The organism is Chloroflexota bacterium, assembly GCA_020161265.1.
Taxonomy (GTDB): Bacteria; Chloroflexota; Chloroflexia; order Chloroflexales; family Herpetosiphonaceae; genus Herpetosiphon.
In genome coordinates, this window is sequence record JAIUOC010000009.1 from 346,028 (window position 1) to 389,409 (window position 43,382).

At 50.5% G+C, this 43,382-nt stretch carries 27 protein-coding genes and 1 other RNA gene (1 of these 28 cut by a window edge); 7 read left to right on the forward strand and 21 right to left on the reverse strand.

Annotated features, from left to right (window positions below; genetic code table 11):
• The 13 genes from LCH85_20945 to LCH85_21005 form a co-directional block, all read right to left on the reverse strand.
• Window positions 1–56, reverse strand: partial view of a response regulator gene (locus tag LCH85_20945; protein ID MCA0354468.1) — the beginning only. 325 nt of this gene lie to the left of the window's left edge; only the first 56 of its 381 coding nucleotides appear in the window; it begins with the start codon at window positions 54–56; the stop codon falls past the left edge of the window.
• Window positions 57–80: 24 nt separating this feature from the next.
• On the reverse strand, window positions 81–10,529 hold the full coding sequence (locus LCH85_20950) for a GAF domain-containing protein (protein ID MCA0354469.1): 10,449 nt from the start codon (window positions 10,527–10,529) through the stop codon (window positions 81–83).
• Between the two features lie 40 nt (window positions 10,530–10,569).
• Window positions 10,570–11,505, reverse strand: a complete 936-nt coding sequence (locus tag LCH85_20955) for a response regulator (protein ID MCA0354470.1) — start codon at window positions 11,503–11,505, stop codon at window positions 10,570–10,572.
• Window positions 11,506–11,543: 38 nt separating this feature from the next.
• Entirely contained in the window at window positions 11,544–12,842 is a 1,299-nt protein-coding gene (locus LCH85_20960) for a multidrug transporter (protein ID MCA0354471.1), read from the reverse strand.
• A 164-nt stretch (window positions 12,843–13,006) separates the two neighbouring features.
• Window positions 13,007–13,657, reverse strand: coding sequence for a 4-vinyl reductase (locus LCH85_20965; protein ID MCA0354472.1), 651 nt, complete (start codon window positions 13,655–13,657; stop codon window positions 13,007–13,009).
• Window positions 13,658–13,827: 170 nt separating this feature from the next.
• On the reverse strand, window positions 13,828–16,686 hold the full coding sequence (gene uvrA, locus LCH85_20970; protein ID MCA0354473.1) for an excinuclease ABC subunit UvrA: 2,859 nt from the start codon (window positions 16,684–16,686) through the stop codon (window positions 13,828–13,830).
• A gap of 11 nt (window positions 16,687–16,697) precedes the next feature.
• The gene (locus LCH85_20975; GenBank protein MCA0354474.1) at window positions 16,698–17,987 is read right to left on the reverse strand and encodes a cytochrome P450; all 1,290 of its coding nucleotides are present in this window, start codon (window positions 17,985–17,987) and stop codon (window positions 16,698–16,700) included.
• A 3-nt stretch (window positions 17,988–17,990) separates the two neighbouring features.
• Window positions 17,991–18,452 (reverse strand): hypothetical protein, encoded by a 462-nt coding sequence (locus tag LCH85_20980; GenBank protein MCA0354475.1) that lies wholly within the window; start codon window positions 18,450–18,452, stop codon window positions 17,991–17,993.
• A 143-nt stretch (window positions 18,453–18,595) separates the two neighbouring features.
• Window positions 18,596–19,018 carry a hypothetical protein gene (locus LCH85_20985; protein ID MCA0354476.1) on the reverse strand — a complete coding sequence of 141 codons (423 nt, stop codon included), beginning with the start codon at window positions 19,016–19,018 and terminating at the stop codon, window positions 18,596–18,598.
• Between the two features lie 344 nt (window positions 19,019–19,362).
• Window positions 19,363–20,946 (reverse strand): long-chain fatty acid--CoA ligase, encoded by a 1,584-nt coding sequence (locus LCH85_20990; protein ID MCA0354477.1) that lies wholly within the window; start codon window positions 20,944–20,946, stop codon window positions 19,363–19,365.
• 59 nt (window positions 20,947–21,005) lie between these two features.
• Window positions 21,006–21,386 carry a response regulator gene (locus tag LCH85_20995; protein ID MCA0354478.1) on the reverse strand — a complete coding sequence of 127 codons (381 nt, stop codon included), beginning with the start codon at window positions 21,384–21,386 and terminating at the stop codon, window positions 21,006–21,008.
• On the reverse strand, window positions 21,383–24,577 hold the full coding sequence (locus LCH85_21000; protein ID MCA0354479.1) for a response regulator: 3,195 nt from the start codon (window positions 24,575–24,577) through the stop codon (window positions 21,383–21,385). The genes LCH85_20995 and LCH85_21000 overlap by 4 nt, the downstream gene beginning before the upstream one ends.
• 3 nt (window positions 24,578–24,580) lie before the next feature.
• On the reverse strand, window positions 24,581–25,366 hold the full coding sequence (locus LCH85_21005) for an enoyl-CoA hydratase/isomerase family protein (protein MCA0354480.1): 786 nt from the start codon (window positions 25,364–25,366) through the stop codon (window positions 24,581–24,583).
• A gap of 193 nt (window positions 25,367–25,559) precedes the next feature.
• Between LCH85_21005 and carA the strand changes: the two genes are divergently transcribed.
• The 3 genes from carA to LCH85_21020 all read left to right on the forward strand — a co-directional run bounded on the left by carA (window position 25,560) and on the right by LCH85_21020 (window position 28,896).
• Window positions 25,560–26,690, forward strand: coding sequence for a glutamine-hydrolyzing carbamoyl-phosphate synthase small subunit (carA, locus tag LCH85_21010; protein MCA0354481.1), 1,131 nt, complete (start codon window positions 25,560–25,562; stop codon window positions 26,688–26,690).
• Between the two features lie 152 nt (window positions 26,691–26,842).
• Window positions 26,843–27,355 (forward strand): sigma-70 family RNA polymerase sigma factor, encoded by a 513-nt coding sequence (locus tag LCH85_21015; protein ID MCA0354482.1) that lies wholly within the window; start codon window positions 26,843–26,845, stop codon window positions 27,353–27,355.
• Complete coding sequence (locus LCH85_21020) at window positions 27,352–28,896, forward strand: hypothetical protein (protein MCA0354483.1); 1,545 nt, start codon at window positions 27,352–27,354, stop codon at window positions 28,894–28,896. Before LCH85_21015 ends, LCH85_21020 begins: the two co-directional genes overlap by 4 nt.
• A gap of 42 nt (window positions 28,897–28,938) precedes the next feature.
• Here LCH85_21020 and LCH85_21025 read toward each other — a convergent pair whose 3' ends face one another.
• The 5 genes from LCH85_21025 to LCH85_21045 all read right to left on the reverse strand — a co-directional run bounded on the left by LCH85_21025 (window position 28,939) and on the right by LCH85_21045 (window position 37,275).
• A complete protein-coding gene (locus LCH85_21025; protein ID MCA0354484.1) occupies window positions 28,939–32,157 on the reverse strand; it encodes an N-acetylmuramoyl-L-alanine amidase in 3,219 nt (1,072 codons plus the stop codon).
• Window positions 32,158–32,497: 340 nt separating this feature from the next.
• Complete coding sequence (locus LCH85_21030) at window positions 32,498–34,912, reverse strand: response regulator (protein ID MCA0354485.1); 2,415 nt, start codon at window positions 34,910–34,912, stop codon at window positions 32,498–32,500.
• Between the two features lie 118 nt (window positions 34,913–35,030).
• Window positions 35,031–36,002, reverse strand: coding sequence for a DNA polymerase III subunit delta (gene holA / locus LCH85_21035; protein ID MCA0354486.1), 972 nt, complete (start codon window positions 36,000–36,002; stop codon window positions 35,031–35,033).
• A 6-nt stretch (window positions 36,003–36,008) separates the two neighbouring features.
• Window positions 36,009–36,176, reverse strand: a non-coding RNA gene (gene ssrS / locus LCH85_21040) — 6S RNA.
• A 70-nt stretch (window positions 36,177–36,246) separates the two neighbouring features.
• Complete coding sequence (locus LCH85_21045; protein ID MCA0354487.1) at window positions 36,247–37,275, reverse strand: WYL domain-containing protein; 1,029 nt, start codon at window positions 37,273–37,275, stop codon at window positions 36,247–36,249.
• Between the two features lie 222 nt (window positions 37,276–37,497).
• On the opposite strand from LCH85_21045, the gene LCH85_21050 reads away from it, so the two are divergent.
• Window positions 37,498–38,073, forward strand: coding sequence for a DUF1499 domain-containing protein (locus LCH85_21050; GenBank protein ID MCA0354488.1), 576 nt, complete (start codon window positions 37,498–37,500; stop codon window positions 38,071–38,073).
• 57 nt (window positions 38,074–38,130) lie between these two features.
• On the opposite strand, the gene cysS is transcribed toward LCH85_21050, so the two are convergent.
• Both cysS and LCH85_21060 read right to left on the reverse strand, forming a co-directional pair.
• Window positions 38,131–39,321 carry a cysteine--tRNA ligase gene (cysS, locus tag LCH85_21055; GenBank protein ID MCA0354489.1) on the reverse strand — a complete coding sequence of 397 codons (1,191 nt, stop codon included), beginning with the start codon at window positions 39,319–39,321 and terminating at the stop codon, window positions 38,131–38,133.
• A 2-nt stretch (window positions 39,322–39,323) separates the two neighbouring features.
• On the reverse strand, window positions 39,324–39,533 hold the full coding sequence (locus tag LCH85_21060; protein ID MCA0354490.1) for a hypothetical protein: 210 nt from the start codon (window positions 39,531–39,533) through the stop codon (window positions 39,324–39,326).
• 115 nt (window positions 39,534–39,648) lie between these two features.
• Here LCH85_21060 and miaA point away from each other — a divergent pair, with 115 nt between their 5' ends.
• Window positions 39,649–40,599, forward strand: coding sequence for a tRNA (adenosine(37)-N6)-dimethylallyltransferase MiaA (gene miaA / locus LCH85_21065; GenBank protein MCA0354491.1), 951 nt, complete (start codon window positions 39,649–39,651; stop codon window positions 40,597–40,599).
• On the opposite strand, the gene LCH85_21070 is transcribed toward miaA, so the two are convergent.
• Window positions 40,505–41,332: an RDD family protein gene (locus tag LCH85_21070; protein MCA0354492.1), complete on the reverse strand. Its 828-nt coding sequence runs from the start codon at window positions 41,330–41,332 to the stop codon at window positions 40,505–40,507. The genes miaA and LCH85_21070 overlap by 95 nt on opposite strands.
• Window positions 41,333–41,371: 39 nt before the next feature.
• Here LCH85_21070 and LCH85_21075 point away from each other — a divergent pair, with 39 nt between their 5' ends.
• Together LCH85_21075 and LCH85_21080 are read left to right on the forward strand one after the other, a co-directional pair.
• Window positions 41,372–42,379: a stage II sporulation protein M gene (locus LCH85_21075; GenBank protein ID MCA0354493.1), complete on the forward strand. Its 1,008-nt coding sequence runs from the start codon at window positions 41,372–41,374 to the stop codon at window positions 42,377–42,379.
• 9 nt (window positions 42,380–42,388) lie between these two features.
• Complete coding sequence (locus LCH85_21080; GenBank protein ID MCA0354494.1) at window positions 42,389–42,787, forward strand: LysM peptidoglycan-binding domain-containing protein; 399 nt, start codon at window positions 42,389–42,391, stop codon at window positions 42,785–42,787.
• The last annotated feature ends 595 nt before the right edge of the window (window positions 42,788–43,382 follow it).

The following is a 43,382-nucleotide window of genomic DNA, read 5'->3' on the forward strand; positions in this document are numbered from 1 at the left end:
GTCATAAACAGCACATCTGGCTCATCGTCTGCAACGAGAATTTTGATCATGCCCATCGAAGCTCCTGTGTTCTGCCGATGCTAGACCTCATCACGTTCGCCTAAGTCGGGGCGTGGTTGCACTTCTGGTAGCGAGAAGCTGAATGTACTGCCCTCACCATAGATACTTTGCACCCACATATCGCCATTATGCAATTCGATAAACGACTTAGCGATGGAAAGCCCTAAGCCTGTGCCGCCAACTTCATCACGTAGGGGACTATCGGCTCGATAGAATCGTTTGAACATGCTCTTTTGTTGCTCGGCTGTCAAACCGACCCCGGTATCTTTGACATCAAGCTGGATCATTTTGTCTTCGTTGATGAAGGTGCGGATTATCACATCGCCACCAGCGTAGGTATACTTGATCGCATTCGAAACCATGTTCGTCAAGACCTGTCCAATCCGCTTACTATCATACTCGATTAATGGCAATGTGTCGTCAAGCTCGAGTTTCAGCGTCATATTCTTCTTCTCGATCTCAAGGCCCCATGTCGCCACGATATCGCGTACCAATTGGTTGATTTGGTTCGGCGCAGTGTTCAAGACGATCTTGCCTGCTTCCAAGCGCCCAATTTCTAACAGGTCTTCGACCAAGCCCACCATGCGCATTGCATTGGTCTTGACGGTGTTCAACATTTCGCGTTGTGGGTCGGAGAGTTGACCAACTGCACCGAGCAAGAGCAAATCGACAAAGCCGCGAATTGGGGTAAGTGGTGTGCGCAACTCGTGCGAAACCGTAGCCACAAAGTCGCGTTTAGCTCGATCGGCTTCAACTTCACGGGTGATATCGCGCAAGACCACCACAACCCCGAAGCGTGAGCTTTCTTCGCCAACCACTGGGGCAAAGTTGGCCGCAATCGATTGGCCTGGCAATTCGATCATGCTGCGATGCACGCCTTCGGAGCGTTGCACCACCTGAATACCTTCGTGCAAACCAGCATACAGCAGCAACGAACGGCCTTCTTCGTGGAGTTCTTCTTCGTTGCGCGGAGCCGCCACCACTTGCAAGCTGTTGTGCATCACTTCCGAGCGTGGAATCCGCAGCACATCTTCGGCGGCTGGATTATACAGAATGATCTTCTCGGTTTGGTGGTCGAGCACCATAACCCCTTCCGAAACACTCTGGAGAATAGCGGCGGTCTTGCTAGCTTCTTCGCGTTGTTGCCACATCGCATCAGAGAGTCGGTCAGCCGAATCATAAACCAAGGTGTAAAGGTCGGCGTTGTGCAAGGCCGAAGAAACTTCGCCGCCAATCGTCGAAAGGAAGCGCAGGTGATCTTGGGTGAAGAAGCCAATTTCGTTGCTATAGAGCATCAACACGCCTTGCGGTGCGTCGCTCGAAAGCAAGGGCACGGCAATCACCGAGCGTACATCGTCGCCGCGACCACTTTGAGCATTCGTCCAGCGCTCATCCAACCAAACATCGGAGATCACCACGCCTTCGTTGTGCTCGATGATCCAGTTGGCCAAGCCTGGGTGTTGGAAGCGTACTCGCGTTTCGATTGATTTCAAGCCCAATTCTTCGTTGAGCACTGCATGACACACCAAATCTTTGGATTCGCGGTCGAGCAAGAAGACCGCCCCACGTCGGACCATCAAGGCCGAAGCCGCGAGATCAAGTGTGCGCAACAAGAGTTCATCGCGGTCGAGGGTCGTCCCAAGTTCGGTTGCAATATTGTAGAGCGCTTCGACCCGTTCCTTTTCGCCCTTAAGTTCCAAAGTCCGTTGATCAACAATTTCTTCGAGTTCAAGGTTGAAACGGCGAATTTGATCGAACAATTGAGCATTATTGATCGCTTGGCCAATTTGGGTTGCCAAAATCATCAAGCTCGAAATTGTGCGTTCGTTGAAGGTAAATGGTTCGTCCATCCCCACGAACACCACGCCGCGCAAACCTTCGCGCAACATTGGCAAGAAGATCGAGCCACGCATGCCGATGCTATTGACGAATGGCGCTAAGCCTTCGTCGGTGCTGGCATCGAACAAGGCCAATGGATGGCCTGAGCGCAATGGCCGCAAAATTTCCATGCTGCCAACATCAAGCTCGTTGGTATCAGGCAGTTCCAATTCCATGTGGTCGCGATTGAGCGCCAACGAGTTGGTAATTGTGTAGCCATCGCCTGCAACCACGATAATTCCGCCGAAATCGGCCCGCGACATTTCGATTGCGCTCGAAGCACTGATCGCCATCAATTCGTCGATTTCCAAGGTACTGGCCAAGGAAACGCTGGTTTCTGAAAGCGTCGAAAGTTCGCGCACGCTTTGGCGTGATTCCGAGAAGAGCCGCGCATTTTCTAGGGCTTGGGCGGCTTGCGAGGCAATCGTGAGCAACAATTGCACCAATTCATCGCTATAGGCATTATCCTGCTCATAGCTTTGAACCGTCATAACCCCGACAACCTTATCAGCGGCGATCAGCGGAATCCCTAGCCATGAACGAGCCATATCGCCAACTTGATCGACCTTCATTTCGGTCATGCGTTCGGCGATATGTGGGCCTTGCAGCAACAATGGTTGGCGCTTACGAATGACATATTCAGTCAAGCCATTTACGCCGCGCTGTGGCATGACGTTGATTGCATGGCCATATTCGTAATACAGCGGGAAGGTCACTTCTTTATTGCGCTCATCATACAGCGCCAGATAGAAGTTTTCGGTTTTGACCAACTTGCCAGTTTGCTCGTAAATCACCCGCAGCAAGTCGTCGAAACGCACCGTTGAACTCAAGGCTTGACCGATATTGTTCAAGGTGTTCAAGCGCTGAATCGATTGTTCGCGTTCGGAGAATAGGCGAGCATTGGCAATCGCCGCGCCTGCCTGCGCCGCCACCGTGGTGACGAAGCTCATATCATATTCAGAGAACGAATATTCTTCATAGCTCTGAATATTGATAATCCCAATTACATCAACGCCAACCACAATTGGCACAACCAGATACGATTGTTCAATCTCACCTTGGCCACCAACCCGCATGGCGCTGGTTTCCGAGGTGATTTGGGTTTGGGCATCACGATATTCGTTGGCCTCTTCCGAGGTATTCAGCAACAACGGCTGGCGATGCTCGATAACCCACGCTGGCACGCCAACCGACAATCGACGTGAACCAATCGTGACTGGTGCACCCCGATCATGAGCTTCGCGGAATTCCATCGAGTGGGTTTGCGGATCGTACAAGCCAATGAAGGCAGTGCTAACATCGACAATTTCGCCCAAACCAGCATACAAGCGTTCTAAGATTTCATCCAAACTAATGGTTGAGGTAATCCCTTGGCTGATGCGGTTAAGCGTATCCAATTCGCGAATCCGGCGCTCACGTTCGGTAAACAGCATGGCTTTTTGCACTGCTGCCGACGATTGGTTAGCCAATGATTCAAGGAACTGAAGTTGTGCCCGACTAAATGTGTTGGGTTGCGGGCTTTGAATGACAATCACGCCCAACGGCTGATTGATATTCATCCCATAGGTTTGGCTACCCATGGTGATCGAAGCCGCAATCACCGATTCTGGCTCAATTGCATCGGGAATGCCCTCTAGCCGTGGCGAGAAGCGCTCATTCAATAAATCGCTGCTGCTGTTGAACATCAATGGACGTTGCTCAAACAACATCGTTTTGAGGAAGTTATTGCTCAACACATGCGAAATCAACGAATAGGGCTGACCATTGCTAAAGCCAACCGTAGTCGAGATCATATTGGTTGGCGCATCGTAGAACACGATATAGGCATTGTCAGTATTGTAGATTTCAGTCAAGCCTTTCAAAATTGAGCTAGCCAATTCCTCAGGCGAGAGCGTTGCAGTCATCGATTGGCTGATCGACGACAAAATTGCCGCTTCGGTTACTTGACGTTCGCGATCAGCAAACAAGCGGGCATTTTCAAGCGCGATTGCGGTTTGGCTGGCGACTGCTTGCAAGAATTGAATGGTTTCAGTGCTAAATGCCCGTTGATTTGGGCTTTGGATGGTGATAACCCCCAAAACCATATCGCCCAGCATAATCGGAATCCCGACCCACGAAGCCATCGGGGTGTCGTGGCCCAGCAAGAAACGCGAGGCATTGGCAGTTTCTTCGCTTGTGTTCAACACAATCGTGCGCCGACCGCGAATCACTCGGCTTAACACGCCTTCAGCCAACGCTTGCGGCTCTAGCCGCTCCTCACGGCCAGCATTCATCACCACTGGGAAGGTCAGCACATTATGATCGCTGTCGTAGAGCACGATGAACGAGTAGCGCGTATCGACCACACTACTCAAACGCAGGTGCAATTGGCGCAGCAAAGTTTGTGGATCAAGCGTCGAAGTGATCGCTTGGGTCACATCATTTAATGCTTGCAGCACCGTGATTTGGCGTTCGCGCTCCACGAACAGGCGGGTATTTTCAATTGCGATTGCCGCTTGGTCGGCCAAAGCACTCAACAGCGCCGTATCATCTTCGCTGAATAATGCTCCTGTGCCCGACATCACGCTCAGCACACCTAACAATTCATTGCGATAAACAATCGGCACACCCATAAAGACCGAGAGGCCATGGTCGCGATTGAATTCAGTATATTGTGAGATGATTGATGAATTGCCATCGGTGGCGCTGGTGGTCAGTGGTTTGCGTTGCTCAGCGACTGTACCAACCAAGCCCTCGCCGCGCTTGACCCGTAAGCCTTGCACAAAATCGCTTGGCAGACCCAACGAAGCTACTGGCTGGAGTTCTTCATCGCCAGTAAACAGAATCACAGTTTCGATATTGAGTTGGCGACCCACCAAGCGCACCAAGGTATCTAAGACTTGGGTTGGTTCGTGGATTGAGCTAAGTGCTTGACCTGCTTCCAAGAGCACCGACAATTCACCAACTTTGCGGCTCAGCACATGGGCTTGACGCTCAGTTTCAGCAAACAAACGGGCATTTTCCAAGCCTTGCGAAATCTGGTTGGCGATGGTTTGACAGGTTTCAGCATCGCGTTGGCTAAAATGACGGCTCTCGCCAATATGATCAAGCCCAATCGAGCCAACCACTTCGCCCTTGACGATCAGCGGAACCAACATCAACGCCTGAATGCCCAATTGGTTGATCGTTTCGCGGAACGATTCAGTTAATTCGTGCTCAAGCGGCTTGTTGATCACCAATGGGCGACGATGGCGCTGCATCCATGGAATTGTGCCGTTGTTGGCAACCGGAACTTCGATGCTCAGATCGCCTTTGGGGAATTCGGCGCGGGTATAGCCAACTTGGGCTTCGTAATCAAAAATCACCAAGCGAGCTTGCGAAGCATCGGTCACTTGGGCCATTTCTTCAACCGCCAAATCGTAGAGCACTTGGGTATCAAGCGTCGAGGCGGTCAGATCAGAAACGTGATTGATCAGCGCCAAACGTTCAGCTTCAGTTGCTAGTTGCTCCAAACCATCCTGAGTTTGGCTATACAACAACACATTTTGCATCCCCAACGTTACCTGATAGGCCACGTTGATCAGCAATTGCAAATCACGTTCATCGAACATTGCTTGCTTATAGTGTTGAAGCAGTAAAATTCCCAGTGGTTCATCACTGCTGGTGAGCAATGGCACACCCATCAACGATTGTGAAAGCACGGTATCGGCAGATTGCACCCGTGGGTGAATATCAGGATAGGCCTTCATTTCCTCGTCAACATGCTTGAACAGCAAAGGTTGACGATGCTCCAAAATCCAAGCAGTCAGCGAGTGTGGCGTAATCGGCGTAGCTTTGGGATATTGAATAATCAAGCCACGATCGATCACAAAGCTATGGCTACGCACCGTCAAATCACTATCGAAAACGCTGAGATTGAAGATATCAATCGGCAAGAATTCACGCAGCACGTTATACACGCCTTGCATCAATTCATCAGCGTTCAAGGTTGAGCTGGTGACTTGGCCGACGCGGCGAATCACATCCAGCTCTTTAATTTGGCGATCACGTTCGTTGAACAGCTGAACCTTTTGCACGCCCAAACTAATGTGCGAAACCACGTTGGTTAAGAAGGCGACAGTTCGCTGATCAAAGGCATTTGGCCGATAATCTTGCAACGAGAGCATCCCAATCGGTGCGCCGTCGCGAGCAATAATCGGCACGCCAATCCATGAGCGTGGCGATTTATTTTTGCCCTCGATTGGATTAGCCATTGGCTGAACGCCCTTTTGTTGCAATTCAGCTTTGTTAGTTACATCGGCCAAAATCAAGGGCGCACGATTTTGCACCACCCACGCGCTTGGGCTGCCTGGGCGTGGCTTACCACGTGGCGTTCGTTCGGCTGGCACACCTTCTTGGACTGCATAGCCATCGGTAATTTGGTCGTGCTCAGCATCGTAGATCATGGTGTAGAAGACTGGAGCTGAAGTTACTTCTTGCAAGTATTCAGCGGTCAAGCCCAGCATTTCACTCAGATCAAGTGAGGCACTCATCAACTGGCCAATTTGGCTAATTGCATCCAACTCGCGAATTTGGCGTTCGCGGTCACCGAAGAGTCGGGCATTTTGCACCGCCAAGGCCACTTGGCTAGCGATCGTTTGCAGCAACTCAGCTTCGCGTTCGCTATAGATATTTGGCTCGTAGTGCTGAACCGAGAGCATCCCCACAGCGGTGTCATCGCGAATCTTCAGTGGCACGCCAACCCACGAGCGCACCCATTTATCGGGGTTGCCAAAGCGCTTGATCGTATATTTACCCTCAATTTCTTGGGGCATATCACGGAAGACCAAGGGTTCAAGGGCATTGACAACATGGGCTGATGGTGAGTTGGGCAACAGTTTCTCGCGTTGCTCCTCGATGAAGAATTTGCCTTCTTCAACATTGACCCGCAGCACAATCTCGCCATGAGTTGGATCGTAGACGAAGCTATAAAAGACGTTCAATTCCAAGGTTGTGCGCAATGATTCGTAAACACCCTTGAGAATTTCGACAAAATCAAGCGTTGAATTGGTCAGGCTACCAATTTTGTTGATCAGCGCCAATTCATTCAAGCGCGATTGGGTATCGGTGTAGAGGCGCGAATTTTCAATTGCCACAGCCAATTGGTTGGCAATCGTATCGAGCACTGCCGCATCGCGTTCGCCATAGCGCCCAGCTTCATTATGTTGCAGCGAAAGCACCCCACGCACCGTACCATCACCCAGCAACAGCGGCACGCCAATCCACGAACGCGGAACATCGGTGCTATTGCCTTCATCATTACGCGGTGGGCTATTATCCTCGTCATAATGAAATTCAGTGGTCATATCATTGAAATACAACGTTTTGCGCTGCTTGATGATTCGTGCCATCAACGAGCTTTCGTTAATTGGCCCATTGACCACATCGGGCATAAAGTGTTCGTCATCAATCGCCAACGATTTGACCACACTATTGCGCTGGGTATCAAAAACTGCCAAATAGTAGGCGCGAATTGGCAGGTTTTCACGTAGCACATTGTAGACTTCACGCGCCAAATCATTAAATTCGAGGCTAGCAGTTGCCGCACGGCTAATGCGGTTGATAATCGCCAGCTCGGCAATTTGGCGTGAACGCTGATCAAACAGCCAAGCATTTTCGATTGCAATCGCAGCTTGGTTGGCGAAAATTTCCAATGTTTCAACCGTGCGGCGGGTTGGCGCTTCGTGGGTAAACGGATCATCGACCGTCATGATCCCAATCAATTCGCGTTCGGTCGAGTAGAGCGGCACAAGCAGTTGATCGCCATCGTGCCAAGCATTCGAATCGCTGCCGCGGGTGATGTAATAGGCCCGACCAATCCGATACTGGGGATCGAGCAAGGGGTGCACAGTTTCAATCGAAATATCTTCGCTGCGCAATTGTTCCAAATCAGAGAGCGCAATCCCTGCCCCAGCGGCAGTGCGCATAATCGTCGGATGCACCGGATCGATTAGATTGAACAAGACCATGCGATAGCCAGCGGCTTCGGTCACACTAAAGGCGATTTGCTCAAGCAGATTGCTCAGCTCCATATCGGCCCGTAGCGCGTTACCGATTTCCAGCACTTCATTTAAGAGGCTAGCGCGTTGTTGCAACAATTCACGTTGCTTAACTTGCTCCTCATAGTGTTGGGCATTACCAATCGCCAAAGCGGCTTGGTCGGCCACAGCTCGGACGAAATCGAGCGCAGCGTGATCGAAGGAATAACCCTTAGCATCGCCGGCAATAATTGCCCCAGCCACCCGATTTTCATACAAAATTGGAGCCATGAGCAACGAACGAATTTCGCCCCAGGCAATATTCGCTTCTAAGACGGTTACATCATCATAAATCAGGGCTTCGGCGCGTTGCATTGGCGCACTCAGCAAGCCATTATTCAGCAATGGTAGCGCCAACACGCCAGCAGCTTCGGATGAGTTGTAGCCAGTTTGCGCGATAACTTGCAGCGATTCATCCTCGTTATGTAGCACCACAATCCCATAGCCACAACCTGTAGCTTGGGTGATTTCGGTCAACATCGCGGGCAGCAATTGCTCAAGCTGCAAGGTCGAGGTTAGTTCACGGCTAATGCGTTGAAGTGCCAAAAGCTCGCGTACCCGTTCGCGTAACACCTCGTCGGTGGCTTCGTAGCGTTGAACATTGCGCAACGCTTGGGCTGCTTGCGAAGAAATAATATTCAACAAGCGCTCATCTTCAGCATCAAACCGCCCAACCGTGCTTGAACCAAGCTCCAACGTCCCAATCAATTGATCGCCAATCAACATTGGCACGCCCAAGAATGAGCGGAAAGCCAAGCCGCTTTCAGTTTCGTGCGGACGAATTGGCTTAACAATTTTTTGACGTTGCAAATCGTCGATGCGCAAGGTTGAGCGATGCCGCGCCAGCCAACCAGTCAAGCCTTGATCGATGCCATATGAACCACCTTCGCTAGCATAGTGCTGGCGAGTGCGTGGGGTGGCAAATTGGCTATTCAAAACCTGATTTTGCGGATCGTAGAGACAAATTTCAAGGTCGATATTATCAAAGAGCTGGACAACGCTTTCGCCGATGCTTTCGAGCGCAACTTGCAGGCTCACGCCTGAGGTCAATTTGGCGCTCAGCGATTGCAGCACTGAAAGCTCAGCATTGCGGCGGCGCTCATCGTTTAATAAGCGGGTATTGCCAATCGCTGTGGCAGCTTGAGCCGCCAAGGTTTGGGCCAAGGTAATTTCGCCAGGGTTGAAGGTACGAGTTTTCGAGGTGGTGGTACACAACAACGTCCCAATTACCCGCTCCTTGAGCAGCATCGGCAAGCCCAAGGCGCTGCGAATGCCACGGGCCTTGAGCCATGAACGTTGAGCATTAATCCGTGGGTCAGTATCAATATCGACAACCACGACCGGTTGTTGCGTATCAAATGATAATTTCAAAATCGATTCAGGCCGCAACTCATAGGTTGCCCCAATCGAGAGATCGAGCGAATTAGCAGCATCGTCGTCAGTTGCTTGGGCCACCAACTCACAGAGCTTGCGTCGATCATCCCATAGCAACAGCAAACATTGCTCAACCCCAAGGGCCAGCAAAACATTTTCAGTTAATCGATTGAGAATATGGCTAAGATCAAGTGAGGAGCCAACCGTCAAGCTATTTTCATACAGCAAATACAATTCGCGCGAGCGTTGACGTTGGGCATCGAAGAGTTTAGCTGTGCGCATCGCCAACGAAGCTTGGGCGGCGAATGATTCAAGCAACGCCAAATCAGCATTTTGAAAACCGCGATCAGGCTCGATATGCACCAACACTAAGACCCCAATAATCGCCTCGTCGGCGCGGAGCGGTGCGGCCATCACAGCGGTGAAGTTAATGCCCTCGGGCAGATTATCGTATTTTTCTTTCGCTTGGGCATAATCATTGACCAGCATCGGCTTGCCACTTTGGGCCACCTTGCCAGCCACACCCTTGCCAACCTGAATTCGGGCACCATTCCAATTGGCCGGAAATTGCACAACTTGGCGCAACTCCAAATATTGCTGGTTGGAATCGGTCATGTAGACCCCACCGCCAGCAGCGCCCAGTAATTCGGTTGCTTGAGTGACCAACGTTTGCAAGAAATCGTCGGCATTGAGTTGCTGAGCCAAACCTTGCAACGATTCAGTCATGGCCGCGACCGTGCGTTCACGGCGGGCAAATTCCTCTTGCAAGGCCACGCCCTGCCACAAACTGGTTAGTTGAGCGACCAAAACCGTAAGTGGTTCAGGCTCAATCGTGACTGGAGCGACCAAAACGCCAGGCACCTCGGCAGTGCCAATCTCAAACATCTGCCAACCATCGGGTAGGCGAACCTCACTTCCACCATTTAAAACGCGAGCAGGCAACAACCGATTGGTTGCGCGTTTATTCATGCCCCATGCAGTCAACAACGAACGTTGTTGACCAAGGCGTAAGATCGCCCCTTGAGCAAACATACCGCTTTGCTTGAGCAAATCGGCACAGCGCTGCGCGAACGTTGGCAAATCAGGCGATTGCTCACGGGCGAGGTGAGCAATGCCTGTTAACACGTGCCAAATTGCGGTGGAAGGAGGAGAGATTTTCATGGGCATTTGTGTTCTTTAGGCACAGGAATTAACTCCTGGCTTAGCGGCCAAATTTCACAGCGCTACGAACTGAACCATCTTGCAGGTTTGGCAATGGGCGCACACTTTCAGCCGTTTCGCTGAGTTCACGGATATCGTAGAATGGCCCATCGTTGCTATCGAGCACCCCGATTGAAACCGTCATCAGTGGTTCTTGGCGTTCAGTACCATCGGCATTTTTGGCCAAAATATAGCCACGTTTACGGTCAGGATAGCTATAGTGCAAGCCAATTTCTTGATCAAAGCGTTCGGCGATGCGATCGACAATTGCTTTGGCGCGTTCAGGCATCGACGTAATCAAGAAATCTGGCCCAGTGACCAATTGACCAATAAACTCCTCTTGGCCACCCAACTCACTGACGACTTCGTTGATCAACAATGCGCCAAACTTCAGCACATCCTCGCCGACGACCGAGCCATAGACTTGGGTAAAGGTATCGAAGCCATTGATATGCACGGTTGCTAGCGTCCAAATTTCGGCTGAGAGCAAACGGCGGAGTTCTTCGTTAATCAATTCGGCGGTTGGCAGGCCAGTCACCGGGTGGGTGCGGCTTTTTTCGCGAGCCAAGGCTAAGTTATTGCGCACCCGCATATGGACTTCTTCGATATCGAAGGGCTTGACGATATAGTCATTGGCTTGGACTTCACCGAGGCCAATCCCTTTATCGCTTTTTTCACCACGGGCGGTCAAGAAAATGATTGGAATATGCTTTGTACGGGCATTGGCACGCAGTGCTTTTCCAATATCATACCCGGTCATATCGGGCAAATTCACATCAAGCAAGGCCAAATGCGGCGGCGTGCGTTTCACAAGATCGAGCGCTACCTGCCCGCGCATCGCGGTCATCACTTCATAACCTTGCGAGGTGAAGTAAATTTTGAGCAAGCCAGAGATATCGGCTTGGTCTTCGACGACTAAGATGCGTTCTTTGCTCACAGTATCCTCCATCATCGCACGCCGCGTGCGATGCAGCGTTAATCACGGAATTGTTCTGCTGGGTACTCATCTGCGACGCGATCGTTAACTGGAATACGTTGAACGCGCGGATCGCGGTCGGGATAGAAAACTGGTGGGCGCGTATAAATACCACTCGAAACATTTTTAGGAATAACCGAATGGTCATCGCCATAAATCAAGACCGTGCCTGATTCAATATTACGGGCTGGGTAAATGACAAAGCCTGAGCCAATTTTACAATTATGGCCAATTGCCGAGCCGATGACTGGCAGACCAACTTCTTCCAAGCGCCCGCGATGGAGCGTCTTGATTGGCTTGCCCAGCAGATCGAAATCGGTACAGGTATTGCCAGCCCCGATAAAGGTATTACGGCCAACGACGCATAACTGCAAACAGGTATTTTGCGCCACCATCGAATTTTCCATCAAGACAGTCATGAACAGAGCAGCCCGGAATGGTAAATAACAACGATCGCTGACTACGCTAAGCATCACTTGAGAGCCTTGCATAATCGTCACGTTATTACCGATCAAGCTATTCGTAATCACCACTCCAGCGCCAATATTCACGTTGTTACCGATCTCAGTTGGCCCTTGAATAATCGCCGAAGGATCGATTGAGCAGTTCTTGCCAATCTTGACCACCGGAGATGATGAAAGAAAGTGCTTACGTTCGATGAACGAGCGAAAGCCAATCTTCAACTTCAAACGCCAACTTGCGGCAACTTCTTGCTCGAGCTTCCGACCCCATGCAAACACCCCGAGCGGAGAGTTTGTCATGAAAATATGGACCCAGCTTTCGATTGAACAAAACGCACGAATTGGCACCTGGAATACCAAATCCCCTTGGTTGGGCGCCATATAGCTTGGAATATGGTAGTAGCCCATCTCCATGGCATTGGTATCGATCACCAGCGGTTGTGGATTCGGGACAACGCCGCGAGGGAAATAGTAGAGGTCGGCGATAAAATGGTTGCCATGCTTGCGAATACCCTCTTGTAATCGCAAAGCATGGGCCGTAATCATCGCATCATCAGCAGCAAAAGCCACTTGGCAAGGTTGCCCAGTGGCGCGTGCCTCAGCGATAAACGTCTCAATGAAATCGCGGTTGAAATAGAGATTATCTTTATGCACCAAGAGTTCATCACTACTTGGTGAAATTTCAGACCAATCGTCTACTTCCGCAACACTTTGGCAGTGGCGTGCAAGCAGATCACGGTGTAGCAGCCACAGCGGCTTATTGAGAATCCGCAAATCACGCGCTGGTTCTCCAAAGGGAGCGATAAGCGTAGGATCGCGGAGAACAATCCGTTTCATAACGAGTCCCTGCAGCTCAAGACGTTTCGACCACCGAAACCACCTGGTATCTACCATGTACTATACTCGCATTTGCACGAATATGGGAATCTAGCAGATTACAGTTGGATGTCTGTGAGCGTCCTGCTCGTCGCCAGCGCACAGATTGGCAGACTTACATCGTCCTAATCTATTGGCTCCTTGTCAATGGCAAACGCACAATATGGATCGCCATTGCGTGGACTTGCAACTTGTTCGACCTTGAAGTTATGACCGCCGGTCACCCACGTCAAGGCTTCTTCGATAATCCCTTGCGCCAAATAGAAGATCGGGGTGCTATTGCCGCGTCCCCAGAACACTGGCGATTTATCAATGTAATAGAGGAAACGACCTTTTTGATCTTCCACCCGACTCGGCTGATCGCTGAAGCGGTCAAACGTTTGTGCTACCGCATTCAACACGATCTTCATTTTCATGGTCATGGGCATCAGTTTGAGCGCAAGGTCGGCCATCCCCAATAGTGGGCCAAATTCTTTCAACCCAAGACTGAACGCATACCGTCCGGCCCGCAGTTCCATCCCACGCGCACCCCGTGGACCGAACATTGTTTCGGTGGCTTCGCTGATCGTTGCCAGATCAAAGAACGAAAATTCGCGTTTCAAGTCGTTGGGCGGATAGTTATTGACGAGGTGTTTCATCCCTGCCATATTTAGCAGCGCATTGACCCCCGTGCGGCCCATAACATCTTCCAAACTGAGAAGATACAATCGTGCGATTTTATTGGGGTAGAACAGGCGCTCAAGCTCGTCAGACGTATTGGTGCGCTCTTCTGCCATGAGTAACTCCTTGCACTATGCTGTGAGCTTCGCAGTGGGGCAACACGGCGTGGTTCGGAACGTGGCCCGGCCAGCACGCACATTGTACATTAAGGCTATACCTTCGTCAACACAATGTGCCTTTATAATGCCCCAAATTCACAGTTGCTGTTCACGCTTTGGGCATACCGTCAAGCTAACACGGTTTGAAGGAAGCGGCCAGTCCATGAAGCTTGATTCATAGCGACTACTTCCGGCGTACCAGCCACTACCAGCCGGCCACCAGTGTCCCCACCTTCCGGCCCTAAATCGATCACCCAATCGGCGGTCTTGATCAGGTCGAGATGATGTTCGATCACCACAACGCTGTTTCCTGTATCAACCAATCGTTGCAATATCGCAATTAACCGTTCGACATCCGTCCAATATAATCCGGTGGTTGGTTCATCAAGGATATACAGGGTTCGGCCTGTTCCTCGACGCGCTAGCTCTGCCGCCAGTTTTACCCGTTGCGCTTCGCCTCCCGAAAGAGTCGCCGCTGGCTGCCCTAACGTCAAATAGCTTAACCCGACCTCAACCAAGCTCTCTAGTTTTCGCGCCAAAGCCGGTAGCCGTTCAAAAACGCTTAAGGCTTGGCCTACGGTCATGGCGAGCACATCAGCAATGGTATACCCACGATAGCGAATATCAAGGGTTTCTCGATTATAACGCAACCCGCTGCATGCGTCGCAGGTCACTGCTAAATCTGGTAGAAATTGCATGGCAATCGTTACCACACCTTCGCCGCGACATTGTTCGCACCGCCCTCCCTTAAGATTAAAGGAAAATCGACTGGCTCCATAGCCTCGCGCTTTGGCTTCAGGTGTCCCAGCAAACAATTGACGCAATGCGTCGAAAATACCGGTGTAGGTGGCAGCGTTGGAACGACCTGAGCGCCCCAGTGGCGTTTGATCAACTGCAATTACTTTTTCAAGTTGATCATAGCCTTCAAGGCTGCGATGTCGGCCCACTGGCAGGCGGCTTCCATGCAGTTCGTTGGCCAGCCGTGGGTAGAGAATCTCATGAATAAGTGTCGATTTCCCCGAACCTGATACTCCCGTAATCGCAACCAAACACCCCAATGGAATCGCTACATCCAGATCTTTGAGATTATGCTGTTTGGCTCCACGTAGCATTAGTGTAGCATGGGTTGGCTTTCGCCGTGTTTGAGGCAGGCGTAGCTGCCGTTGCCCAGCCAAATACTGGCCTGTTTGAGAATTGGGTTGCGCCATCAGTTGTTCAAGCGTGCCGCTGGCCATAATATAGCCACCTTGCACGCCTGCCGTCGGCCCAACTTCAACCACCCAATCAGCAGCAGCAATGATCGCTGGATCATGCTCGACTACGAAAACTGAATTGCCAAGGTCGCGTAGTTGCAATAATGTCTGTAATAAACGCTCAGTATCGCGTGGATGCAAGCCAATTGATGGCTCATCCAACACATACAAGACCCCGGATAATCCAGCTCCAATATGCGTGGCCAATTGAATCCGTTGAGCCTCGCCGCCCGATAGGCTCTCAGCAGTTCGCGCTAAACTCAAATAGTCTAGGCCAACTTCGCGCAAGAACTGTAAACGCAAGCCCATTTCACGCACAATCGGCGCTGCAATCTGTTGATCACGCTCGCGCCGCAATTTGTTTGGTAGTTCACTAACCCAAGCAAAACTAGCCTCAATCGACATTGCTGTGACTTGATCAATTGCTAGCCCCTGTAGTGTAACTGCCCGCGCCTCTGGTCGCAAGCGCGAACCTTCACAGGCTGAGCAAACGGTACCTTGACGATAAATGCTGAGGCTTTCGCGCTCTTGTTCGCTTGCTTGTTGCCAATGTTGACGCAACCAACCGATCAAACCTGACCAGTTGGCAAGTTGTTGGCGGAGCTTTTTGCTTAAATGCAGTTGATCGTCGCTTGGAATTGTGCCTTCTAGCCATAAATCTAACGCCCAGCTAGCCATTGTGTCAACAGGCTGTTCGAGATCGTTGCCCAAAGCTTCGGCTAAACCTTGGATGGTTTCTTCCCAATATTGTTGGTAGGTCGTGGTGCTGGCGCGAAGTGGATTCGAAAGCAGTTCGCCAAGGGTTTGCGCTGCCTGAGATTGTAACAGGTTCCGGTCAAAATCATCAACTGTGCCTAATCCATCGCAAATAGGGCAAGCACCATGTGGGCTATTAAATGAAAAGCTGCGTGGTTCGATCGCGCCGCTGGCCAATGGCCCATGTTCAGGGCAAGCAGCATGTTCGCTATAACGCAGCTGTTGGCCATCAAGCGGCTGAACCCAGACCATTCCCGCACCAGTTTTCAAGGCTGTTTCAACCGAATCGCTCACCCGCACCCGATCTGGATGATCATTCAAGCTCACGGCCTCGCTGTGGCGAATAATCAGCCGATCAACCACCACATCTATGCTATGGGTTTGACGATGATCCAAATCAATTGGTTCATCAAGATCAACAATTGCTCCATCCACTCGTACCCGCACAAAGCCAGCCCGTCGCGTTTGCTCAAGCACCGTGGCATGCGAACCAAGTTCTTCGTTGACCAAGGGCGCTAAGATCATCAGGCGTGTGCCATCGGGATAGCCCAAAATCTGATCGACAATTTGGCTAGCAGTTTGTTGTTCAATCGCGCGGCCACAAACCGGACAATGCGGCTTGCCAATTCGCGCATACAACAAGCGCAAATGATCATAAATTTCGGTGATTGTGCCAACGGTCGAGCGCGGCGAACGATTAATCGTTTGTTGGGCGACGGCAATTGCTGGCGCTAAACCACGAATGCTATCCACTTCAGGTCGGGGCAATTGACCCAAAAATTGGCGGGCATAGCTCGAAAGCGATTCAACATAGCGACGCTGGCCTTCAGCATAAATCGTATCAAAGGCAAGTGTCGATTTGCCAGCCCCCGATGGGCCGGTGAATACCACCAATTTGCCTTTGGGAATGGCTAAATCAATATTTTTGAGATTATGCTGGCGTGCGCCAACAATCTGAATCGAATCAATTTCGGCCATAACCGCTTCCTCTAAAAGCGCTGGATTGTGATCAGGCCACCTGAACGCGGCTGATTGGTTGGCAACCACACAGGCCGTAAATCTTGGTTAGGCACAAGTTGCCATTGATAATTAGCCAGCAATTCGCGTAACACCAAACGCATTTCAATTTGAGCCAACGCCAAACCAATGCAAATCCGTGGCCCGCCGCCAAAACCAACCAAACTATAGGCTTGTTTGCCTTCGTTCCAAGGCGCTGCAAACCGATCGGGATTGAACTGAGTAGGATTATGCCACAGACTTGGCATCTGGTGAGTATAGACTGATGAATACATCGCCAGCCAGCCCTGCGGCACATGATAGCCAGCATATTCAAAAGCTTCAACGACCCCGCGAAAACCACCAGGTGCTGGCGGATGCAAACGCTCAGCCTCACGCAATACGTGATCGAGCAAACTATGTTGATTAGTACTTAATTCTTGGCGCAAACGTTGCAACATATCAGGGTGCTGCCCCAATTCGATACAAATCCACGTCAGCAACGAGGCAACAGTATCGTGGCCAGCCCATAGCAACAATAATAACTCGCTGATGAGTTGATCATCAGGGCGATTTGGCTCAGCTTGGAGCATCAAACTTAAGCTATCCAAGGCATCAGCTGCTAGGTTCAAACGGCGGAGTTCGATCAAATAGCTCAAGGTTTGGCGTAGCCGCTCGCCAGCTTTTTTCGCCCGAAAATAAGGTGTTGCTGGAATTGGGTAGGGCAACGGGGTAAACAAACCAGCGGTAAACGCCGCAAAATCATGATGCAAGGCTGCGGCAATTGGGGCTGGCGTGCGGCCACAAACCACCAGTAATGCCACATCAAATGCTAAGGTTTGCAAGCGTTCCAACAAACAAATCGGTTGAGCATCAAGCCATGTTTGCAATTGTTGCCGAATCAGGTGTTGAATTTGTGGTTGCAGTTGCTGAAGGGCGGCATGGGCAAAAGCAGGTTTGAGCAAGCTACGTTGCTGATCGTGCTGATGACCATCAGTCAATGATAAACCACCACCCATGAGCCGCAACATGGCTCTGCCCCAGCCCGCTCGCCACGAAAAATACTGTGAACCTTGGCTCAGCATAAAGCGATTGCCTGCTGGCTCCAATAAAACGACACAAGGCCGACCCAAAAGATGGGTCGACCAAATCGGACCATAACGTTGGGCGCGTGCTTGGGCAAATTGCAATGGGTCAGCGGCCCACTCGCGAATCTCGCCAATCACGGGAGCACCAAACGAACCTGGCGGGCAGCCAGCCTGAGGAGCTAAACGCCGTTTCACCTGCTAGCGCATCAATTTCAAGCCAAAGCGTCCAGCCAAGCCCAACACCACCAAACTCACACCCAGCCACAACCAAGTATTTGAGCTTTGGGGAGCACTGGTTACTGGCAAAGCAACAGGCACAGGTTTGACCACCCCAGTATCAGGCAAGGTCACCGGTGGCACTGGCGTAGCAGTCGCCGGAATTGGCGTGGCAGTTGGCAAGGCAGTTGCGGTTGGTTCAACGGTTGCCGTTGGTAAAGCAGTTGCGGTTGGCTCAAGAGTTGGCTCAGCCGTTGCACCTGGCACTGCTGTTACTGGTGCCCGAGTTGCCGTTGGCAACGGTGTTTCTGTCGGCAGCGGCGTGGGCGTTAACGTTGGGCGGGGTGGTTGAGCCAGGCTACTAGCAGCCGCAGGCTGGAGCAAGACCAAACTAAGCACTCCTAGCAGGGCGGCAGCAAACAAGCCAGAGAAACGACGAAACATAAGCAACCTCTCGACAAAACTGATTCTGCTAAGTTAGGGTTCAGGTGGGTATAAGGCTATTATACCAGTTTGAACGCCCAAATTCTGATTAATATTCGGGTGTTTTGCAAAGAGCCTAGCCTTGGCAAAATCTTGCACTAGGCCTAACCACGACTAGGAATAATCACCACAGCAATTTGCACATCATCCGGGTTAATCGCATGGTCACTATACAATTTACGCGCAGCCTCGCTGGTTGCCGATTGCCAGCAACGTTCTGCCGCCAACACAATTTTGTCGATGCCCTGAATTGCTGAAAAACTGGTAAAGGCTGTAACAGCTTCGGCTGGCGCAGTGCCCGCAAATGCTGGCGAGGCGATCAGATCAACTTTTTCAACCGCCAATTGGGCATAGGCTTGGGCAATTTCGGCTTCTACATCGGGGGTGATTTCGCCATGCGGCGCAGTATGGTACACCTTGGTATTCAGCACAAAACCAGGGGTTGTGCCAGCTAAATCGAGAGCAACTAAACCAACTAAGGCTGGATCAACAGTAGCAGCCTGATCAAGAGCAATCAGAAAATTCACAACACGCCTCCATCAGCGATTAATAACACTTGTCACAAGGTATTATAACAATCGTTGAATGGAGGAGTTAGGGATCAGGGGTCAGTTTTCAGGGTTTAGATCCACAAAGGACACGCAGAGTTTAACCGCGAAGGCCACGAAGAATGCGAAGAAAAGCTTTTAGCCATAGAGTGCCACAGATGGGATTATTCTGCTACCCCATCTACTTCCTGTTTCGCCACCGCATTTCCTGATCCCCGATCCCCAATCCCTGACCCCTACCTCGCTCTGCGCCGCTGCGTTAAATGCTCTCTGTTCTATGCTCTATGCTCTTATTCCCCTCCTCTCCCATCGCTCACTTGGGCTTAGCGTAATTCGCGCTTGAGAATTTTGCCAGTGGCGCTAATTGGCAGTTGCTCTCGGAATTCGACGAGGCGGGGGTATTTGTAGGCGGCGAATTGTTCACGACACCATGCCACCACTTCTTCCTCGGTTGCTTCGGCTCCTGGTTTTTTGACGATAAAGGCCTTGACTTCTTCGCCCAGTTTTTCGTCGGGCACACCCAAGACCGCAACCAACGAAACTGCTGGGTGAGTCATCAGCACTTCTTCAAGCTCACGTGGATAGACGTTGTAGCCACCACGCAAAATCATATCTTTTTTGCGATCAACGATTGCCAGATAACCCTCTTCGTCGATCACCCCGACATCGCCAGTGTGGAGCCAGCCATCTTGCAACGCGGCAGCGGTGGCATCGGGGCGCTTGTAGTAGCCCTTCATCACATTATGGCCACGAATCAGAATCTCACCCTTTTCGCCAGCGGGCACAGGTTTGCCAGCATCATCAACGCAGCAAACTTCAACGCCCCAAACTGGTTGGCCAACCGTCCCAGGCTTTGAGGGCAAATCGATGTGATTGAATGTGGCAATCGGTGAACATTCGGAAAGCCCATAGCCTTCGAGCACCCGCACGCCAAAGGTTTCTTCAAATTGGCGCATCACTTCGACAGGCATTGGTGCACCGCCAGATGAGGTCAGGCGCAAGTTGGCAGCAATCGGTGTGGGATCGATCTTATTGGCAGCGATATATTGCAAGAGTGCCCAGAACATGGTTGGCACGCCCGTCCAAAGGTTGACTTTATCGCGCTCCATGACGGCCAAGACAGCGGCTGGCTCGAAACGGGGCAGCAAGGTCAGGGTTGCGCCAGCAAAAATATTGGCATTCATCTGAGCCGTTTGGCCGGTTGAGTGGAACAATGGCAGGGTAATCAACACCACATTTGAGCCATCGAGGCTGTTATCAAGAATTGGCCAGGCCAAATCGCGAGCAACCATAGCGTTGAAAAACATATTGGCGTGGGTTAACTCAGCGCCTTTGGGTTGGCCAGTTGTGCCCGATGTATAAAAAATTACTGCTGTATCGTCGGCTTTGGTGGCGTGGGTAGTAAAACTTGGGGCTTGATTGTACATCAATTGGCCCAAGGTTTTAACCCCTTCGATTGGCGATGGAGCCGCCGGATTGGTCGTCAGCATAATCATATGCTCACAGTTTGGCGCTTCATCAAAGCCAGCTTTGCCCATTTGACCCAGTGGCAACTCGGCAGTGCCTTCAAAACAGAAGAAGGCCTTGGCATCACAATCGCTCAAGTGATAGGCGATTTCGCGCGGCTTCAACATAATATTCAAACAGATGATCACTGCGCCAACTTTGAGCGCCGCATAATAAACCATGGGGAAATAGGGCAAGTTGGGGCAGGAAAGCGCTACATGATCACCAGGTTTGATACCCAACGCAACCATACCATTGGCAATTTGGTTGGTCATGGCATTGAGTTGGGCGTAACTGAAGCGCATATCGTTGAAAATGAGGGCAGTGCGGTTGGGGCGTTTCCGGGCATGATCTTCGAGCATTGTGGCCAAATTAAGCGTCGTAGCCGTCTGGGGAATCATCAATGAAACCTCCTAAAAAAGCCCAATATAGAAAAAGCTACCACCGCACTGCTCAAACCTTAGCTTGCCAGCGCCGCAGCAATTGTTGATTCAATTTCTCGAATATCAAAGGGTTTGGTGAGATACCGCCAGCAGCCCGCTTGGAGTGCCCGATCACGGTCGTGACTATGGGCACGGGCGCTCACGCCAGCCACCCGCATCTGTTGGCGTTGTGGGTGCTGGGCTAGCTCTTGCAAAAATTCAAAGCCATCCATCTCTGGCATCATCATGTCAAGCAAAATCAGGCTCGGCAGTTTGCTCTGACCCATGATCCAATTGAGTGCTTCACGCCCATTGGTGGTTTCCACAATCTCACAATCGGCGTAATCCTCAAGAATTTCGCGCAAAATATCACGGTTGTATGGATCGTCTTCGACCAGCAAGAAAACTGGTGTGTTCATGGGGTATCCGATTCCTTCAACGGGGCAAACCGTTGGACTTCAGCAACCAGCTTACGCATACTGAGGGTATGTTTGGTCTGAATGGCTTGCGCAGCTTGGCGCAATTGGCGAATTTCTTCATTGGTTAAGTCACGGGCAGTTACGATGATCACAGGAATATTGCGAGTTTCAGGATTTGCTCGCAGTTTTTCGAGTAGCTGAAAGCCGTCAACCACTGGCATCATCAGATCAAGCAAAATCAGTTGGGGATAATTGCCCTGTTGAATCAGATCGAGCGCCGCCGCCCCATCATATGAGGCTTGGGTAACGTAGCCATGCTCTTGCAGGGTAGCACACAGCAGTTCGGCCATATCATAATCATCATCAACGACCAAGATAAACCCTGTTTGGCCTTGCGCCCCAATCAGTTGACGAATAATCCGAATCAGAATTTGGCTATCAATTGGCTTGACGACATATGTGGAGACACCAACCCCTGGTAGCTCATTGTATACCGAAGCATCGCTTGCGATCAAGACGGGAACTTGCGCTAAATGGTCAATTTCGCGCAACGCCGCCAAGGTTTCCCAGCTCTCGCTATTGGGCATGAGCAAATCGAGGGTGATTGCCGCTGGCGAATGTTTGTTGGCCCAAGCCAAGGCACTATGGCGATCGGCGGCTACAATCACTTCAAAACCAGCCGCTTGTAGTTGTTCTTCCAAGTATTGGGCGGTTTGTTGATCGTTTTCAATCACTAAAATCGAGCGCCGCAAGCCTTGATTGAGGCTCACAAATTGGGTTCCTCGGCTAACTGGCAACATAATCGTGAAGCTACTGCCTCGATTTTCACCAGCGCTAGTCGCCCAGGTGCGACCACCATGTAATTCAACTAATTGCTGAACGATCGATAAACCTAAGCCTGTGCCACCAAAACGCCGCGTCGAGCCACCCTCAACTTGATAAAAACGATCCCACAATTTTACGAGCGCTTCGGCTGGCACACCAACCCCACTATCGCTGACCTGAATCAAGACATATTGGCCTGCCAACATCGGCGGCACTTCGGTCGCCAACACTTGATCCAGCCAAGCAACTTGGCCATGCTCATCGATGCTCAAGGCGGTCGAGGTTAGGGTGATTGTGCCTTGCTCAGGCGTGAATTTAATGGCATTGCTCAGCAAATTGGTCACCGCTTGGCCAATCCGCTCAGGATCAATCATCAACAAGGGTAGCTGTTCGCCTAGTTGTAAAATCAAGTGTTGCTGTTTCTCGCGGATCATTGGCTGCAAAATTGCCACTTGCTCTTGCAGCAAGCTATTGATCATGGTGGTTTGGCGTTGCAACTCGATGCGTCCAGCATCAAGCTTGGCAATATCCAGCAGATCGTTGACTAAACTTAGCAAACGCTGGCCGCCAGTACGAATCCCCTCTATTTTGGTGGTATGCCAAGGCGTAAGCACTTCGGTGCGGCGTTTGAGCAACAATTCGCTATAGCCCAAAATGGCGGTGAGCGGCGTGCGCAACTCGTGGCTCATATTGGCAACCAGTTCTTCTTTGAGCCGATCAAGCTCCTTGCGAGCGCTCAAATCTCGCGCCACCAACACAATGCCTTCAATTGAACCATCGGCAGATCGCAGCGGCGAAACGCTAACTTCGTGAATAATTGGCACACCATCGGAGCGCGATAACGAAACTTCAACATCACGCACGGTTGTACCAGCCAAAGCCTGCTGAATCGGATGCTCATCAAAGCCCAGCACATTGCCCTTGGCCGTGCGCCAAACCAAATTAGTTGAAAGAAAATCGAAGTGGCGACCAGCAAAAAACTGCGTGCCCGCCTCGTTGATCCGCGTTTGATGGCCACGGCTATCGTAGGCCACCACAATATCGTCGAGGCTATCGAAGCTCGTTTGCAGCTCGTTGGCCTGTTGTTTGAGCAAATAAAATAATTGAATATTTTCAAGCCAAGCGGCTAAACGATCAGCAACTTGGCGCACAAACAAGGTTTGATCATGGTCAAACAGCCGTTCAGGCGAATCCGAGGCTGCCGAAATCAGGCCAACTGCTTCATCCTGAATTTTAATCGGCACAGCGATATACGAATAGAGCGTGAATGGCGCCAAGTGTTCGCGAACCTCGTTGGTCAAATAGTTGGGGTGACGTTGCTCAACGGGCACATTGAAGAGCTCAACCAAAGGAGCACGCTCGGTAAAGACTGGCGAATACAAACCATTATCGATGCGAAATTGAACAGTTTGCACCATTTGGTCGATGTAGGCTTGGCGGCTGGGCAACGAATGATACGAGGCCACCACATCGAGAAATTCCTCGCGAGGCGGGGGCAAACGCAGCGCAATACTACACCAGGTATTCAGCACATTACCAACAGTTTGCGCCACAAAGCTATAGGCTTCAGCTGGCGTAGGATTATTGACCAAATAATCGCTGATTTCACGCAACACCCGCGACTCGTTGATTCGCACGCCCAAAATACTGTTGATAATTGAAAGTTGATTGGTATTGAAATTCAATTCATGGTTGCTTTGCAGCAGTTGGCTACCTTTATCTTCAATCTCGTGAATTAAGTGCTGTTGAGTACGCCAGAAGCGCACCGTCACAATCATCGAAACCACAATCAACGCACAAAGCAAGCCAATTGAGGCCAGTTTAATCCAATTGTAAGTATCAATTTGGTTGCGATAGGCTTCCGAGCGTTGGCGCAATTCAGTGCGCAAGCTGGTTGTCGTGTTGACCACCGCTTCAATTTGTGGGCGACCCTGCTCAAGCGTCAATTCAGCCAACAGCATTTCTTGGTTGGCCACCGCATCCAGCACTGGTTGATAGGTATTGAGCAACCACTGATCGACCTGCTCAGCAACTTGGGGCAAGCTCGGGTCGGGCGGGTTGACTAAGAGAAATTGCAAACCCTCGGTAACAACTGCCTGTTCTTTTTGAATTTCAGCGTAGAAAATATCTGAGCCTGTGCTGGTATAGCCGCGCAAATTGTTGTGCAACGCCAGCAAGGCAATATTAACGTCGTTTAAACGAACCCGATAGCTCAGCAACGTTTCATCACGATCGCGTAAACGGTTCATGCCAACCGTCAAGAGGGTTGAGGCGATCAGCAACACAACCACCAAGACCGCTTGAATGCCCATTAACCAGATAAAACGTGAGCGTTGTTGATCTGAGCTATACAGGTTAGCTAGCACGAGTTATCGTCCTTTCCACACAGGTGGGCGTTTTTGCAAGAAGGCCTGAAAGCCCTCAAAGCCATCCTCACTATTAAAAATCTCGCGTTGATATTCAGCTTCACGCCGCAGCGCATCGGCAAAACTTTGATCATTTTGGGCGGCCAACATTGCACGTTTACCACGAGTTAACGCCAAAGGAGCCTGTGCTGCAATTGTTGCAGCATAAGCTTGCACCTCGTTGGCAAAATTTGCTTCATCAAAGACTGCATTGGCCATACCCCAAGCCAAAGCTCGTTCAGCCTCTACCATCGCCCCGGTAAACATCAACTCCATCGCCCGCCCAAGGCCAATCAGGCGCGGCAACGAATAAGTTCCACCGCCATCGGGAATTAAGCCAACTTTGATAAATATTTCTGAGAAGCGCCCACGGCTTGAGACCAAGCGTAAATCGCAGGCTAAGGCCAAATCCGAGCCAATGCCAGCCGCTACGCCATCGACGGCAGCAATCACAGGCCACGACGATTGGCGAATTGCTAACAGCGTTGGGCCATACGATTCAGTTAAAACCCGATATACATCATTTGCCGTGCCACCAGATTGGAGCGCCGCCATAATATCGGCCCCCGACGAAAATGCCCCACCAGCGCCAGCAATCACAATACAGCGCGTGCCATCATGCTCGCAAGCCTCAATTTCCGCTCGTAGCGCGTCCATGGTTGGCTGATCAACGGCATTGCGCACCGCTGGGCGATTAATCGTGAGGGTGGTTACATTGTCGGCTTTGCTAATCAGAAGCGTGTCAGTCATTGACGATCTTCCTTTGTGCTAAAGAATTTGGTGTTAAACAGCGAGGAAAGGCAGTGGTTTAGCCTTATCATAGGCCATCTTATGCAGCGCGTCAACGCAAGCAGCAACCCCAAAAAATGCCGATTCCGTTATAATACTCGGTTGGTACTCAGTTTTGGCTGAACCACCCGATTGCTTCTAGCTTGGAGTTGCCATGACACGCGCATTACTGGCATTGGAAGATGGACGCACCTTTTGGGGGCGGGCTGTCGGTGCACGCGGCGAACGTGCAGGTGAAGTTGTATTCAATACCAGCATGACTGGCTACGCTGAAATTTTGACCGATCCTTCATATCGCGGTCAGTTAGTAACCTTAACCGCCTCGCATATTGGCAATTATGGCATTGACGAGGTTGATCTTGAGGCAGCCATGCCTTGGGCCGAAGCCTTGATCGTGCGTTCATTTACCGAGCGACCATCCAACTGGCGTTCTAGTGAATCTCTCAGCGAGCTATTAGCACGGCGCGGTGTTATGGCGGTGGCTGATTTAGATACCCGAGCCTTGACTCGGCATATTCGGGCAGCAGGCGCAATGCGGGCGGTACTCTCAACCGAGGATCTTGATCCAGCTAGTTTGGTAGCCAAAGCTCAAGCCATCCCGGTGATGGAGGGCCGCGATTTGGCTAGCGATGTGGGAACTCAAAGCATCTATGAGTGGAATGAAGGCACACCTGCCGATTTCACGACCTTGCAACTAGCGATTCCTGAGCAATTGCACAACCGCCATATTGTAGTTTACGATTTTGGAGTCAAACGCAATACCCTGCGGCGTTTGGTCGATCTTGGTTGTAAAGTCACGGTTGTACCCAATCGTACTTCAGCCGAAGCGACCTTAGCCTTAAAACCTGATGGTATTTTGATTTCGAATGGCCCAGGCGATCCTGCCACCTTGGAGTATGCGGTCGAAACGATTCGCCAGTTGATCGGCAATGTGCCAGTGTTTGGCATCTGCCTTGGGCATCAATTGATTGGTCAAGCCTTGGGTGGCACAACCTTTAAATTGCCCTTTGGTCATCACGCTGGCAATCATCCAGTGTGCGATACCAGCACTGGCAAAGTGCGGATCACTGCTCAAAATCATGGCTTTGCCCTCGATCCAGCCAGCTTGCCCAGCGATGTGCAGGTGACCGAAGTGAGTGGCAACGACCAAACCTGCGAAGGCTTACAACACAATAGCCTACCAGTTTTCAGCGTGCAATATCACCCTGAGGCTGGGCCTGGCCCTCACGATGGCGATCAACACTTCCGGCGGTTTATCAGCCTCGTTGATCAACAGCGTATCTAAATTTCCAAACCGATTACACCAAAACCTCGATAATCGGCAAAATTATCGAGGTTTTCTATTTAATCCCAATTTAAAACTGAACTTTTTAACGTTACCCTCAGTTTAGTTCAGCAAGCATGCATGAGGGACAGCTTCTAATGAATTCATCTGTTATGACAGAATTTCAGCAATTGCACAGCGAAACACTCGAATCATTGCATAGTCGCTATCATACAATGGTACTCCGAACTGCCTACTTGATACTGGCAGATTGGGGCCATGCTGAAGATGTCGCCCAAGAAGTTTGGATGCGAGTTAATCGGGCGTTGGTGCGCTTTGACCCTGAACGAGGAGCATGGTCAACCTGGTTGCATCACATCACGGTTAATTGCTGTTTAAGCACCCGCAAACGACTAAGCCGCTGGCTAGGCGAACAATTACGGCCTGAGACAGAACAGCCTCAAGCCACGACCCTTGATAATTTGTTGCGCAGCGAGGAGGAGCAAGTTATCTGGAACGCTATTGGTAATTTATCGTTGAAATTGCGCAGCGTCATCGTCTTGCGCTACTTTCACGACCTAAGTTACGAACAAATCGCAGCTATTTTAGAATGCCCAATTGGTACAGTGCGGTCGCGTTTACACACTGCCCATGCACAACTACGCAACCACTTGGAGGATGTATGAACCACGATCTAGCGGCAGTGCTTGATTATCTTGATCAGCGTTTTGGCTCGTCTGATCGGCAAGCTTTTGAAGAACGCTTAGCCCAAGAACCACAATTACGTGAGTTGTTGGAAAAAACCAAATCCATGCAACGCAACTTACGCTCGATCTTCGGTCAGAGCGAGCGTTTAGTTGCGCCAAGCCAGAGCCGGCGACGAGTGGCCAAATTTAGCAGATTCAAATACACAATCAATGCGCTGATGTTGGTTGTGTTGCTTTTAGGTGGGGTCTATTTGAAAAAGCAATTGGATATCGCGCCTCAAATCAGCAACGAGCCAACCTATTTAGCCTTAGCCAACGAGGAAACATCGCTGCCCCAGCAACAAATGCTGTTAGTGAAAGGCATCGATCACGAGCAAAATCACTTTGTCCGCGCCATGCAAGACGATCAAGTGATGTGGCAAGCCAATAATGTCGAAGCATTAATCATGGCTGATAATGGCGATCGGATTGAGTTGAGTAAAACCCAATCACATTATGTCTTAAGTCGTAAAAGCAGCGACGATAACCCTACGTGGCAACAATCTCTACCACTTGAACCAGATTCAAGCATTATGCTGGGGTTATATCAAAGTTCCGATCAGCAAGAGCTTTATCTAACAGCCTATACCGAAAAGCAAGCTAACCAAGCAGCCAATCTGGCCCAACCAGTCTCAATCATTCCACACCAACAAGCAAATTCAAGCATAGCTTCAGATCCAATTCGTCCGTTTGGTGGCACAGTCCCAAACTCGATCTCCGATATTTTGGATGATGCTGCCGCTGGGTTGGGTAGTTCAACCGAAAGCCCAACCAACACACTTGATCCACAGCTTGGCCAAAGTTCTCAGCCGTTAGGGCATCAAACAATCTATGAGCCTCACTATCTGATTATTGATAGCACAAACGGCACAATTAAAAACCCAACTCAGCAATGCGATTGTCGCTATTTGGCGAGTAATCAAACCTTATATCCTTATGATCAAGCATTTCCATTTACCAATTACTTTAATTATGCAATCTCCCAAGAAAACCCCAATCTGCTCAACCTCGTAACTTCCGATCAAAATGTTATAACTTTTGATCTAAAAAACCAAAAAATCCTCAACTCAACCAAACTTACGAGCAATCAACAGCTCAATGATCATTTATATGCTTCACAGCTGCAATTTGGGATGTTTGACCAAAATACGTCGATCAATCCTGACCTCGCTAGGATTACCGATGTTCAATTTAGTGGCAATCAACAAACAATTATCATTCGTGATAGTACCGAGGATAAAACAACGTTTTATGCTTTTGATCGATTTAGTGGCAATCAACTATGGCAACGTTCGATCTTAGATTCAACCGTGAGTTTTACGCCTAATTGGGATGGTTCCGAGGTGTATGCTGTGCATACATCAAAACCAACTGAAACAGGCAGTTTTAGCACACTCTATACCGTGCAAGCAACTAAAACGACATTTATTGATTACCCGCAGCAACAATTTGAGGAAATAATCATGGTTTACGATTTCTAAAGACCCGCTGCTCAACCAAAGCAGCGGGTCTTACATCCAAGCCTAGTTTTTGCTAACAATCGGTGCAGTTAGGCGATAAACATTGGCATTGCTGGGCACAGTGGCGCTGGCATCAACGCCGCTATGCTCAGCTTCGCGATTATCAACCTGATCGATCGCTCGGCTACGGAAATCGTAGCGATGCTCGGGCTGACCAATAAACACAGTCGAACTGCTTGGCGGCAGAGTCGTCCAAACATACCATTGGCCATCAGCCTGATCGCGCACGCTAATTTCGATTTGGCGCACGCCACTATCAGCGTCACTGCTGTTTAGATTCAGGCGCACAGCTCCACTTGGCTCAAGCGTGGCGCTGCTAATGCTTGAGCTAGGCGGGCTACCATCAACTTGCCAACTGAGGCTGCGGGTGGCTTCTAAATTGCCAGCAAGATCGCGGGCGGCATACTCTAAGCTGAAGTTGCCGCCGCTTGGCGTAAGCGTCAAGCTACTGCCTGCATCCTCTTCCCAAGTGCTGCCATTGATCCGCCAACGAATGCCAGCCACGCCCGAACCACCATGATCATCGGCAACAATGGTCATTTGAACATTCGGGGCAAAATAGTTGCCATAGCGGATTGCTCCAGCCCCAACACTCACTGGAATTGGGCTAAAATCGCTGCTACCAGGCGATTGCCAATCGTAGCTCAACACGGCTTGAGCAGTGCGCTCAAAATATTTAAAGCCCAGCCGATGTTCGCCAGCATTCAACCAGCGCTCACCAATAACCTCGCGCTCAGGGTGCAAGCCATGGGCCTCGGCCACCAGCGTACCATCAATCCAAAGCCAAGCACCATCATCGGAATTAATGCGGAAACGGTAGGTTCCGGCAACAGGCGCGACAAAACTACGGGTTTGGCGCACAATAAAGCGATCATCGCGTCCAAAAATCCCGCTATCAGCCAAATCGAGGCGGGTTCCGCTCCAATCAAAGCTGCCTAAAAACGCCCCTTCAGGAATCGAAAGTGGGTTGGCAGTCCGCGCCAGAAAATCATCGGGAATCGCGCCCAACTCGTAAACCAAGGCTTGGGGTTGCCAATCGGTATAAATCGATGATTGAGGTGCATCATTTTCGGGATTGATTGTGATGATCTGGCTGGCTTGGTTTTGGCTGAAATAACGCACATATTCTTGAACCAGCCCTGCTCGCAAGGTTACTTGGCGCGGACTGGTGGTGTGATTACGAAAACGCACATAACCCACCAAATCGCGAGCCTCACCAGGCCCAAGGTCGCCGCCAATGCTCCAACGCCATGGATACCCACCAGTATCACCAGCACAGTCAAGCGTCAGACCATCGCCGCCCAGCACCAGCCGAAAACGTCCCGATTCCTTGGGATAGATCGGATAGGCATCGTTGCCATTGCCAAGGAAACATTCGCCTTCATCGTAGGTATAGCCCGTGGTGCTATCGTTGGGGCTGCCCGCGTCGGGAGCTTGGGTTTCAATCGTCACATTGCCAGTGTTACGTACTCGAAACGTTACTTTGAGCAATTCGCCACCAGCCAAGCTTGTACGATCATAATTAACTGATTCGAGCGCTACATTGACTTGGGTATCTTGTTTGACCCAGCGCACCGTATCGAAAATGACCTTACGATTGGCGCTCAACGGCTCGCTGGTCAAATCGGTTAAATGCACCTCGACTGGCTGGCCCGACAGTGCCAGCGCATTGGTGGTAATTTCAATCCACTCGGTGGTGGTATCTTGGCTCACCACTCGCTCGCCAATTTGCACGCCATTTTGCCAAATTGTGTAGCGAGCACTCTGGGTTGCATTGAGTGCTCCACAATTTTGCGGCACATGGGCAAAGATGCGATAATTGCCAGCGACAATATTGGTATTACGCCAGCGGCCACTATTGCTACTCTCAGCGGGATCATTGGTAGCAAAGGTGTAAAAAATATGGCCGCCGTCACCACACTCAGCCTCATACCATTGGGCCGTCGAGCGAATAAAACTCGATTCCAGATCATCAATCGTCATGTCGCCGTTATCGGGCGTGCTACTCAAACGCGATTGCACTCGCGAACGAATGGTTGGCAACAAGCCATAGAGATTATTCCCTGGACAGGAAGTATAGCCAACTGGATCATTCGCAACATCACGATGGCCGGCAATATTGGGCGTAATTGCTCCAGCATTGCCGCAATAGCGCGAAATATCGCAGCCATAGTAATACGAGCGGCCCAACGGATCGATCCCACGTTGCTCGGCTTTCCATGCCAATAATTCAACCAAGCTATTTTGGGCGGTACTGGTTGGCGGCACGCTAGCATAGGTTCCTACCATCGAAACGCCCATCGAGCCATAATTACCAGTATCGTGAAAGGCCACGGCGTTATCGCCGCCAGCCCGACCCTCGAAAATCGTTCCATCGGGCGCAATCAAATAGTTATAGCCAATATCGCCCCAACCCCGCGTAAAGGTATGAAACGACCAAATCGCCCGAATCCGATCGCCCCACCAGCCTTCGCTCCCGCCCAAACTATTGGCATCGGCGGTATGGTGCACCACCAAATGAGTCACCGGATAGTAGGCTGGCGGCACGCGGCTGCCTTGACCATCGGGGCTACCCCAGCCAGTCCGGCTAACCACGGGCGGTTTGGTCACATCGGTCGCTCGTTCTGCACTGGTTTCAGGCGCAGCAGGGGTTAATGCACCAACATCAACGGTATTGACTTGCAATTCGCGCAAAGTTGGCAAACTCCCATCGGGCGCAGGCCCGAATTCAATTTTAGCTTGCCACCAGCTTGCCACGCCAGCAAAAATCGGCGAACCCCAATGCAAATCGGCGGCATCACGCTCATCCAAAAAATCGTGTGATTCTTCAACTAAGCCCCAGCGCGACCAAGTATTGCCATCGCTAGAAACCCGCAGCGAAATTTGCAAGGTTGCCGAAAGCGGTACATCGGCTTGCCATGCTGCCAGCAGATCACTAAATTGATTGACCTGTTGGGGCACAGTGATCAACATCCCGCCAGCAGGTTCAGGTCGAATTCCATCTGGTGTGATGCGAGTACGCTGCCCATTGCCACGGCCCAAGGCGTTGGTATCCAAAACGGTTGTCACTGGCTCGAATGAAGCCGAACGGCGTTCGCCAGTTTGGGCTGAAGCTGCAACCACAAACAATGCCGCAATAATGGCCGCAGGCCAAGCCAGCCAACGCAATGGCTGACGAATGGTACGGACTAATGCAATCCACCAAAATGCTACTTGGTTCATCGCAACCCCCAAAACTAGGTTAAATCGTAGCTGTTGCTACGAACTGTAGCATGAGCCTTGCAGTAAAAGCAGCCTTTTAAATGACAATCGGATGACAAGGGGGATGATATAGAGCATAGAGCATAGAGCATAGAACATCCAAGGGATGAGGATTCAGGGGTCAGGAAATTCGGTGGCAAAACAGGAAGTAGATGAGGGTAGCAGAATAATCCCAGCTATTTGTGTCAATCTGTGGTCAAAAGCTTAACTTCATGTACCTTCGTGCTCTTCGTGGATCAAAGAAGAGGATCAGGCCATACAGCCCGATCCCCAATAACCGATCCCCGATCCCCAGCCTCAACTATTGCTGAATTTCGGCCTCGCGTTGCAACGCTTCTTCGCGAGCCATAAACTCGTTGATTGTACGTTCGAGTTTTTTGGCTGAGAAGGGCTTAGCAATCATTGGTGTGCCAATTTGACGCATCGCGGTAATCGTGGCTGGACTCATCGTATCGCCAGTGATAAAGATAAAATGTTTAGCAAGTTCAGGGGCTTTTTGTTGCAAAGCCCGATAGAGCTGGAAGCCATTCATGCCTGGCATTTTAACATCGCTCAGAATCAAATCGAATGGCGCTTGCTCAACCGCTTGCAAAGCAGCCTCACCACTAGCGACCACCACTGGCTGATGACCCAAATCGCGCACCAAGCGCTGAATCACCTGGGCCACGCCTTCCTCATCGTCAACCACCAAAATTTTATAGGCTTGGTCGGGCTTAATCGTGGTTTCACGATCATCGTCGTTGATCAACTCAGGATTATCGCCCTGAACCACTGGCAAGGCCAAATGGAAGGTCGTACCTTCGTTGGCCACGCTATCAACCCAAATATTGCCACCATGATCATGCAGAATGTTGTAGCAGATCGATAAACCCAGCCCTGTACCCTTACCAACAGGCTTAGTGGTAAAAAATGGATCGAAGATCCGCCCGACGAGATGCTGAGGAATGCCTGGTCCAGTATCGCCGATGTTGATCCGAATTTCATCATCAACCCGCTCGGTTTTGACGGTCAAGAAACCGCCGCCACCTTTTTCGGCCATAGCTTGGTGCGCATTGCCAATCAAGTTCAGAAAAACCTGTTGTAGTTGATACGGATCAGCGACGGTAGTTGGCAGCTCTGGCTCGAATTGGCGTTGAACTTTGATGTTATCGACGCGCAAGTGATAGCTATGCAGGCTCAGCGTGTCGTCGATAACTTTATTGACATCGACTAACACCCGCTGCGGCTGATGCTCACGGGCAAAGGTCAGCAGGTTGGTCACAATTCGCGCTGCTCGTTCAGCTTGATTATTGATGTAATTCAGGTCGGTACGGGCATCATCATCTAAATCTTTGCGGCGCAGCAATAGCTCGGCAAAGCCTTTGATGCTGGTCATCGGATTGTTCAACTCGTGCGCAACCCCAGCCACCAATTGGCCAATCGCTGAGAGTTTTTCGGCCTGCAATAGTTGCAATTCCAAGCGGCGGCGGTCGGTCACATCCCGCGCAATACAGTGCAGACCAATCACCTGATCGCCACGCTGCATCAATTGGGCGCTAACTTCAATATGCAAATCTTCGCCATTGGCGCGACGCAAGGTCAATGGAAACGCGCCGCCATCACCAGCAGCCTTGGCTAGTTGGCGTTGCAATTGATGCTCGATTGCTGCTTGATCGTCGGGCACACACAGCGAAATCAGGGTGCGCTGCATCATTTCAGCCACGGTCATGCCCAGCAATTTGACCCCTTGACGATTGATCGAGGCAATTCGTAGTTGTGGATCAAGCGTGAAGATCATATCGTTGGCGTTATCGAACAATTCGCGATAGCGTTGCTCAGAATCGCGGGTCGATTTAAACAAACGCGAATTTTCAATCGCAATCGCCGCATAATCGGCAATCGCCGAGAGCAAATATTGGTCGTTTTCGCTAAAGGTGCGTTGCTGTACCCGATTATCAACCGCCAACACACCAATTGCATGGCGACCAACAATCAAGGGCACTTGCAACATTGCCTGCACCAAAAGGCCAGTGCGCAGTTTTAAATCTTGGTGTTGCGAGCGATCAAGTCGAATTGGCTTGACAGTGCGAATAACTTGACCCGCCACATTGTCATCCATCTTGACCCGAAAACGCTGCACCCGCTCCTCGCCCAGATTTTTGGCCGCCCGCAAATATAGCTCATCACCATCGCGCAGCAACAAATAGCCTTCTTCGGCGTGGGTCAGATACACCCCAGCATCGACGATCCGTTCGAGCAATTCTTCGAGATCGAGCAGTGAGGTCACCGATTTACCAACGCTGGAAAGAATCGTCAACTCCTGCAAGCGTTGCTGCAAGGTGCGGGTAAGCACCTCTTTTTCGCGCTGCAAACGGCGTTCGCGCAAGGCACGTTCAATCGCTGCGCCCGCTTCAGAAGCATCAAAAGGCTTGATCAAATAATTTTTGGCACCAAGTCGAAAGGCCTCGACAGCGGTTTGCTCGGTACCATGGGCGGTCATCAAAATCACCGGAATATCGTAGCCAAGTTCGCCCATTTGGCGAAGCACATCAAGCCCCGATGTATCGGGGAGTTGGAGATCAAGCAAAATTAGGTCGGGCTGGCGTTGTTTCAAAAAAGCCAGACCTTCCCAGCCTGTGGGTACGACGCGCGAACGATAGCCATAGTATGGCAGCACCGTCTCAGCCAAAAAATCGGCTATCTGACGGCTATCGTCGATGATGAGGATTTCTTCCATGGGACATCCTTCGCGTGTTGTTGCGTGTTGTATGGGCAGATTGTTGGACTCATAGCTATTCTAACGAGTCGCATCGCTCTACGCAATAGGTTTAACCGCAATCTAAGCCTTAAAATGATTATTTTCGGTTTGGCACAAAGCCAAAATCGCCAACGAGGCTAGCTAGTGCGCCTTCTGCGTCGATTTTACCTGTTTTAATCCCGTGGTCAATCTGCACCACCCGTTCGTGGAGCATACGCAGCTCGGTTGGGCTGAAGTTACGGGCTTGTTCAGCTGCTTTGCGAGCCACAAACGGTTTTTGACCCAAAAGTTTGGCTAATTCATCGGGTGCAACACGTCCAGCACTCTGCGCCGCCAACATCAAACGTGCTTGGCGAGCAATCATGGTCAAAATGTACAACGGCGCAGCATCATCGGCTAATAAGCCATTTAAGCCTTGTACCGCTGCCGCACCCCGCCGAGTACTTAATGCATCGATAAAATTAAATAAGTTGGTTTCTGTCTCATCAGCTACTAGCAAATCGACCTCGCGAATGCTGATTGTGCCATTTTCGCCAACATAGGCGGCTAATTTAGCAATTTCATTATGCAGCATCCAGCCATCGCTGCCCACATAATTGGCCAAATGTTGGGCGGCATCAGGGCGTAATTGCACGCCGTTGGATTGGGCTTCTTGCTGCATCCAAGCGATGAGCGCATTACCTTCACGCAAATTAAATTCGCGCTGTTCGGCTTGTTTAGTTTTGACCAGAGCCTGAATATCTTTGACCACACTCAAACGACTATCGGGGGCATCACTTTCGTTGAGCACAAGGTCGGTGGTCGAGGGCAAGCGCTGCACCAAGCTTTTGAGGCCATCACGCATTTCAGCCGATTTGGCATGCTTCAACAGATCATGCACAATCACCAAGCGGCGATCATGAAAAACGGGATACGCTTCGCAAGCAGTGCGCACTTCGTTGAGTTTGATCGATTTGCCGTGGAGCACCACCACATTAAAGGCAGCGGCATCAGGTGGAAAGGCCGCCTTAAGCGCGTTGATCGTGGCTTGGCGGGTATAATCGTCGGGGCCAAAAAAGAGATACAACATAAAAGTAAACACCCTTCTATCAGCCGTGAGCGGGGTAGTTTTGAACCTGCTTTCGCAGGTGGGTGCCAGCCCTTGAGTCGTACAGCACCAGCCGCACTAGTCGCGGAACCCGGCTCCCCTTCATAAAGTGTTGGCTCAAAACTAATTCCCACCGCACGTACAGCGAAGGGTGCACCCTATTGTACTATAGCCCACTCAGATCTGCAAAAACCACCAACTAGTATCCTAACACTAGAATATCAGCTTAACCAATTTCGTTGGTGCTGGGTGGGTACAAATCACGCAAGCCCTGGGCCGTCGCCCGCATCATATCGATCAATTCGGGTGGCTCTAGCACACGACAATTCTCCAAGTAGCGCAACAGAATTTGGCGCGTTTGCCAGAGATTATGCACCGTGGCCGTCACCAAGGCCGAGCCATCATCACGATATTCAATTTTAGTGTTGGCAAACCAATGGGCAACTTTTTTATTGCGGGCAACGACATCACGCAACTCATATTTAACTGTCCAAGTTGGGCGTTTGGGCAGCGCTGGTGGCAAGACCCGGGGCAAAATTGTTAAGCTGTTTTTGCTGATATAGTCGATGCGATAATCAACATAGCGGCCAATCCGCTCGACCATCTGTTGCGGACCATCAAAACAATAGCCCAAAAGATACATATGGCCATCGCGAGTAAAAATATTAACTGGTCCAACCCGATGCATCTCCTCACCATCACGTTGGCTTGAAGTATAGCGAAAACGAATTTCGCGGCGCTGGGCAAGGGCTTTACGCAAGCTGCGCATAATTTGCGGATCATGTTCATACGGCGCAACTGGGCCAGCCTGCTGCAAAACTGGCTCGCCCACATTCAAGGCTCCACGCCGCTCGATTGGCAAGAAATCGATAATCCGCTCAACCAACCGCCGCACCTGTTGATGATCGGGAAAAGTGCTATTGGCAGTATAGGTTGCATCAAGAAAGCGCAGCGCCGCGATTTCATCGTTGGTTAAATTGAGCAAGGCCAAATCGCCAACGCTGACCAAACGATACCCCACCGAAGCCGTGTATTCGATCACACAACCAAAGACCTCGCGCAAAGCCCGTAGATCGTGGCGGAGCGCCTCGCGGGCCGCTTTGGGATACGCTTCGAGCATCTGGCCATTAACTTCGTCGATCAAGGCCTCGCTGGTTTTGGGGCCGCTGCCCAAACAACGCAGCAACAACATCTGACGCTGCACCTTCATTACCGATGAACGCTTAATCCCGCGTGCTTGTCGTTTTGTGTTCACATATTCCTCACTATTCCAAAATAAGCCCATTCAGATTGTTGTGGTGTGGAACGTGGGGCACATATGGGACTGCAAACAAATTGTACAAGATCAACGACAATCACTCGTGTAGCGAGCAATCGAGGCTCGTCAACAGCTTGCACTGAATGTGGTAGCATAGCAATTATCGGCCAAAGACCAAGGCAATGTTTGTAATTCGTTCTTTTTTGCCTAGGAGGATGCATGAATTACTATCAGGATGTGTTCCCATGGGAAGTCGTCGTCGTAAGCTCGGTCATTTTAGCTTCGATGGCGCTCTTTTCCACAGTTCGTTGGATTTTTCGGCCACAACCTAAAGTGTTTCCAGGCAAACGGATCGTGCTATTCGTGATTTGTCTTGGCTTGATATTTTATGCCTTCCGTTTTGTGCCAAACTTTCGCGATAAATTTGAGCTTGGGCTAAGCACCAATCGCGCCGCAACCAGCGATACCCCGATCGTGCCTGAATTGATGACCCCACGCTTTACCCTCGATAAAAATACGGTCTATCAAGCAGGCGTGCGCACGATTCAGGCCCAACGTGGCTGGACGATTACCAATCGCTCCGATAGCCAAACATCGCTCAAGGTCGATATTAATGTGATGATGGGGATCTTCACCGATGAGTTAACTGTCGCCTTTATTGATGAGGGCGGCCAAACTCGCGTGGATGTTCAATCAGTATCCAAGGTTGGCGGTGCAGATCTTGGGGCAAATCGGCGGCATATTCGCCAGCTGGTACGGGCACTTGAGGAAGATTTAGGCACACCAAGCCAATAAAGCGTTACACCAACAAGGGTAGTTGAATGTGGCTACCCTTGTTGTTAATAATTTCAACTACCACAATTCGCTACGTAAGCCAAGCACTGCGCCTAGCTCACGCAAAGTTGTAGCAGCCAAATCAGCGTCATCAATTTCGCCATTAATACTGGCTTCGGCCAAGGTGATTAACGCTTGTAAACAGGTTGGTGTTTGAAAATCGGCATCAAGTGCTGCGATTGCCTCATTGCGCAGTTCTTCAGCATGAAGTGCGCCACCAGATACGCCACTATTGACTGCCTGTTTGAAGCGTGCAACCGTGCGTTCGCCCCAAGCCACATCATCATCGCTATATTCAAATTGATCGCGATAATAATATTTGAGCAAGCCCAAGCGAATGGCATCGGCGCTGTAGTGTTGCAAGGTTTTGCTAGCCAACACCAAATTGCCCAGCGATTTGCTCATTTTTTCGCCTTCGTAATAGACCATGCCAATATGCGACCAAGCAGCAACATGCGGGCTTTGGCCAGTGAAATTCTCGGCTTGGGCTAATTCGCAAGCATGATGCGGAAATTGTAAATCGCTGCCGCCACCATGAATATTGATCTGCGGCCCGAGATACTCTAACACCATGGCAGTGCACTCGATATGCCAACCTGGCCGACCGCGGCCCCACGGACTATCCCACCATGGCTCGCCGGGCTTGGTCGCTTGCCACAACACAAAATCCAATGGGTCGCGTTTATGGGGATCATCGGGGAAATTGCCACGCTCATTGGCAATCGCCAACATACTGGCATAATCGCTGTGAGCCAAACTGCCAAAATCGGGATCAGCATGGACATTGAAATAGACATTGCCTTGATTTTCATAGGCCACGCCACGCTCGATCAAGCCACTATTTACCTCGATAATTTTGGCGATGGCATCGGTAGCTTTGACATAGTGATTAGGCATACGCACATTCAAGGCATCCATATCACGTAAAAAGCGCTCAGTCTCTTGGCGGCCCAATTCATCCCACGTTAGGCCAAGTTGGGCACTTTTGCGCAAAATATCATCATCAATATCAGTCACATTTTGCACATACAACACTGGCAAGCCTTGCCATTCCAAATAGCGCCGAATCGTATCGTAGACCACATAAGTCCGTGCATGGCCCATATGGGTTGTATCATAGGGAGTCACGCCGCATACATACATGCGCACAAAGCCATCGATTGGCTCCATGGCAACCGAGGTTTGGCGCAGAGTATCATAAAGTAACACGACTAGGCCTCCCCTTGGTCGTCGAGCGTTTGATCAAGCGCATCGTCACGTTCAATTCGCAAACCATCTTCATACGAGCCAGCCCGATCTTCCACGCCACCTGATTCGGCCACTTCAGGATTGGTATATTTGCCATCTTGAAAACCGCTATCGTAGCCAGCTTGGCCCTCGAAGCCTTGATCATCATCACGTTTGGGTGGTTGTTCGGTCATGATTGATCCTCTAACACAGAATTATCCTGTAGTACTGTACCTCAAAAATGGCCAAAATACCGTCAGATCACAATTAACATTGCAACAATCGCTGGCGGCTTGTATCATAGCGGCCATGCAAGCACCACAACCATTAATTATCGCCATCGTTGGCCCAACTGCGGTTGGCAAAACGGCCTTTTCACTCGATTTAGCTCAAGCCTTGAACGGCGAGATCGTCTCAGTCGATTCGCGCTTAGTTTATCGGGGGATGGATATTGGCACAGCCAAACCCACGCCTGCTGAGCAAGCGCTGGTCAAACATCATTTAATCGACGTGGTTAATCCTGATCAGGAATATAGCCTAGCAACCTACCAGGCGGCGGCCTACGCGGCAATTGCCCAAATTCAGCAGCAGGCCAAACAGCCAATTTTGGTGGGGGGCACGGGCCAATATATGGCAGCACTGCTTGAGGGTTGGAGCATTCCCGAGGTTGCGCCAAATTATGAATTACGAACGCGGTATGAGCAACAGGCAACCAGCGAAGGTCATACGGCGCTCCATCAACAACTGCAAACGATCGATCCCGAGGCCGCCAAAGCAATCGACCCAACCAACGTTCGGCGGGTGATTCGCGCCTTAGAAGTTTTTCATGAAACAGGCCAGCCGATCAGTCAACTTCAGCGGCGCAATCCGCCACCCTATCGCATATTAACGCTTGATCTAGAGCGACCGCGCGACGAACTGTATGCCCGCATCGATCAACGAGTTGATGTGATGGTGCGCGAAGGACTGATTGCCGAAGTTTGGGCTTTAATTCGCCAAGGCTATGGCTGGGAGTTACCATCGATGTCGGGGTTAGGCTATGCCGAATTTCGGCCACTGTGGCAAGGCCAGCAAAGTGCTGGCGCTTGCATCAGCCAACTCAAATTCAACACCCATCGTTTTGCCCGCAAACAAGGCGCGTGGTTTCGGCGTTTGCCCAATCGGGTTAGCCTCGATGCCCGTCATACGGATTTACTGGCACAGATGCAGGCGCTGCTTGCTGCAATGCCTGAGCACGCACCAACACATACTGATCACTAGCTTGTTGCAAAAACTGCTCAGGATCACCAGGCACGCTGTAGCCAAGCCGCCCAAAGAGCGCATAAGCCAATTGAGTTGCAATTCGCAAACGTCGATCGGGGGCTAAAACAGCGCGGCGCAGCAAAAAGTTTTGCACTAAATCCATATCGCTTGGGCGCAAGGCAGTAATATTGGGCAAGGTTGCGCCACTATCTTTGAGCGCACTCGCAACTTTATCATCGCGGGTTGATTGCAACAACATCTCAAGCGTCACCCGTTGCCGATCGCGCACCACAAACGTGCTTGCAGCCAAATCTCCCAAACGGCGGGCACGCTTATCGATCAACATCGTGAGCAACCCAGTTGAATAATAGGCTGGAACAAAATCAATTAACCGCAGTAAATTCCGAATCAAGCTGCCAGTGAAGGTTAATGGCTTGCCTGCCTCTTGCACCACTCGAATCCCCAAAAGCCGCTTGCCAGGCGTTTGCCCATTCCAAAAGCGCTCAAAGGCGATATAATAAACCAAGACGGTAAAAATACAGAAGAAAAAGAAAATTCGATAGGCTGCATCACTGGGATTGATATCATTTCCGATATAGACCCGTTGGGCAAGAAACAACAAAATTGAGAAGAAGGCCGTATCGATAACTGCTGCAACAAAGCGTGTGCCGATTCCAGCCACATCATAACCAAACTCAATACTTTCGGGAGTATCAATAATATAGCGATCACTTCCACGATTATCGATCATCTCTATCTCCAACAATATAACTAGTAGAGGAGTAGCTTTATGGTAGCAGAAGATTTTATCAATGCCAAACATCGTGCTTGGGAACGATTAACCCAGCTAACCAGTCGTGCTCAGAGTAATATTATTGCCATGGATGCCACTGAATTGCAAGAGCTAGGCCGACTTTATCGCCAAGCGACCTCAGATTTAGCCCAAGCGCGGCGCGATTTTCCAGGTCATCCCTTGACAATCTATTTAAACGATTTGGTGGCGAAGGGCCATAGCAGCATCTATCGTGAGCGCAATTCGCCAATTACTGGAATAAAAAACTACTTTCTCTATCAACTGCCCCAAGCCTTCCGTGAGCTATTACCATTTACGGGCATAGCATTTTTAGCATTTTTTCTCCCCGCAATTGTGGCTTGGGTCATCAGCTACCAAGATCCGGTGCGAGGGGTAGCCTTAGCGCCTGAATTTCAGCCAGTGATTGACGATATGCGAACCAATACTGAATGGTGGCGCGATTTAAATGACAACAATGCTGAAGGCGCAGTTATGATTTTATCCAATAATATCTTTGTCTCATTTCAAGCATTTGTGGGAGGGTTGACCTTAGGGTTACTCACCCTTTATGCCCTGTATTACAACGGATTAATGCTAGGGATTCTATCCGGAGCAGCTCAAAATTTGGGCTTTGCCGATAACCTATGGGGCTTTATTGCGGCGCATGGACCAGTTGAGTTAAGCATTATCTTTCTTGCTGGTGGTGCTGGCTTACAACTTGCTTGGGCCATTTTACGGCCTGGCATGGTTTCGCGGCGAGCCGCCTTGGCGATTGCAGCGCAACGGTCATTCAAAGTATCAGGAGCAATCGTAATGTTTCTGATTCTAGCGGGATTGATTGAAGGCTTTATTTCGCCGCAATATCTACCATTGTGGTTTAAGATTGCAGTTGGTATTATCAGTGCTGGCAGTATGTATGCCTATCTTTTATTAGCTGGACGCAATGTCCAACAACCAGAATCTGCTGAAGCAAGCGCCTTGAAGCTTGAAACCCCAGCACACTAGAGGATCATAATGAAACGACGAGATCAATTAGCGATTGGTTTGATTTGTGCAGCTTTAGTTGGATGCGGCACACCAGTTGCTAGCCGCCCAACTCCCAAACCGATTGTTAATCTAACAGCGGCACCAACTATCGATTTAGATGCAACCCGTGAAGCCTATAAAAATGAGTTACAACCGACCGCCCAGCCGCTCGGTTTATATATTGTGCGCGATGGCGATACACTTGAATCGATAGCCTTAGCCTTTAATACCAGCGTAGAAGAAATTTCAGCTACCAATAAACTTGAAGATATCAATGTTATTGCAATTGGCCAACCGCTGATCATCCCATCGCTGATTAGTGGCACGAGCAATCTGACAATAACTCTGCCATTAAATCAGTCTAAAGACCTAACTCCAACACCTTGACAACGATTTTCAGCATGCTATACTTTCAGTATAACCTTTATTCGATAACTACCGCAAGGGATAAAGGAGGTGATGCCAATGAATGATAGTAGTCATTGTAGCATCACGGAGGGACTTCTCTAGTCCTATCGTGAAGCGAAAAGACGAAAGCAAACCGCCAGTTCGATGAACTGGCGGTTTCGCATTTTAGGCGAGCGAAGCCAGCTTCGCTCAAGTGCTTTAGCATACACAAAGACACGCTAGATGTTCAACATCTAGCGTGTCTTCGATTGGATGGTACGCATCCCCCTACGTTCCCACAGCGGGTGCTGCAGTAGCCTCGGTGTGTGTCGCGTTCACGGCCTGGTTCGGGATGGAGCAGCGTGGGTCACAACCACCTCGACACGTACCAATGGTAAACCTAACAACAGATAAGCTTGATAACTATAGTTTCAAAAATTGCAATAAACACATCACAGATTGAATGCTTGCCGACGCGCGGCAACCGATGATCGCTCGGCTGTCTGTTGTTGTCTGCTCTACCGTTCACACGGCCTCCACAGCAACCCAGTTCCCGTCTCGTCTCGACGGTGCCTCTCATACATTTCTGCACTCG

Bases quoted from the DNA above. Each gene is read 5' to 3' on its own strand.
- LCH85_20950 (MCA0354469.1), bottom strand. From the start codon at position 10,529: ATGAAAATCTCTCCTCCTTCCACCGCAATTTGGCACGTGTTAACAGGC.
- LCH85_20960 (MCA0354471.1), bottom strand. From the start codon at position 12,842: ATGAAACGGATTGTTCTCCGCGATCCTACGCTTATCGCTCCCTTTGGA.
- LCH85_20965 (MCA0354472.1), bottom strand. From the start codon at position 13,657: ATGGCAGAAGAGCGCACCAATACGTCTGACGAGCTTGAGCGCCTGTTC.
- uvrA (MCA0354473.1), bottom strand. From the start codon at position 16,686: ATGGCCGAAATTGATTCGATTCAGATTGTTGGCGCACGCCAGCATAAT.
- LCH85_20980 (MCA0354475.1), bottom strand. From the start codon at position 18,452: ATGTTTCGTCGTTTCTCTGGCTTGTTTGCTGCCGCCCTGCTAGGAGTG.
- LCH85_20990 (MCA0354477.1), bottom strand. From the start codon at position 20,946: ATGATTCCCCAGACGGCTACGACGCTTAATTTGGCCACAATGCTCGAA.
- LCH85_20995 (MCA0354478.1), bottom strand. From the start codon at position 21,386: ATGAACACACCAGTTTTCTTGCTGGTCGAAGACGATCCATACAACCGT.
- LCH85_21005 (MCA0354480.1), bottom strand. From the start codon at position 25,366: ATGACTGACACGCTTCTGATTAGCAAAGCCGACAATGTAACCACCCTC.
- carA (MCA0354481.1), top strand. From the start codon at position 25,560: ATGACACGCGCATTACTGGCATTGGAAGATGGACGCACCTTTTGGGGG.
- LCH85_21015 (MCA0354482.1), top strand. From the start codon at position 26,843: ATGACAGAATTTCAGCAATTGCACAGCGAAACACTCGAATCATTGCAT.
- LCH85_21020 (MCA0354483.1), top strand. From the start codon at position 27,352: ATGAACCACGATCTAGCGGCAGTGCTTGATTATCTTGATCAGCGTTTT.
- LCH85_21025 (MCA0354484.1), bottom strand. From the start codon at position 32,157: ATGAACCAAGTAGCATTTTGGTGGATTGCATTAGTCCGTACCATTCGT.
- LCH85_21030 (MCA0354485.1), bottom strand. From the start codon at position 34,912: ATGGAAGAAATCCTCATCATCGACGATAGCCGTCAGATAGCCGATTTT.
- holA (MCA0354486.1), bottom strand. From the start codon at position 36,002: ATGTTGTATCTCTTTTTTGGCCCCGACGATTATACCCGCCAAGCCACG.
- LCH85_21050 (MCA0354488.1), top strand. From the start codon at position 37,498: ATGAATTACTATCAGGATGTGTTCCCATGGGAAGTCGTCGTCGTAAGC.
- LCH85_21060 (MCA0354490.1), bottom strand. From the start codon at position 39,533: ATGACCGAACAACCACCCAAACGTGATGATGATCAAGGCTTCGAGGGC.
- miaA (MCA0354491.1), top strand. From the start codon at position 39,649: ATGCAAGCACCACAACCATTAATTATCGCCATCGTTGGCCCAACTGCG.
- LCH85_21070 (MCA0354492.1), bottom strand. From the start codon at position 41,332: ATGATCGATAATCGTGGAAGTGATCGCTATATTATTGATACTCCCGAA.
- LCH85_21075 (MCA0354493.1), top strand. From the start codon at position 41,372: ATGGTAGCAGAAGATTTTATCAATGCCAAACATCGTGCTTGGGAACGA.
- LCH85_21080 (MCA0354494.1), top strand. From the start codon at position 42,389: ATGAAACGACGAGATCAATTAGCGATTGGTTTGATTTGTGCAGCTTTA.